Here is a 54,464-nt window from a genome sequence, read left to right as displayed (position 1 = left end):
CTCGCGGGTCTTGGCCTGGAGGTAGGTGGGTTCCATGGCGTCCAGCTCGGCCGGCCAGGCGTTGCGCCGGGTCATCGCCTGGATGTGGTCGATGGGGTGGTCCGGGTCGTACATGGAGTGGATGAGGGAGGCGAGTCTGCCCTGCCCGAGGGGCTGGCGGACGCGGATGTCGGCCTCCTGGAGGCGCGAGCAGATGTCGGTCAGCTCACGGGCCATGACGACGGCCAGGCCCGCGTCCCGGTCCAGTTTGCGGCCGGCCTGGGGCCGCGCGGCCCGTGCCATGGCCTGGGCCTCGGCGGCCAGTTCGCGGGTGTAGTGCATGCAGGCGACGAGGTAGGCGCGGTGCTGCTCGCTGCTGGTGGACACCATGGACTGGAGCTGGTCGTACGACCGTGACAGCCAGTCGGGGGCCTTCTCGTCGCCGCGCAGTGCGACGTCCTTGGCGTGGGCGTCGGGGTCGGCGGGGAGCGTGCGGGCGAGCATCTGCAGGCGGGTGACGAAGCCGTCCCCGTTGGCCACGTGCTTGAGCAGCGTGCCGAAGCGGTCGACGAGGGCTTCCTGGTCCTCGGAGTCGCGCAGGCCGACGCCGGGGCCCTCGATCTCGATGGCGGCGGTGACCGTCTTGCGGTCGGCGTGCAGGAGTACGGCGATCTCGTCGGGTCCGAAGGGCGCGGCGAGCCAGCTGATCCGCCCGATTCCCGGCGGCGGCCCGATCTCGACCTCACGCCCGTCCAGCCGCGTACCGGCCTCGACGGCACCGGAGCGGTACACGGCCCCGCGCTTGACGGTCCGCTTGTACGAGCGGTTGATCTCGAACCACTTGTAGAACGTGCGGCGCTTGTACGGCACGTAGACCGCGGCGAGCGCGAGCAGTGGGAAGCCCGTCAGGAACACGATCCGCAGGGACAGGACCGGGACGAGGAGGCCGCACATCATGCCGAGGAACGCGCCGGCGATGATCAGCGCGATCTCGCCTGACTCGCGGTTCCGGCCGACGATCGCGTTCGGCCGGGCGCGGCCGATGAGATACGTACGGCGGGGCGTGACCGGATGGGACAGGTGGGACTCGGTCGTCAACGCCCTTCACCTCCCGAGCGGTTGCTGTTGCGGGTGTTGCTGGCGTGCGGGGTGTTGGCCGGGCTTGGGGCGCGCGGCGCGGGCGCGGCGGAGGGGACTGCTCCGCCGCCGCCCTGGGGGGTACGGCTGCTGTGGGCGGCGACACCGCCGGAGGCGGGGTTGGCGGGGCGGGCGCTGCTGGAGCCGCCGCCTCCTCCGTTGTTGTCGGCGCGGGTGCTGTGGGTCTTGATGCCCTGGGCGACGAGGGTGGCGGGCGAGCTGATGACGGCCGCGGCCTTGCCCTCGGCGCCCTGCATGATGCGGTTGTTGCGGCCGTTCGCGATCTCGTCGCCGAAGCCGGGGACGAAGCGGTAGATCATCGCGCTGGCGAAGATGGCGAGCAGGATGATGGCGAGGCCGGAGACGACGGCGGAGAAGGCGTCGGGGCCGCTGTCGCCGGAGAGGGCGCCGGCGAGGCCGAGCACGATGACGATCACCGGTTTGACCAGGATGACGGCGATCATGATGCCGGCCCAGCGCCTGACGTGGCCCCACAGGTTCTTGTCGACCAGGCCCGCGTAGACGACGGTGCCGAGGAGGGCGCCCACGTAGAGCAGGGCGGCGCGGATGACCAGCTCCAGCCAGAGGACGCCGGCGGCGAGGATGCTGACCAGGGAGACGACGATCAGCATGATCGGGCCGCCGCCGATGTCGTTGCCCTTCTTGAGGGCGCCGGAGAAGGTGCCGAAGAACGTGTCCGTCTGGTCGCCGGTCGCCTTCGCGAGTACGTCCGTCACGCCGTCCGTCGCCGACACGACCGTGTAGAGGATCAGCGGGGTGAACGCGGAGGCGAGCACCGTCAGCCACAGGAAGCCGATGGCTTCGCCGATCGCGGTGGTGAGGGGCACCCCCCGCACGGCCCTCTTGGCCACGGCCAGCAGCCACAGCAGCAGGGTCAGGATCGTGGACGCCGCGAAGACCACCGCGTACTGCTGCAGGAACTTCGTGTTCGTGAAGTCGACGTTCGCGGTCTCCTTCACGGCGCCACTGAGCTTCCCGATGGTCCAGGAGGCAGCGTCGGCACAGCCCTTGGCGAGGGAGGCGAGGGGGTCGAGGGTGTCGCCGAGAGGGTTGTTGGTGGTGGCGCCGCTGGAGCCTCCGCCGGAGTTGTCTTTTTCGCAGAACTGTTTGGCCGCGCCCCGGATCAGGTCACAAGGGTCGTTGCTCTTCGTGGGGGACGGAGTGGGACTGGGCGCGGCTACGGCGTGGGTGGCCAGCAGCAGCGTCGTCGTCTGCACGGCTCCGAGGACCGCCGTGATCTTGAGGATGCGGTGGTTAGCGCGCATACGTGAACCCTCCGTACTCCTCGACGGCCTTCGTCATGTCGTCGGCGGTGGAAGCCGTCTGGTCGCGGCCCACGGGGACGGGTCCGTCCTTCTGCTGGAAGTCGGTGATCTTCCAGTCGTTGTCGACCCATTTCAGTTCGTACGTAGTGGTGTACCAGCTCTCGGTCACCGGGTTCTTCGAGCCGTCACCGGAGAGGCCGAACAGCGAGGTGTACCAGACCTCGACGGTGGTGGCGTCCGTTCCCGAAGAGGTGACCTTGGTGCCCACGGGGATGACCCGGGAGACGAACGTCTGGCCCTTCGGCGCGGTGCCGTCCTTGGCCAGACCGATGTTGGAGAGGAACTTCTCGTTGGAGTAGGCGCTGTCCATGGCCGACTGCTTGGCGGCTGCTACGTCCCGGGCGTAGACCGAGTCGACGATCCGGTGCCGCCAGGCGGTGTTGAACATCTCGGCCGACCCCAAGGCCACCGCATAGTTCGCCGCCGCACTCTCCGCCCCCTGCCCGCTGTGCGCGAACCCCGACGCAATCCCCTCGCTCTTCGTCTCCACCGGCTTCGTGCCGCTCGCTGCGGTGGAGGAGGTTCGGGGCTGGTCGCTCTTCCCGGTCGAGTCGTCGGCGGAAGAATCGTCACCGCGGTTCGCGAAGGCGATCGCGGCGATGAGCAGGACGACCACGCCGACCACCGTGACCAGGCTCCGGGAGGAGGAGCGGCCGGCTCTGCGGGGTGCGCCGCCGTAGGGGTCGCCGCCGGGCAGGCGGGTTCGGGTCTGGCCCGTTTCGGTGTAACCCTGCTCGTCTGTGGGACTCATGCCGCGTACGCCCCCTCCACCTTGTAGACATACGACGGTAGCCGTGCTGGTTCCCGCGCGGGCGCGGTGTGATGACTCGACATCAGGGAAACGCAACCTCTGCCGGTGGGCACGACGGGTGGGTGGGGTGGAGGGGGACGACCGGGCGCGCCCGGGAGCAGAAGGGGCGTCAGACCGCCATGCCGTACACGATCGTGAACAGTGTGCCGAGGGAGCCGATGATGAAGACTCCGGTGAGGCCGGCGATGATCAGGCCCTTGCCCTGTTCCGCGCTGAAGGTGTCGCGCAGCGCCGTCGCGCCGATCCGCTGTTTGGCCGCACCCCAGACCGCGATGCCGAGGCAGAGCAGGATGGCCACGGCCATCACCACCTCGATCATCACCTTGGCCTCGTTGCCCAGGCTGCCGAAGGGGCCCCAGTCCGGAGCGATCCCGCCGATGATGGTGTTGATGTCTCCCTTGTCGGCCGCAAAGAGCATGTAAGTCACCGCCCCTGGTGGGTAGTTCCGCTGGACCTTGCGGTGTGCAGAGGTCAGGCATCATTCTCGCTGACATCGTCGCCGTCGTATGTCGACTTGACGTCATTGGCTGGCGGGTTTCGTACGAATACGTCGTAAGGTCACTCTGTGTATCACGGCAGGTCACGCCGGGCAACGAGGCCTGAGCGGAACCTGTCGTGTGGTTCCGTCGTTGACCCCCTTTACGACCCGGCAGGGTTTCTGACGGCTGGTCGGGTGAGGCGTCGAGACGATGTTCTCACGGGCGGCATGCGGGGAACGGGGAAGGGCCCCGGCGACCGGCGTCGCCGAGGCCCCTGAGACGGGCGGACGGATGTGCTCAGCCCGCGAGGGCCGAGACGCCCTCGGGGGTGCCCCAGCCGGTCGGGCTGTCGTAGCCGTACGGGGCGCCCGTGTCGGTCTGCCAGGTCGGCTTGGCGTCGCAGGAGGAGCAGTCGGAGCCCGGGGGGTCGACACGGAGTGGCGTATGCCCGCCCGCGGAGACACGGTGTGCATCGCCGACGAACTCAAGCACCACATCCAGGTTGTTGAGGCCTGAACGACAGGCTGCGGCCCTCGGGGCTGGCCTCACTTCCCCACTGCGGCTGTCCTTGCTCGCGCCGGAACCCTGACGTTGTGAGCCTGCATGTCACCCCCCAACCCGAGCAGGGACGGGTGCATGAGCGCGCGTACTCAGACGTGTGTGGGCCCGTTTCGAATGGCCGATACAAGACAGTGAGTGGCGCAGATGCGGCCGTACGCCGAGTGGGAGTGGCTGCATCACGGGACCGAAGCGGGCCTGACGCAGAACCGCTAGCGCGTGGTGCACTTGGGGTAGGTCGCACCCTCGACGCAGTTGTCGTAGGCGCCGCTGCTGACGTCGACCTCTTCCTCGTCGCCGCTCTTCGTGCGGACCGTCAACTCGTACTCGGTGTGGCAGCTGCGGGTCTTCTTCTTACCCTTCTTCTTCGTCGAGCACTCGTGGTCCGTGTCCTTGCTGACGACAGTGCCGGTGACGGTCTTCGACGTACTGCTGCAACCGGTCAGCGGAGCGGTGAGTACGGCGACGGTGGCCAGGACCGCGAGAGTGCGCTTCATGTGGTCTTCCCCCGGGGCATCGTGGATCGGTCGGCGTTCTCTGATGGTGCCCTGTGCACCGTCACGCCCGAACGGCGGGGGTCCGCACCGGTCGAACCGTGCTTCGCCCCGACCCGACTCCGATGCGCCGCTGAAGACCGTGGCCAACGGAGCGGATACACATCCGAGTTCGCGTTCAGCACTGCCTTCAAGCGGGAGCACGGCCTCACCCCCGGCGTCACAGCACTGGGCGGGATGCCGGACGAGAACGGGAAGACAGGCCGCGGCCGGATGCCGTGGCCCGTCTTCTTTTCCTTGCCGCCGAGGGGACCCCACGTCCCCCTCAGATGGCGGCTCCCCGTGACCCGAGGGGGTGGTTCACCTGCTCGTCAGCCGGTGGAGGCGTCCGTGCCCTCCGGTGTGCCCCAGCCGGTCGGGCGGTGCTGCCCTGCGCTTGACCAGGCACACGGAGAGCGCACAGATGGTCAGTTGCTCACCTGGGCTTGAGGCCGTGCAGCAGCAGATGGACGTGTTCGTCCAGGCCGGCCAGGGCCTCCTCCGCCTCCAGGGTGCAGCTGGCGATGAGGGCGGCGAGTCCGTGCAGGCTCGCGGCGGCGACCATCGTGAGGCGCTCAGGATCGCCCTGGATGATCTCGCCCTGCTCCTGGGCGTCCGCCATCATCCGGGCGAACGAGCCGAGGGACTGGTCGACGGCCGTCGCGAGCTGCGCGGAGCTGTCGGGGTCGTGCTTGCGCGCGAACATCAGCTCCAGGAGCTCCGGGTTCTCGACGGCGAAGCCGAGGTAGGCGCGGGCGAGCGCCGTCATCCGCTGCTCGAAAGTGAGGCCGGGCTGCTCGGCGGCGGCGCCCAGGGCCTGGTTGAGGCGCTCGTACCCGTCCAGCGCGAGGGCGTCGAGCAGTGCCTGCTTGTCCTTGAAGTGCCGGCCCGGGGCGGCATGGCTGACCCCGATGTCACGGGCCAGCTCGCGCAGCGACAGCGCGCCGACCCCCTTCTCCCGCAGGGTGCGCTCGGCGCTCTTGAGCAGGGCGGCGCGCAGATCCCCGTGGTGGTAGGGGCGGTTCGTGGACGACGGGGACGACGGGGACGACGGGGACATGCGCGACATGGGCACCATCGTATCTCGATGTAGACGGCGTCTATATAGTTGACATTGCCATCATTGTTGTCATTGACAGCATTGTTGGCGCTGCCTACATTGGGGCCATGGCTGATACGACCACGACCGAAGCGACGCGCACCGCGCGCAAGTGGAACGCGACCCACCTCCCCGACCTCTCCGGCCGTACGGCCGTGATCACGGGCGCCAACAGCGGCCTCGGCCTCGCGAGCGCCGAGGCGCTCGCCCGGGCCGGGGCGCATGTGGTGTTCGCCGTACGGGACCCCGCGCGGGGCGGCGCCGCGGCGGCGAAGGTGGGCGGCAGCGTCGAGGTGCGCCGCCTGGACCTGGCGGACCTGGCCTCGGTGCGGGAGTTCGCCGCGCGATGGCAGGGGCCGATCGACCTGCTGATCAACAACGCGGGCGTGATGATGCTGCCGGAGCAGCGCACCAAGGACGGCTTCGAGATGCAGTTCGGCACGAACCACCTCGGCCACTTCGCCCTCACGAACCTGCTGCTGCCGTACGTCACGGACCGGGTGGTGACGGTCTCCTCGGGCCTCCACCGCGGGGGCGTGATCCACTTCTCCGACGTGAACCTGAGGGGGCGCTACTCCCCGACCCGCGCCTACGCCCAGTCCAAGCTGGCCAACCTCCTGTTCACCCTGGAACTCCAGCGCCGCCTGACCGAGGCGGGCTCCGCCGTGCGCGCCCTGGCGGCCCACCCCGGCTACGCGGCGACCAACCTGCAGAGCCACACCACGAACCCCCTCATGCGGGCGTTCATGGCCGTCGGCAACAAGGTCCTGGCCCAGGACGACAAGTCCGGCGCCCTGCCGACGCTCTACGCGGCGAGCCAGGATCTGCCGGGGGCGGCGTACGTCGGCCCGGACGGCCTGGGTGAGATGCGCGGAGCCCCCACGCTGGTCGGCCGCAGCACGGCGGCGAGCGATCCGGAGGCGGCGCGGAGGCTGTGGACGCTTTCGGAGGAGATGACCGGGGTCGAGTGGGGGCTCGCTTCGGCGGCGAGGGCGGCCGGGGCGGAGGGGGTGGGCTAGGGCGGAGAGGGCGCGCCAGAGCCCGCCCTACGGCGGTCCACCCGGCGGCGGAACCGAGTCCTGCGGAACCGGGTCTTACTGTCCGTTGGGTCCCCGACCCGACTGGGTCTATCGTCGGAATCCTGGGGTCAGGACGAGGAGGACGGCCGGTGATGCCGCAGGACGAGGCCGTGATCGGCTGCACGGGGAAAGTGCTCATCGGAACCCGCGGATCCGCGGGCCCCGGCGAGGTCCTGGTGCGGGTCAGAGGAGGCTCCGAGACCTTCCTCGCGTGGTCGGAGCAACCCCTGCCGACGGGCGCGACGGTACTCGTGATCGAATCCCGTGGATGCCGCGAGGTCGGTGTCATCGAGTGGGTGGATCCGTTGGATGCGCTCGGCGGCGACACCGCCGACGCCGGCTGAGGAGTACAGGATGTTCGGATACCGCGTTCCCGCACCCGACGAGGCGATGTTGATCTCGGGCGGCCGGCGGGGACTGGGGGGCGCGCCGTTCCGGGTGGTGACGGGGCACGGCAAGTTCGTGCTGCCGGTCTTCCGGAAGGTCCGGTTCCTCACCCTGTCCATGTGCGAGTCCGAGGTCACCGAGACCTGTGTGACCCGGCAGGGCATCGCGTTGCACGTCCGCGCGGTCATCGCCTTCAAGGTCGGCAACGACCACGAGAGCATCATCAACGCGGGCCAGCGGTTCCTCTCCGACCAGGAGCAGATGTCGGTGCTCACCGGCCGGATCTTCGCCGGTCACCTGCGGGCCATCATCGGCTCGATGACGGTCGAGGAGATCGTCACCGAGCGGCAGAAGCTCGCCGCGGAGGTGCTGGACACCTCGAAGACGGAGATGGCGAAGATCGGCCTGATCGTCGACTCGCTGCAGATCCAGTCGATCGACGACGGCGACACCGGCTACATCGACGCGATGTCCGCGCCGCACAAGGCGGCCATCCAGCGGCAGGCGCAGATCGCCCAGGCGCAGGCCACCCAGGCCTCGGTCGAGGCGGAGCAGGTGGCGGCCCGCAACCAGGCCGAGTACGCCCGGCAGACCGCCATCGTCAAGGCGGAGTACTCGGCCGAGGTGGACCGGGCGCAGGCGCAGGCCGCGCAGGCCGGACCGCTGGCGCAGGCGCACGCCCAGCAGGAGGTGCTCGCCGCCCAGACGGAGCTGGCCCAGCGCCAGGCCAAGCTGCGCCAGCAGCAGCTGGTGGCCGAGGTCGTTAAGCCCGCCGAGGCCGAGGCCGAGCGGGTCAGGATCCTCGCCGCCGCCGAGGCGCAGCGGATGAAGATCCAGGCGGAGGCGGCGGCCTCGTACGACCGGGTCGCGCTCGACCGGATGCTGATCGACCAGCTCCCGCAGATCGTGAAGGAGGCCGCCGGCGGCCTCGCCGGCGCCAACGTCAACGTCCTCAACGGCGCGGACGGCCTCGGTGAGATCGCCGCGGGCCTGGTGTCCCAGGGCCTGACCATCCTCGACTCGGTCCGGCAGAACCTGAGCGGGCAGGACTCCGAGGGCCGCCGCCCCGAGGAGAGCAAGGGCGAGGGCCTGATCCAGCTGCCCGCGAGGAGCGAGAAGAAGTCGGACGACGGTCCGGTGGACGTCGACTAGCCCCTTCGCCGGATGCGCGGTGGCGGTCAGCGGCACGTCAGCGGGCTGTCAGCCGCTTCGGCCACTCTTGTACTTGTGAACGGCACGGGAAACCGGAGGCCGGTCACGGGGAGAGGTGCCCGGAGTGGTTGATCGGGGACCGCGAGCACGCCTCAAGGTCGGGCCCCTCTGGGGCCCACGCAGGTTCGAATCCTGCCCTCTCCGCCAGTACGGATCATGGGCTTGCCTGGTGCTGGCGGCCTCTCTGGCCGACGGCCGGTACCGCGATGTCGAGGGTCGGTCCCGGGGAGCAGCTGGCCGCATGGCCGGACACCGTCGGGATCCGGCGGGACTGCCTCTCCGCCCACCCCGAAGTCGCCACCGTGAAGTCCACGGAGTACGGCCCGCTCGCGGTCTTCCAACGGCCTGAGTGATGACCGCCGCCCCGGCCCGGTCCTCAGCGGAGGGGTGTCCGCGCTCAGGTGGAGCTTGCTGGGTGCGACACTGGCCAGGCGCACTCCGGTGAAGGGGGAAAACGGGTGCAGAACGAGCAACGCCACCCTGATTCGGCGGATCTTGTCGTGGCCGGGTGCGGATGGCTGCTCATAGTGGCCGTCATCTCCCTGCCCGGCCTCCTGTCGAAGGACGGACCACTGACCGCGTACATGGCCGGTGTGGGCGGACTGATCGGGTTCCTCTGGGTGCGTGGGAGGCTGCGCCGCTGACAGGGCTTTCCGCTGGGCCCTCCGAGAAGTGGTCGAACTCGCCCGCTCTTACGCCGAGTATGAAGGCGTCCCACTTGTGGCGGTCGGTCGTGACCACGGTCTGCGGAGCGTTGGTCTCGTGGAGGTGGACGGATGTTTCTTCGCCGTTGCCTTCGCCGAAGGTGATCTCGATGGGTGCGGTGCTGTCCGGTTCTCCCTTGAGTACGGCCAGGAGGGCGCCGAAGTCCGCGCGGGTGGTGGTGAGTATCGCCCCGGTGGGGTCGGCGGACTCGGTTATGCGGACCGCTTCGCGGGTGGCGGATATGTGGATGCACGAGGCGCCCTCGGAGCAGTACGAGGACTTCTGCCAGCGCGGGTTCACGGGCGTTCCCTTCACAACTCTCGCATCACGTTGTGGATGAGCTCGCGGGTCTTCTCCGGCGCCAGTGCAACAGCCGCGACCCGGTCGAAAAGCGTGCGGTACTTGTGCAACTGCGCCTCGGCGTCGAGGAACGCGAGGCCGTGGGCCTGGTCGAGGTAGACGGTGTCCAGCTGCGGTACCGGGCCGTGCGCGTAGTGGATCGATTGACCGGATCCCGGGTAGGCGCCGACGTCGAAGGTGATGGCGCGCAGGGTGATGTGGTCTCGATCGCTCATGTCGAGCAGGTGCTGCAACTGCGCTCGGGCCACCGTGGAGCCGCCGACCTTCATACGCAGGGCGGCCTCGTGGATGATCGCCTCGTACGGTGTCGGGTCGTCCTCGCGGAAGAGGACTGCCTGGCGCTTGATGCGGAACGACAGGCGGTGCTCGATGTCGGGCGGCGAGAGTTCGGTCACGGCCTGACGGAAGATCTCGAGTGCGTACTCGCGTGTCTGGAGCAGACCTGGGATGCGAGCGGTGGTCGAGTCGCGCAACGACAGGGCGTGGTGCTCCAGTTCGGCCAGGTCGACGAGTGAGCTGGACAGGAGTTCGCGGTACTGCTCCCACCAGCCGCGCGTGCGTTCCGAGGTCATGTCGCTGAGCGCCTCGACGAGGGGTGTGTCGGAGCAGTCGTAGCGACTGGCGAGCGTACGTACCCGCTCGGCGCTCACGCCTACGCGACCGGCCTCCATGTTGCTGACCTGCGCCTGCTTGATGCCGAGGAGTTGACCGGCCTCGGTGGAACTCAAGCCTGCACGCTCGCGCAGTTTCCGCAGCTCCGTCCCGAAGCGCAGTTGGCGACCCGTTGGGTTCCTCACGGGCTTGCCGCCTCCTTGCAGTCACTCACATGGGTGGTAGTGAAGGCGATCCCTACGCTTCAGTGAATACCTTCACTGGATGCCGCTACCTTACAACCGGGGCCCCGCTCAGACCTTCAACCCCCTTCACTGAACGGAGACTTCCATGCCCACCGTATCCCCGCCCTGGACCTACACCCTCCAACTCCCGCACGATCCACGCGCACCGGGGATCGCCCGAGCAACCCTCCGCACCGTCCTCGCCGCACACGACCTCTCCGCCCTCACCCCCACCGCAGAACTCCTCGCCGCCGAACTCCTCACCAACGCGCACCTCCACACCACCGGCCCTTACGCCCTCCGCCTCCTCGGGAGCGAACCGGGCCGGCTGCGCATCGCCGTCTGGGACACCGACCCTCGGGTCCCTCCCGGCTTCACCAAGGACAAGGACGAGGACAAGGGCAAGGGCGAGACCACCTCCGTCGCCGTAGCCCCGGACGACGCCGAAACCGGACGCGGGCTGCAGCTCGTGCGAGCGTGTGCCGACTCGTGGGGAGTCTCCGTGCTGCGGGAGCTGGGCGCGTCCAAGGGCGGGAAGCTGCTGTGGGCGGACTGCCGTGGCGAAGGGTGAGCGGCGGCTCGGGAGGGATCACTGGGGGCATGTGCGGAGCGTGACGGAGAGGCGACGGAGTGACGCGCGCGGTGCGGTGGATCCGGCGTCGAGCCGGACGCGGAGGGACGGACGCAGCGAGCCATGTCCGTCGGCATCGCCACCGAAGACTTCCCGGTCTACGGCGAAGCCCAGCGGCCATAGGAATGGTTCACGGGAAAATCTCAGTGAAGGGGGTGTGGGTTTCTCACCTTCATGGGACAGAGTGACGCCTGATGAAGCGCATCTCACGCATCTGGCTCACTTCGCGCCCCACCTTGCTGTGCTGTGTGGTGACGCTCGGCCTGACGTCCGCTTCCGTGGCCGCCGCCTCCGACGGGCCGGGACCCTTCGGGGTCACCGCCGCCACGGTCGCCACGCGACAGAGCGTGCGGGTCGGCGCGCTGTTCGGCGCGGACCGGGTCGGCAAGCTGGCCGGCGGGCACTTCTGCAGCGCCTCGGTCGTGCACAGTCGGCAGCGGGATCTGATCGTCACCGCCGCGCACTGTGTGGACGGCGATGACGGGGATCTGGTGTTCGCGCCCGGGTATCGGAACGGGCGCGCGCCTTACGGGGTGTGGAAGGTGGGGAAGCGGTTCCTGCCCGACGGGTGGGCCAAGGAGCAGAGCGAGGACAGTGACATCGCCTTTGCCCATGTCGATGAGCTGGGTGGGAAGCGGGTCGAGGATGTGGTGGGTGGGAACCGGTTCGTCACCGGGACGGCCACCGGGGCCACCGCCGTGACCGTCACCGGGTATCCGGATGAGCGTGAGGTGCCCATCACCTGCACCAACAAGCCGACCCTGCACAGCCTTACCCAGCAGCGGATCGACTGCCCCGAGTTCACCGGCGGGACCAGTGGCAGTCCTTGGGTGAACGGGGACAAGCAGGTCGTCGGGGTGCTGGGCGGGCACGAGCACGGCGGTGACACCGCCGACACCTCCTACAGCGTGGTGCTGGGAGGGGAAGCGGCCGAGTTGTACAGGGCCGCCACGGCCGGTCCCTGAGCGCGGCGGACACAGCAGCGCGGCTGCCGTGGGAGTCGTACCCCCACGGCAGCCGCGTCCGTCGTTCAGGCGTCGGGTCAGCGGGCCGCCGTCACCGGTTCGGGCTTCTCGGCAGCGGCAGTGGCAGCCGACGCCACCGCCGGCTTCTTCGCCGCCGCCTCCGCCGCCGTCCGCTTGGCGACCTTGCGCAGGTACAGGTTGTTGAGGACCAGCGCCAGTGCGGTCAGCGAGGCGCCGGCCACCTGCATGCCCGCCGGGATCACACCGGTCAGCGCCGAGATGATGAACGCCGTGATCGGGACGACGTCCATGAAGAGGACGCCGTTGAGCGGGCCGAGGTACTTGTTGCCGAAGTTCCAGCCGAGCACGCCCACGAAGCCCGCGATGACGCTCATGTAGGCCAGCTCGGGCAGGATCGAGGTCACCGCGTGGGCGGTCGGGACGGGGACGCCGCCCGTGGCCAGGATGACCGCCGTGATGACGGAGGCGCTGGCCAGGCCGAGGACCGTGGTGATCGCGGTGTACTTGATCGGCGACCAGGTCGGGAAGTACGTCGCACCGGAGGTGTAGATCACCCAGCACAGCGCGGCGAACAGCAGCAGCGCGTCGGGGCCGAAGTCGGACGGGTGGGCGAAGAGGGAGCTGAGGCTGCCGTCCGAGACCACCAGGATGACGCCGACGAAGGACATCGCGATGAAGGCCAGCGCGCCCTTCGGCGGAACGACCTTGCGCAGCACCCAGTTCACCAGGAAGCCCATCATGGGCATGGTCGCCATCATGATCGAGGCGTTCAGGGCGCCCCGCTCACCGATGAGGTCCTGACCGAAGAACACCAGGAACTGGAAGCCGGCGAAGCCGGCCGTGCCGAACAGCCAGGCCAGGCCGATCCGTTCGCCCTTCAGCTTGAACCCGGCCGCGCCCTCGCGCAGCTTGAGGAACACCAGGAACATCGCGCCGGCGATCGCGTACCGCAGGCAGGTGAAGGTGAACGGGTCGATGTGCTTCAGGGTCACGTCCATGAGGGGGAACATCGCTCCCCAGGACACGGTGGCCAGGAGGCACAGCAGCAGGCCTCGGCCGTAGTTCTTCTGATCGTTCATGACTCTTCCTGTCGAGTGGGGGGGGACGGAGGGGACAGCAGTGGTGCGGTCGGGGTCCGGTCAGGCGGGAACGAGCTCGGTACGGCGGTCCGCCGCCTCGGTGCGGACCAGCGGCAGCACCGTCTCCAGCAGGCGGGCCGCCCGCACCTTGCCCGTCGGGCTGTACGGGATCGCCTCCACCGGGATCACGTACGCGGGCAGGCACGGCACCCGGCGGGCACAGGCGGCGGCGACCGCGCGCCGGCCGCTCTCCAGCCGTTCCGGGGCGACCGGGGCGAACGGCACGATCAGTACTTCCTCGCCGGTGTCCTGCAGCTTCGTGCGCAGTACGGCGGTCTCGCGGACGCAGGGCAGGTCCATGAGGTCGTTCTCGAGGCCGAAGATGTTGACGTCGAGCGGCTTGCCCTCGGCCGCCTTGGAGACGCCGTCGTTGCGGCCGGTGAGTTCGAGCCGGCCGGCCTCGTCGATGAAGCCGCTGTCACCGGTGAGCAGGAAGCGCTGGGTGCGGCCGCCGTAGTCGAGGTCGAGGAACTCCGGCTCGGCGGTGGCGTAGGCGTCCATCAGCTGGTAGCTGGCGATCGCCACCCGGCCGCGCATGCCCTTGGGCACCGGGCGGTTCTCCGGGTCCAGTACGGCGATGGTGTTGCCCGGCATCGGGCGGCCGGAGCGGCAGGGCGCCACATGCAGCTCCTCGGGGCCGATCATGACGTTCACGCCGGTCTCGGTGGTGCCGTAGTAGAGGTGCAGGACCGGGCCGAGGCGGTCCCAGGTGTTGTTGACGACCCAGCGGTTCAGGTGCCGCCCGCCGGAGAGCACGAAGTGCAGCCGGGAGGTCTTGTGCAGGTGCTCGGAGGCCGGGTGGGCCACGACCCGCTTGAGCACCGGCGGGACCATGAGGGTCGTGGAGACGCCCTCGTCCTGGATCAGGCGGATCAGGGCGGCCGTGTCGTCGTACGGGCCGAGGACGATCGTGCCGCCCAGGGACAGGAAGATGCGTGCCCAGCCGGGACCCGACGCGTGGTACAGCGGGACCGTCACCAGGTGGACGTCGTCCTCGTCGAAGGAGTACTGGTCCACCAGGTCGGCGAAGCGGCGCGCCTCGAAGGAGGCCCGGCGGATCACCAGCTTGGGGATGCCGCTGGTACCGGAGGTGAAGGAGAACGCCTCGAACGGCTGTTCCACCGGCCGAGGTTCGCCCGGCTCCGACAGCAGCAGGTCGGTGAAGGCGATGCCCGGCGCGTTCTTCGGCGGGTCGCTGTCCAGCCGGATGTCGAGGATGCCCCGGCCCTCGGGCCAGCCGACCTCGGTCAGCACCGCGCGCTGCTCGGAGGTGCTGATGACCACGGTCGGCTGCAGCTGCTCCAGCGCGCCGGCGGTGGCCTCGGGCCCGGCGGTGTAGTCGAGTCCGACGCACGGTATGCCGAGCGAGGAGACCGCCGCCATGGCGACGACCAGCTCCCAGCGGTTCTCGGCGACGAACACCGCGCGGGCGGGCCGTATGTCGGGCAGCCGCTCCTCGATCGCGGTTGCCACGCGGGCCACCTTGTCGGCGAGGTTGGCCCAGGTCAGCCGGACTTCGCCGTCGACCACAGCGACGTGTCCGGGGCGGCGCGCGGCGTGCTTGCGGATGTCCGAGAGCTTGATCATTTACGGTCACTTCCTTCCGGCGGAAAGGGCAATGGCAGGTACTGCGGAGGCAGCGGGGGCCGCTGGGACGGCGGGGCCCGAGGGGACGCCGTAGGCGGCGGTGGAGGCACCGGGCTGGTGCAGCGTGTAGATCTCGCAGCCGCTGGAGCGCAGCGCGTCGATCTCGCCGAGGGTCCGGTCGCACAGGCGCTCACCCGGCACGGTGATCGGGATGCCCGGCGGGTAGGCGATGATGAAGTGGTCCGAGGTGCCCTGGGTCAGGGCCGCGGACGCGGTGCGGTAGGTGCGCTGGATGGTGCGCAGCGCGTCCAGCAGCCGTAGCAGCGTGGCCTCGTCGACACCGATGTGGACGTGGAAGAGCACGGCGTCGCCGCTCTCCCGGGCGACGTACAGGGCGTACTCGTCGAACAGGATCCGGCGGAAGTCGGCCGCGGTGACGCCGAGCGCGCTGATGTCCACCAGCACCCGGGTCGGGTCGTCGCTCACCAGCAGCGCCGGGTCGGTCAGATGACCCTCCGGGCCGAGCGCGCGGTACGCCGACAGGCGCGGATCGGTGCCGAGTTCGGTGCGCAGGGTGCGGGCCAGGTTCAGGGACCGCTCCAGCAGCTGCTCGCCCTCGGTCTCGGCCTGCAGCCGGGCCAGGTCCAGGCTCGCCAGCACCGGCCAGCTGGGCGAGGTGGTGTGGTGCTGGAAGAGCGCCTGTGCGGTGCGCTCCTGGGCCTCGCCGTCGCCGATCAGATGCAGGTACGAGCCCTGCCGCAGCGCCGACATCGACTTGTGCGCCGAGTGCGTCACGGCCACGCTCAGGGGCAGCGGGCGCTCGGTGCGGCGCAGGGTCTCCACCGCGTGCAGCGCGGTCAGCGGCCGCAGTTGGGGGTGGAAGCGGTGCACCGCGCCCCAGGCCTCGTCGACCAGAACCGACACCTTGGGGTGAGCCGCTGCCAGTTCGGCGAGCACGGTGGGCAGGTCGTAGCGGACACCGTCGTACGACACCGCCGACAGCACGACCGTGTCGTACGGCCGGCCCTCCGCCACCGCCGTCCGGAACGTCTCCAGCAGCCGGGGCAGGTCGCCGAAGGTGCGGGGGCAGTCGGCGCAGCACTTCTGCATGGGCGCGTAGGTGACGTCCACGCCGAGCGCGCCGAGGGCGAAGTGCACCGACTGGTGGCAGCTGCGGTCGGCCAGGACCCGGCTGCCGGGGCGGGCCAGCGCGGTCAGGGCGACCCGGTTGGCGGTGCTGGTGCCGGTCGACAGGAAGAACGTCGCGTCGGCGCCGAAGCTGTCCGCGGCCAGCCGCTGGGCCTCGCGGAGCGGGCCGCGGGGGCGGAAGAACGAGTCGAGCATCGTGCCGCTGTACGACACGTCGGCGGCGAGCTGGGCCGCGCCGAAGAGGGCCTCGTAGGACTCCCGGACGCGGGAGTCGCGGATCGACCGGCCGTGCGAGAGCGGAAGGGCGTGGAAGGAGGCGATGTCCCGGCGGGCCACCGCGAGCACGGCATCGGCCAGCGGCGTCCTGCTCGCCCCGTGACGCCCGGGGAGCGGGGCTTGCGGGCCCTCCCCGGAGGCGGGAGTGGAGCTGGTGGGTTCGGTCATGCCTCCATAAAACAAAACCTTCGCGAAGGTATCAAATATTATCGGGAAGGCTGATGGGAAGGCTGATGGAACGCGGCCGGCCGGACGCCGCGGGGCCCGGGACCGACCGCTGCCCCGGGCCCCGCGGATGTGCGCCGACTAGGCGTTGTCCTGCGGAAACACCGTCGCCGCGTACGCCGTCGCCGCCGGCCCCGGCTGCAGGGCCGCGTGGGCTGCCACCGCGTGGATGTCGCGCCAGGCGCGCTGCAGGGGGCTCGACCGGGTCAGGGCGCGGGCGCCCGCCGTGCGGAACAGGTGCTCCACCGCGTCGGTCAGCAGGCCGGCCGCGCGGGAGGCGTCCCGCTGGTTGCGGGCCGCCGTCTCCGGCTCGAAGGCCGCCGGAGGCGTGAGCGCCGCGCGGTCCGCGCGCTGCGCCGCCGACTCCAGCAGTAAGGCGGCCGCGTCGATGTCCCCCGAGCAGTGTGCGAGGGTCCGCTGGATGCCGGGGTCGGCCACGGCGCCGCGCTCCTCGGTCAGCGCGGTCCAGGCGTCCAGTGCGCCCCGGGCGGCGCCGAGCGCGGGCGCGCAGAACAGCAGCGCGGCGACCAGGGGGTACGGCACCCGGTGGCAGGGTGCCGCGTCCGGCTCGCGCACGCCCGTCATCAGGGCGTCCCGCAGGCAGGAGCGGTGTTCGGGTACGAACACGTCCTCGACGCCGACCGAGTGGCTGCCCGTGCCGCGCAGGCCGACGCTGTCCCAGGTGGGGTGCACACGCACGTCCCGGCGGGGGAGCAGCAGGATGCGGTAGGCGGGCGGACCGGCCGGCTGTTCGTCCAGTGTGGCCAGCAGGATCCATTCGGCGTGTTCGACACCGCTCGCGAACGCCCAGCGCCCGGTCAGCCGCCAGCCGCCGGGGACGCGGGTGAGCCGGCCGGCGGGCGGGACCACCGCCGCCGCTATCGCCGTGTCGGGCGAGTCGGCCCACAGCTCCGCCTGCGCCTCCTCGGGCAGATGGGCCGCCAGCCGGGCGTGCCCGGCCAGCAGCGCGCAGCACCACGCGGTGGAGGCGCACGCCTCGCCGACGGCGGCCACGGCGCTCACCAACTCCGTGAAGCCGCCCGCCCGTCCGCCCCAGCGGCGCGGCACGAAGTGGCGGGCGAAGCCGGCGGCCGGCAGCGCGTCGACCACCTCCGGGTGCAGGCTCGCGGCCTCCTCCGCGGCGCGGGCGTGCCGGGCCGCCAGGGCGGTGACGGCGGTCGGGGCGAGGGGCGGGGCGGGCAGGGCCGTGGTCATGGGTGCCTTTCGTGAAGAAATGTTGGCGGGTAGAAAAAGATTCGATCGAGAAGGTATTTTCTTTGCTGGTTACACCAGGTCGACAGTGGGGACAGACGGGGTGAAGCAGGACAGAGCACGGCGCACACACGAGGTGCTCCTCGATTCGGCGGCGGCCGAGTTCGTTCTCCACGGCTTCGCGGGCACCAACCTGTCCGACGTCGCCGCCCGCTCCCGCGTCACCAAGGGCGCGCTCTACGGCCACTTCGCCTCCAAGGCGGAGCTGGCCGAGGAGCTGACCCGGGGGTTCGAGGAGGAGTGGGGCAAGTTGCTCGCCTCGGCCGGGAGTTCACTGGGATCGCTGCGCGAGCTGACCGTGGGGCTGGCGCGCAGGATGGACGAGGACGTGCGGTTTGCCGCGGGGCTTCGGCTTACGGCGGATGCGGCGCGGGTGTCTCTGCGGGAGCCGGTGCCTCTCGGCGAACTTCGGGGGAAGCTGCTTGAGTTGGTTCAGGATGCTCAGCGCGAGGGGCGGATTGATGCGGGGCGTCGGCCTGAGGTGCTGGCTCGGCTTGTCGTGGCCTTGTTGATGGGGGCTCACTCGACTCGTTGGTCCGCGGAGGGTGAGGGCGGCGAGGAGGTCGGCGAGCTCTGGGATGTTGTGTTCTCGACCTTGGATGCGAGTGCCTGAGAGCTCGGGGCCGTGATGTGCGTTCGCGGGTGCCGGCTCGTTGTGGCTTGTCGCGCCCCGCGGCGGAGCCGCCGATCGGCACAGCCCCGCGCTCCTGGGGAGTTGGAGCGCAGGGAACTGCGTCGTGGCCGTTTCTCAGGCTGCCCTTGTCAGAAGGCCGTTCATCGCCGGGCCCGGCAGGCGGGGCCAGTTCTCCCTGGTTGCCCTTGTGGTCAGGGTGGGGTCGCTGCCCACGATCACCGGGTGGCCCACGCTGGCCAGGAGGGGCAGGTCGGTGGCGTCGTCCGCGTAGGCGTGGCAGTCGGACGGGTCGAGGGCGAAGGCAGTCATGACGCGGTGGGCCCATTCCGCCTTGGCCTGGCCGATCATCGGGCGGTCGGTGAGGTCACCGGTCAGGATGCCGTCGGTGACCTCGGGGGTCGTGCAGACGAGCAGGTCGGCTCCCACCGCCTGGCCGACGGGGGCCAGGCAGGCGGCGAACGAGCCGGAGAGCAGGATGGTCAGGTCGCCGGCCCGGTGGTGTTGCCGTAGGGCCTCGCGGACCGGCGGGTGGAAGAGGCCGCGGGCGTTCTCGCGGGCGAACCAGAGGCGGCCGCTCTCCTCCAGGTCCGACTCGCGGCTGCCGCGCAGCAGGCGGTAGAAGGCGCGGTTGACCTGTTCCCGGGGTACGCCCGAGCGGAGTTGGTGGCCGAGTGCGGCCCGTGCCGTGGTCAGCCGGGAGGGGGAGCGGCCCTCGCGGCCCCAGTGGAAGTCGAGGAAGCTCAGCATGCTCTTGCAGGTGATGAGCGTCTCGTCGACGTCGAAGAACGCGGCTCTGACGGGGTCGGTCGTCATGAGGTGGGAAACCCTTTGCGGATGGTGTGGGGACGGAGCGCGGTGCGGCCGGCCGGTGTCACCGGCCGGAGTGCAGCTCCGTGTGGGCGGCCTCGACCAGGTCCAGGATCCGGTCGGCGTACGGGCACAGCCGGGTGCCCGCCGAGGTGAGTTCGACGGCGCGGTTGCCGCGACGCACGAACAGCGGTGTGCCGACGGCCTCTTCGAGACCCTTGATCTGGGCCGTGATGGTCGGCTGCGAGTAGTGCAGGTTGCGGGCCGCGCGGGTGAAGCTCAGCTCGCGGGCGACTTCCCGGAAGGTGCGCAGACGCTGGAAGTCCATGGTCAGTCCCGGACGAAGAGGGCGTCGGCCTCGGCGAGGGTGCGCTCGCCCTGTACGGCGGTCAGCCGCAGCAGTCCGTCGGGGCCGGTGGCCGAGCGGATGACGATGGGCTGGAACAGCTCGCCGAAGGACCGGAACCTGGCCTCCAGCGCGGTGAGGACACAGTTGCTGGCCGCGGTCAGGTGGCCCGCCTGGCGGAACGCCTCCAGCAGCATCATGCCGGGCACGTGGTCCGAGGGGTGCTCGAAGTAGCCCGGGTGCCGGAGGTCGACGTGCAGCAGCCAGGTCGACGAGTCGTCGTCGGCCGCGGTGCGCAGCAGCACGTCGGCGTCCTGGCGGCCGGCGATGACCGGTGCCCGGGAGGGCGTCGCCGAGGGCGTGGCCCTGATGCTGCTCGCGAGGTCGCGGCCGCGGTGCCTGAGCATCTCGTAGCGACGCGCGTCGACCACGACGACGGCGACCGTGCTGTACGCGCACGGCTGCCCGTCGACCTCGATGGTGATGTCGAGCCGGGCGTCGAAGCGGCCCGAGCCCGGGCTGCCGACCGGGGTGACGGAGACGTCCAGGACGGCGCCGAGCGGGGTGCCCCCCACCCGCAGGGCGGCGTGGTCGTCGATGTGCAGGTCGAGCGACTTGAAGACGAAGTGGTGGCCGAGCGGAACGTCGTAGAAGCGGTGGAGCAGGTAGATCCCCGCCTGGCGAACCGTTTCCGCAAGCAGCATGAAGTCGCAGCGGCCGGACTCGTCGGGGTGGTAGAGCGCGTGGTGGCGAGGCCACTGCGCGCCCACCAGGAAGCGGTCGCCGGCGACCGCGCCCGCGTCGGTGAGGAAGACCTCGGTGACGGAGGCGCGGTGCACCAACTGGCGCGGAACAGTGCGGTCGAACGTGAGACCGGCCCGGGCGTGCTCCAGTGGAGACGCGGACCGCAGCGTGCTGACAGACATGCCTGTTTCCCCCCAAGGCTGTTTGCGTTACGCGCAGATGAGGGGTGCCCGTTCGGTTGTCTGGCGCCCCCCGCCCAAGAAATATACCTTCGGGAATGTATATTGCAATGGAGATCCTCGGGAAGGTGGAGTACATGCCAAGCAGCAGGGCGGAGCCGAAGCAGGAACGGGCACGGCGGACCAGGGCCCACATCCTCGAGATGGCGGCCGAACTCTTCGCCGAGCGCGGGTACGCGACGGTGACGCTGCAGGACGTCGCCGAACGGGCGTCGATGACCAAGGGAGCGGTGTACTTCCACTACAAGAACAAGGAAGACCTCGCCGTCGCCGTGGTGCAGGAGCACTACGCCCGCTGGCCGGTGATCCTGGAGGCGGTCTCGGCCCGCGAACTGCCGCCGTTCGAGGCGCTCGTGGCGGTCCTGGACCGGGTCACCGAGGCCTTCCGCGACGACGTCGTCGTGCAGGCCGGTGCCCGGCTGCAGATCGAGCGGTCGCTGATCGACGCCGACCTGCCCGAGCCGTACGTCGGCTGGGAGGACTTCCTCACCGGCCTGGTCGAGGAGATCGAGAAGGCCGGCGAACTGCGCGCCGGTGTCACCCCGCGTTCGGCCGCCCGGGTCCTGGTCTCCGCGTTCTTCGGGATGCAGCACGTCTCGGACGTGCTCAGCCGGCGCTCCGATCTGGCCGAGCGGTACGCCGAGTTGCGGACGGTGGTGCTGGAGGGGCTGCGCGATTAGGCGGGATCCCGACTGGACAGGGTCTTGACCAGGGCCGGTTGTGGCCGGCTCCGGCACTCCCGGCCGTAGACTGACCCCCGGCGTACTCCCGGTCGGCGAGGGGCGGTTGACGGTGCGTAAGGCATGGATCGCGGCAGGCGCCGGTGTCGGTGCCGCGCTCGCGTTCGCGATGCTGCTCGTCGTCGGCGTGTACGTCGTCGCCGGGAACCTCGTCAACAGCGTCACCACGGGCAGCCGCGGGCTCGCCAAGGGAGCCGTGCCGGCCGCCTACAAGCAGCTCGTGCAGCAGTGGGGGAACCTCTGCCCCGCGCTCAGCCCGGCTCTGCTCGCCGCCCAGCTGTACCAGGAGAGCGGCTGGAACCCGACGATCGTCAGCCCCGCCGACGCGCGCGGCATCGCCCAGTTCATCCCGGGCACCTGGGCGACGCACGGCATCGACGGCAACGGCGACGGCAAGCGCGACATCTGGGACCCGAATGACGCGATCCCGTCGGCCGCGTCGTACGACTGCGAACTCGCCAAGTACGTCAAGGACGTTCCCGGCAACGTCTCCGACAACATGCTCGCCGCCTACAACGCGGGCGCCTACCGGGTCATCAAGGCGCGCGGCGTCCCGGCCATCAGCGAGACGCAGAACTACGTCCAGCGGATCCGCAGCCTGGAGAAGAGCTTCGCCGCACCGGTCCGGCGGATCGACCCCACCCGGCAGGCCGCGGGCGCCATCGCCTTCGCCCAGAGCAAGCTCGGCACGCCCTACCTGTGGGGCGGCAACGGCACCGCCGACCAGGGGGGACGCTTCGACTGCTCGGGTCTGACCAAGGCCGCGTTCGAGAAGGTCGGCATCACCCTGCCCCGGGTCGCCAACGACCAGTACAACGCGGGTCCGCACCCCTCGCGGGACCAACTGCTCCCCGGTGATCTCGTCTTCTTCTCCGACGACCTCACCGACTCGCGGGCCATCCGGCACGTGGGGATCTACGTGGGCGGCGGGTACATGATCGACGCGCCGCGGTCGGGGGCCGTGATCCGGTTCGACCCGGTCGACACCCCCGACTACTTCGGTGCCACGCGGGTCACCGAAGATGGCGCAAAAGCGCTCCCGACCGCGGTGTGAACCGAGTGTGAACCCACCCCCTGAGCTGCGGTGATGAGTTTCTCTTCGATAACGTCTGAGTGATCATTCGGTGGAGAGTGGAACGTATCAATGGGGACTGTGCGTTCCTGTTGACGTAGCCGAGCGGACGTCAGTGGCAGTGCAGCGGAAGCGGATCTACGAACCACGGGGGGCTGGAGCGACGCACACGAGGTGCGTCCGGGAAGACGACGAAGGGGCCGCAGCACGATGGCTGTACTCGCCGAATCCGGATCGAACCCCGACGTCGACCTGCTCTACGACATCAATGGCCTGGCCAAGGACGCGCCGCACTGGTTCGACCGGGTCATGGAGTTCGTCGGTGAGTACGGACTTCTTCTGGCCATGGTGCTGCTCGTGCTGTGGTGCTGGTGGTCGGTGCGCCGCCGGGCCGAGGAGGACGCCGCGTCCTCCGTCGCCGCGCTGGTGTGGGCGCCGCTCGCGGCCGGCATCGCGGTGCTGGTGAACGTGCCGATCCGGGGCTTCGTCGAACGCCCCCGCCCCTTCGTCGACCACCAGGGCCTGGACGTCCTCGTCACCGGCAAGACCGACTTCTCCTTCGTCAGCGACCACGCGACGATCACCATGGCTCTCGGCGTCGGCCTCTTCGTCGCCAACCGCCGCTTCGGCATCGCGGGCATCGGCCTGGCCCTGCTGGAGGGCTTCTGCCGGGTGTACATGGGCGTGCACTACCCGACGGACGTGGTCGGCGGCTTCGCCCTGGGCACGGCGGTCGCACTTCTGCTGTCGCCTCTGGCCATGGCCCTGCTGACCCCGCTGATGAAGGCGGTGGAGCGGTCGCCGCGGGCGGGGTGGATTGTGCGGCGCCGGTCGGCGAGCGGGGCTCAGGGAGATGCGCGGCTGCCCGGTGCGCGCAGGCCGGTGGAGTCCGAGGAGAAGGATCTGGCCGCGTAAGGCGTACGGCCACCGCAACCCCCTAGGGGTGCGGGGCCGTATCGGTATGCGGCTCTGTTACAACCCCTGCGCGTAGGAGAAGAACCTCTCCGGGTCGTACTGCTTCTTCACCTTGCCGAGGCGGGTCGTCGCATCGCCGTAGTACGCCTTGCGCCAGTTCGTCAGCGTCGGGTCGGTGTAGTTCTGGTACGCCGCGCCGGAGGCGTACGGCTTCATCGCGTTGTGGGCCGAGGTGAGCCACGACTGGGCCGAACTGCCGGAGGCACCCGCGCCCCAGGAGGCGATGTACTGGGCCAGCATGCGGGAGCGGCGGTGGACGAAGGCCGTCGCCGTGGGGCTGACGCGGTTGACCGCGCCGCCGAGGGCCGTGAACGCGATGCTGCCCCCGCCGCCCCGGACGGAACCGATCTGCTTGAGCAGGGTCTGGATGCCCGCCGAGGACAGGGAGCGGTCGAAGAAGTCGGAGCGGGCCGCGTAGGTCTCCCGGCCCAGGCGGCCCTGGGGAGAGCGGCCGGGGGTGGAGCCCGGGAGGTGGCACTGGGCGTCCGTGGAGAAGGAGGAGCAGCCGGCGTAGATCTCCATCGCCTCCTCGTAGCCGCGGCGGCGCAGGGAGACGGTCCGGGCGTTCGCTCCCGCCTGGTGTGCCAGGCGGTCCACCGCGTTCTGGAGCTCGCCGTAGGTGCCGAGGGAGAAGCAGGCCACGGAGATGGTCGGCGTGCCGCCGGGGGTGTTCGACAGGTGGAGGGACGACCAGATCTCGTCCGGCTGGCTCGGCCCCCACTCCTGCCAGGCCTTGATCACCGCGGCCGCCCTGGACCAGGACCACGTCATGTACGCGGTCACCGCCTGCGGCGCCGGATGGGTCTTGAACTGCAGCTCGGTGACGACGCCGAAGTTGCCGTTGCCCGCGCCGCGCAGCGCCCAGAAGAGGTCGGAGTGGGAGGTGGCGTTCGCGGTGACCTGGGTGCCGTCCGCCGTGATCACCGTCGCCTGGGTGAGGCTGTCGCAGGTCAGGCCGTAGGCGCGGGAGGCGACCCCGTGGCCGCCGCCGAGGACCAGGCCGGAGACGCCGACCGTGGGGCAGGAGCCCGCGGGTATGGTCACGCCCTTCGCGCCCAGCGCCCGGTAGACGTCGATCAGCTTGGAGCCGGCGCCGACCACCGCCGTCCCGCCGCTCACGCGGACGCGGTTCAGCTTGGACACGTCGAGGATCAGCCGGCTGTCGCCCGAGGAGTAGCCGGCGTAGGAGTGGCCGCCGTTGCGTATCGACACGCGTATCCCGTGGGACTGGGCGTACGACAGGGTCGTGCGGATGTCGTCGGCGTGGGCGACATAGGCGACCGCGGCCGGCTTCAGGCCGTCGAAGCGGGTGTTGTACAGCTGGTGGGCCGTCTTCCAGGCCGTGTCCCCGGGGCGCACCAGGGGGCCGTCCAGGTCGCGGGCGAGGGCCGCCCAGTTCGCCGCGGCCGCCTGGCTGGTGGTCTTCAGCGCCGTACCTGAGGATGACAGTGTGTGCGCCGAGGATCTGGCGGAGGTGCCCGAGCCAGTACTGCACCCGGCCAGCGCGGTCGCCGCCAGGGCGGCCGCGCCGCCCGAGATGAACGTACGCCGTTCCATGTGTTCGTCGCCTTTCCTCGGCTCTCCTGGAACGAGACGACGCCATGCGCACAGGGGTTCCAGCCGACAGCGGAACGAGTCTCGAACGCCCGTCCGGTCCACCCCGCCGTCGGAACCTACGTGTGCCCTCCCCGTAAGCATTCCGTGACCTCACCGCACCGACGGCAGGGGTTCACCCGCCGTTCATTTATGGCCATCGGCGGCTTCACCTGATCTGCCTAATTTCGGCCTTACCCGGTGCGGGGGCGGTTCAGGAATGCGCTCGCGCACGTAGTACTTCGCACGCCGCCGACTGCCTGCGGCGGCTCCTGGAAGGAACTCCCGAAAGTGATGCTTCAGCGCAAGAACCGGCTGCGCGCCCTGTCTCTCGGTGCTCTCGCCGTCTCCGGCGCCCTGGCCCTGACGGCGTGCGGCTCCGACGACAACGGCAACAACACGGGCACCGGCAAGCCGGCCTCCTCGGCCGCAGCGGGCTCCATCAAGTGCGACAACGCCAAGGGCCAGCTGCTCGCCGACGGCTCCTCCGCGCAGAAGAACGCGATCGACGCCTGGGTCAAGAACTTCTCGCAGGCCTGTGGCGTGCAGATCAACTACAAGGGTGGCGGCTCCGGTGCCGGTGTCACCGCGTTCACCCAGGGCCAGGTGGCCTTCGCCGGTTCCGACTCGGCGCTGAAGCCCGAAGAGGTCACCGCCTCCAAGAAGATCTGCTCCGGCGGCCAGGGCATCGACCTCCCGATGGTCGGCGGCCCGATCGCCGTGGGTTACAACGTCCCGGGTGTCGACAACCTGGTCCTGGACGCCCCGACGCTCGCCAAGATCTTCGACAGCAAGATCACGAACTGGAACGACCCGGCGATCGCCAAGCTCAACAAGGGCGTCAAGCTGCCCAACCTCAAGATCCAGGCGTTCCACCGCTCCGACGAGTCCGGCACCACGGACAACTTCACCAAGTACCTGATCGCCACCACCCCGGGCAACTGGAAGTACTCCGGCGGCAAGGCCTGGCAGGCGAAGGGCGGCCAGTCCGCTCCGCAGTCCGCGGGTGTGGCCCAGCAGGTCAAGCAGGTCGCGGGTGCCATCGGCTACTTCGAGCTGTCCTACGTCACGGACGGCGTGAAGGCCGTCTCCATCGACACCGGCGCCAGCAAGCCCGTCGCGCCCAGCACCGAGAGCGCCACCGCCGACATCGCCGCCGCCAAGGTCGTCGGCACCGGCAAGGACCTGTCGCTGCAGCTCGACTACAAGACCAAGGCCGAGGGCGCCTACCCGATCACCCTGGTCACGTACGAGATCGTCTGCGACAAGGGCAACAAGGCGGACACCCTGCCCGCCACCAAGGCGTTCCTCAACTACATCGCCAGCGAGGACGGCCAGAAGATCCTCTCCACGATCGACTACGCCCCCATCCCCGACGAGATCATCGGCAAGGTCCGCACCACCATCGAGGGCCTGAGCTGACCTGATCCGAGAGTGTGGCCCGGTTCTCACCGATCCGGGCCGCACCGTCCGGTGCACCGCCGCCCGGAGCCGCACCCCCGTAACGTTGGGGGAGCGGGTCCATGGAGCCGCCCACCGCGCGGCTCCGCAGACCGGAGAACCCGATGGACATATCGACGCAGACAACAGACGCATCTCCCCCCGCCCCCCGGCCGAACGCGCCCCAGCGCAAGAGCAAGGACCGCGCCGCGGCCCGTCCCGGTGACCGCATCTTCCTCGGCCTGTCGCGCGGCTCGGGCATCCTGCTGCTGGCGATCATGGCCGCGATCGCGGTCTTCCTCGCCTATCGTGCCTCCCTCGCGATCAGCAAGGACCACGGCAACTTCCTGACCACCTTCGAGTGGAACACCAGCCTCATCCCGCCGTCCTTCGGCATCGCGGTGCTGGCCTTCGGCACGATCGTCTCCTCGATCATCGCCATGGCCCTCGCGGTCCCGGTCGCGGTCGCCATCGCGCTGTTCATCACGCACTACGCGCCGCGCCGGATGGCCGGCCCCGTCGCGTACGTGATCGACCTGCTCGCCGCCGTGCCGTCCATCGTGTACGGCCTGTGGGGTGCGCTGATCCTCGTACCGCACATGAACGGCCTCTACGGCTGGCTCAACGACTTCTTCGGCTGGACCGGCCTCTTCTCCTGGGACCAGGGCGCCCCGCGCTCGATGCTCACGGTCGGCATCCTGCTCGCGATCATGATCCTGCCGATCATCACCAACGTGAGCCGTGAGGTCTTCCGCCAGGTCCCGAGGATGCACGAGGAGGCGGCCCTGGCCCTCGGCGCCACGCGCTGGGAGGTCATCCGCATGGCCGTGCTGCCCTTCGGCCGCTCCGGTGTGATCTCTGCGTCGATGCTCGGCCTCGGCCGCGCGCTCGGCGAGACGATGGCCGTGGCCACCGTGCTCTCCCCCTCCTTCGACATCCAGGCCAGCCTGCTCAACCCGGGCGGCGGCACCTTCGCCCAGAACATCGCCAGCAAGTTCAGCGAGGCGAACGAGTTCGGCCGGGACGCGCTCATCGCGTCCGGTCTCGTCCTGTTCGTCATCACGCTGCTGGTCAACGGCGCGGCCCGGCTGATCATCGCCCGGCGCGCGGAGTACTCGGGGGCCAACGCATGAGCACCGCAGCCGTCACCGACAAGCGTCCCAGCACGCTGCGCGCCGCCAGCCTGCCCAAGTGGTCCCCGTGGGCGATCGCCGCGGGCTCCATCGCCCTGGGCATCGGCATCTCGCTGGCCGCCGGTCTCGACAGCAAGATCCAGTGGGGTCTGATCGCCGCGGTCCTGTTCGTCCTCGGCACGTACGTGATCGCCGCGAGCGTCGAGGGCCGCCGGCAGGCCAAGGACCGCATCGCGACCAGCCTGGTCTGGGTCGCCTTCGTGGTCGCCGTGGTGCCGCTGGTCTCCCTGATCTGGGTGACCGTCGCGCGCGGTGTGAAGGTCCTGAACGTCTACTTCCTGACCCACTCGATGGGCGTCGTCGCCGACACCGAGCCCGGCGGCGGCATCTACCACGCCATCATCGGCAGCCTGGAGCAGGTCGGCCTCGCCACCCTGATCGGCGCCCCGATCGGCGTGATGACCGCCATCTACCTCGTGGAGTACGGGCGAGGCAGGCTCGCCAAGTCGGTCACCTTCTTCGTCGACGTCATGACGGGTATCCCGTCGATCGTCGCGGGTCTGTTCATCCTCAGCCTGATGCTCATCTTCAAGATGCAGCCGTTCGGCTTCGCCGGTTCGCTGGCCCTGGCCATCCTGATGATGCCGGTCGTCGTCCGGTCCACCGAGGAGATGCTCAAGCTCGTTCCGAACGAGCTGCGCGAGGCGTCCCTGGCGCTCGGCGTGCCGAAGTGGCGCACCATCCTGAAGGTGGTCCTGCCGACCTCCATCGGTGGCATCACCACCGGCATCATGCTGGCGGTCGCCCGTATCGCCGGTGAGACCGCGCCGGTGCTGCTGCTGGTGTTCGGCAACCCGTTCATCAACAACAACCCCTTCGAGGGCGCGCAGGCTTCGCTGCCGCTGTACATCTACCAGCAGTTCGCGAACAGCGCGGGTTCCGGAGCGGCGTACGACAGGGCTTGGGCGGCATCGCTCACGCTGATCGCCTTCGTGATGATCCTCAACCTGGTGGCCCGGGCGATCGCCCGCTGGAAGGCCCCGAAGACCGGTCGCTGACGCGGCCATACAGCGACCGAGCCTGAAATTCTGGAAGTGAAGTAGACATGGCCAAACGAATCGACGTAAGCGGACTCACCGCCTACTACGGCTCCCACAAGGCGATCGAAGACATCTCGATGACCGTCGAGCCCCGCTCGGTGACGGCGTTCATCGGCCCCTCCGGCTGCGGCAAGTCGACGTTCCTGCGCACGCTGAACCGTATGCACGAGGTCACGCCCGGTGGCCGCGTCGAGGGCAAGGTACTGCTCGACGACGAGGACCTGTACGGCGCCGGCGTCGACCCGGTGTCGGTGCGCCGCGAGGTCGGCATGGTCTTCCAGCGCCCGAACCCGTTCCCGACGATGTCGATCTTCGAGAACGTGGCGGCGGGGCTGCGGCTGAACGGCAGCTACAAGAAGTCCGAGCTGAACGAGATCGTCGAGAAGTCCCTCAAGGGCGCGAACCTCTGGAACGAGGTGAAGGACCGCCTGAGCAAGCCGGGCTCCGGTCTGTCCGGTGGTCAGCAGCAGCGGCTCTGCATCGCCCGTGCGATCGCGGTCGAGCCGAAGGTGCTGCTCATGGACGAGCCGTGCTCGGCGCTGGACCCGATCTCGACGCTCGCGATCGAGGACCTGATCGGTGAGCTGAAGGAACGATTCACGATCGTCATCGTGACGCACAACATGCAGCAGGCTGCGCGTGTGTCCGACCGTACGGCGTTCTTCAACCTCGCCGCGGTCGGTCAGCCGGGCCGTCTCATCGAGATCGACGACACCGAGCGGATCTTCTCGAACCCCTCGGTTCAGGCGACGGAGGACTACATCTCGGGCCGCTTCGGCTGAGCCTGCCCAGGTCCCCTCGCGGTGCTGCATGGCGGTGCCACCGCGAGGATGCAAGAGGGCCCGCCCCTGGTTCCCGGGGGCGGGCCCACTGCGTTCGGCTTCGACCCTGGTCCGGGGGCTTCGCCCCCAACCCCGCCGGGGCGTGTCACAACGACGGGGCGACGGAAGCCAGAAAGGCCGAGGGATCGTCTCGCAGGCATCCCGAGCGTTCATCTGCGGCAGCAAACTCGCGGTGCCGGCACTCACCGCCGGGCAGACGGCCCCGAAGCACACCTACTACCCGCAGTACGCGGATTGAGGACCCACTCGATCGGCCGGGCTCACCCACGTCGGCCAAGCAACTACGGAGCCAACAGAACGCGCCGCGCCTGAGCGGCGCTGAGCCTGCCCTGGGCCCACCGCATGTGGCCCTCAGGCCTCGTCGGCCCAGATCGGTGTGCGACCGTCCGGCTGGATGTGGACGGTCGGGGACATCTCCCGGTAGCCCCAAGCGGATTCCTGGCTGGTGATCACCCATGACTTGGCCTGGAACGCCGTGGCCGGCAGTTTCGCCACCGTGCACTCCGTCAGCGGGCTGGTCACCGTCTGGCCCGGTGCCAGGGAGAGCTGCACACCGTGGCCCCAGGACCCCGGGCAGCCGTGGGCCACCGCGGCACGGACGTAGGCGAGCTTCACTCTGACGATGACGGGGTCCGGGCCGGCGTTGACCACCCGGACCGCGAAGACGAGGGTGGTGCCGTCGGCGCGGGTGCACGGAGCCCAGGCCACGCCGTCGATCCACCGGGTGCGGCCGCACCGGCTGTTCCCGCCCAGCCCGCCGGCGATCGGCGACGGCTGCGGCGGCCCGGCCGAGGGCGCCCACGGGGTCACCGCGACCGGGGAGGCCGACGGGTCCGTCTCGGCCGTGGACGTCGTCGCGGCCCCCTGACCCGTGGGTGCGGGGTCCGCGGCCGCCGATTCGGATGCGGCGAGGTACCGGGCGGCGAGGACGAGACCGCAACCGGCCGCGAGCCCGGCGGCGACCGCCAGGGCCTGCTTTCCCCGGCGGCTCAGGTCAGCGAACGAATGCGGAAATGGTGGAAACCGTAAAGCGCGCGCCGCTCCGTCCGCACTGCCGTCCGGCACCCGTCGGACCGCCCCGACCTGCGCGACTGCCGAGGAGGCGTGCTTGAGCGCGCTGCCCGGGCCCGGTTCGGGCGTGCTGCCGGGGCTCGGTTCGGTCGGTACGACGTGGCCCGGCGCGGGGGATCGGACGGGGTCCGGCGCGGCCGCTTCGGCGGGGCTCGGTTCGGTCGGTCCGACAGGGTCCGGCTGGGCTGGTCCGGTGGGGCTTGGTGCGGTTGGTCCGGCGGGGTCCGGCTGGGGTGGTCCGGCGGGGCCCGGTTCGGTCGGTCCGGTGGGACCCGGCTCGGTCGGTCCGGCGGGGTTCGCGGCTGGCTGTGCCGAGGGTTGTGGGGTGGGTTGTGGGGTGGGTCCGGGCTGGAGTGCGGTCTCCAGGGCGTCCCGGCGGGTGGTCCACTCGGCGATCAGGCGCTCCGTCTGCCGCTCGTCGGTCTTCGCATAGGCCAGGCAGGCCCGCACATAGGCCGAGACGACCTCGCCCGAGGGAAGCGTGTGGCCCCGGGCCGCCGTGGAGAAGGTGGTGTCGGAGTACGGGCTGCCGACCTTCGCCGACCAGGTGGCCAGCTGCCGGTAGGTCGGATGGCCGCACCGCTCGCGCAGCCGCCGCAGATCGATCGCGAACGCCGCCAGGGGGCCGTCCCCGGGGTCGATCGGACGCTCCTGCCGACCTTGCTTGCTGGCCACTCGATCGCTCCTCGGTCAGGCAGTTTTCCCTTTTGATGACCGGTCAGTGACCGGCAGGCAGAAGTGTGGCCGGTCATCAAGCCGACGGCAAAAGTGCCGTCAACGAGCCGCTCGTCCGCCCGGCCGGGCGGCACGGGGACGGGCTCGTTCGTCACGAAGGGAACGGCAGCATGGGGATCGTCGTAACGCGGATGGCCCGGACGGTGGCGCCGGTGATCGGCGCGTTCACCCTCCTCGGCGCGGGGGCGGTGGCCGCGCCGGTGCAGGCACAGGCCGCGCCGCTGGGACGCGTCTGTATGTTCGAGGCGCCCCGCGGTGCCTCCCTGCTCAATTCGGACATCGCCGCCGGGCACGCGGCCTTCGCCGTCAAGGTGCGCGGCGAGGCGAACCACTGGATCTACGGCTCGTTCGGCAGCACCAACGACGGACCGCTCGCCGGCTGGATCAAGGGCGGCACCTGGGAGAAGGCCCGCGCCCACTTCGGCTCCGTACGCGACAGGGACCACGACGGCGCCCGCTACTACACCCGCTACCGGTGTGTGAACACCCGGGACGGTGACGTGAACAGGGCCCAGTCCTGGTACGGGGCGGTGCGGGGGCGCGGCTACGACTGGAAGGGCAACAACTGCCTGCACATGTCGATGGCGGTCTTCAAGGGGTACAGCGAGACCCTGCGCAAGGACTCGCGCCTGCCCAGCGCCACCTTGCGTACGCCGAACGACTACTACACGAAGGTGCTCCAGAGGGCCCGTTGGGAGGGGTCGCACCAGCTGTAGCCGACCAGCTGTAGCCGACCGGCTGCAGCCGCGCACCGAACACCAGACCGCCCACCCTCTCGGCCGGCCTTTCAGCCGGCCGAGAGGGTGGGCGGGTGGGAAAGAACGAACTACAGCACTGTCAGGTTGAGCAGGCCGAAGGCCAGCGCCGCGACCAGTGCGGCCGCCGGCATCGTGACGAACCAGCCCAGGACGATGTTCTTGGCCACGCCCCAGCGCACGGCGTTCACCCGCTTCGTCGCGCCCACGCCCATGATCGCCGAGGTGATCACATGGGTGGTCGAGATGGGCGCCTTGAAGAGGTACGCCGTCGTGAACATGATTGACGCGCCCGTCGTCTCGGCGGCGAAACCCTGCGGGGGGTCGAGTTCGATGATCTTGCGGCCCAGCGTGCGCATGATGCGCCAGCCGCCGGCGTAGGTGCCCAGCGACAGCATGACCGCCGACACGATCTTCACCCACACCGGGATCGGGTCGCCGAACGACTCGTGGCCGGAAATCACCAGGGCCATGACCACCACGCCCATGGTCTTCTGGGCGTCCTGGAGGCCGTGGCCCAGTGCCATGCCCGCCGCCGAGACCGTCTGCGCTATACGGAAGCCCCGCTTGGCCTTGTGCGGGTTGGACCTGCGGAACAGCCACAGGATTGCCGTCATGACCAGGTAGCCGACGAGCAGACCGACGACCGGCGACAGGAACATCGGGATGACGACCTTGTCGAGGACGCCGTTCCAGAGCACCTCCGTGCCGCCCGCCAGCGCCGCCCCGACCAGACCGCCGAAGAGGGCGTGGGAGGAAGAGGAGGGCAGGCCGAAGTACCAGGTGACGAGGTTCCAGACGATCGCGCCGAGCAGGGCCGCGAAGAGGATTCCCATCCCGTGTGAGCCCTGGGGTGTCTCGATCAGTCCCTCGCTGACCGTCTTGGCGACCCCGGAGCCCAGGAAGGCGCCCGCGAGGTTCATCACCGCAGCCATGGCGAGGGCCGCCCGCGGGGTCAGCGCCCGCGTCGACACCGACGTCGCGATCGCGTTCGCGGAGTCGTGGAAACCGTTCGTGTACGTGAAGAAGAGCGCGACCGTGATGGTCACGATGAGAGCGAGGGTGTCCATCGACGCCTCAGGACTCCTTGACGGCGATGGTCTCCACCGTGTTCGCCACGTGCTCGAACGCGTCCGCGGCCTCTTCGAGGACGTCCACGATCTGCTTGAGCTTGAGCACCTCGATCGCGTCGTACTTGCCGTTGAAGAGGTGGGCCAGCAGCTTGCGGTGGATCTGGTCCGCCTGGTTCTCCAGGCGGTTCACCTCGATCCAGTACTCGGTGAGGTTGTCCATCGTGCGGAGGTGGGGCATCGCTTCGGCCGTCAGTTCGGCAGCGCGCGCCAGCACCTCGATCTGCTGCTCGACACCCTTCGGCAGCTCCTCGATGTTGTAGAGGACGACCAGGTCGACGGCCTCCTCCATGAAGTCCATGATGTCGTCCAGGGAACCGGCGAGGGAGTAGATGTCCTCGCGGTCGAACGGCGTGATGAACGAGGAGTTCAGCTGGTGGAAGATCGCGTGCGTGGCGTCGTCACCTGCGTGTTCCGCGGCCCGCATACGCTCTGCGATCTCGGCCCGGGCAGACGCGTCCGCCCCGAGCAGTTCCATCAGGAGTTTCGAGCCGGTGACGATGTTGTCCGCGGATGCGGCGAACATGTCGTAGAAGCTCGTCTCCCTGGGGGTCAGACGAAAGCGCACGTGTGGTCCTCGGGGTGCTTCGGTTTCGGTCAGGCTGATGCTAGGCGCAACATCCGGCCACGGCTATCGGGTCGTCCCCCAGTGTCGCCCATCGGGCATGGTGATCAGCACGGGGGCGTACCAAGGGCCCTCTACCCAGCAAAATTCGTTACGATATACCCACCAGGGGTATGTATCCGCAGTTCGTCCCGAGATGGAGGCCCGCGATGACGACGACCGAGGCCGGCGCCACGCACGGTTACCACAAGCAGAAGGACGAGCACCTCAAGCGGCTGCGCCGGATCGAGGGGCAGATCCGCGGTCTGCAGCGCATGGTCGACGAGGACACCTACTGCATCGACATACTCACCCAGGTGTCCGCCTCCACCAAGGCCCTGCAGTCCTTCGCCCTGCAACTGCTGGAGGAGCACCTGCGGCACTGTGTCGCGGACGCGGCCCTCAAGGGCGGCGACGAGATCGAAGCGAAGGTGGACGAGGCCACGAAGGCGATCGGCCGGCTCCTGCGCACCTGATCACAGCCGACAGGGCCTGATCACAGCCGACAGGGCCTGGTCACAGCCGACAGGGCCTGATCACAGCCGGCAGGGCCTGGTCAGAGCCGGCAGGTTCTGATCAGACCTCGGCGGACTCCCGTTCCTCGGCCACCCGCAGCACCTCGTCGATGCTCTCCAGGCTCAGCCGGTCCTCGGCGGCCGAGGCGGCGATGATCAGCTCTCCGCACATCTCGATCTCGGCGAGGGCCACGTGGTCCTGAACTGCCGTACCGCGGAGCGGAGCCACGTGCATCACCTCTTCTCAACCGTCACCGACTTCCTAGAGTAGGGAGCGGTCTACACACCGCGCATGGCACGGACGGGCTAGTTCGCGGGTGGCGTCCCGGACTAGTGCGCCGACCGGTTTTCGGCCCCGCCCTCGGCGATGCGGCCCGCGTAGATGTCCTTCGGGCTCGGCAGGCGCACGTCCACGGGGGTGCCGAAGTCGTACAGCAGGGTCGTCGAGGCGACCGCCACGGCGGTCTTCTCGCGGCCGTTGACGAAGCTGAAGTGCTGGCGCAGCTTGCGGACGCGGCCCGCGTCGTCCAGGTAGGCGTCGAACGGAACCTCGGCCGTGGCGAACCCTTTCGCTGCCGCTGCCAGGGACGCCCGGTCATCGGCCGAGGCGCGCCTCGACGCGTGGGGCAGATCGGCCGTCCCGCGGTAGTGCCGCACCTGTGTGCCGCCGACCTCCGTCCGCCCCACGTACGTCGCCGTACGCGTCCCGCGCAGCACCTCCGCGGCGGCGTACGGGTCCGTCGCGCCGCCCGTGACGAGGTTGCCGTCGGACAGGCTCGCGGTCTCCACCCGGACCCACTTGTCGGCGGGCACCCCCGCACCCCGGTTCTTCATGAACAGGGCGCCGGGGGCGAGGAGTTCGGTGATGGGCCGGTGCTCGGAGGCGCCCGTGGGGTCCTCCGGCAGGAAGACGGTCAGCTGTCCGAGCCGGCGCCGGTAGTCGTAGACGCCCTTGCCGCGGATGGTGACCCGGGTGCCGCCGGTCGCCATCTCCATGGACGTGGATGCCTTGGAGCTGCCCGCGCCGCGCAGGGTGTCCGCGGCGTGCTGCAGGGTGGTCACGGGGTCGCCGCCCGCGCCGTTCACGCCCTCGGCCGCGGCGCCGCTGCTGGAACACCCCGTGGCGCCCACCCCGAGCCCGACCATGATTCCCACCGCGACGACCGTCCTGCCCACGCGCCTGTGCTGCCGCCGATCCATCGCCTGCCTACCCCCAGCCGGTACGTCCGTCACGGGCCCCCTGTCGTTCCGGTTAACGACGAGTAGGGAGTGCCGTCACGCGCTGCCGAAGGCTGGGAAAGGGCATACAAACGCTTTAACCGCGGTGTCGGTAACGTTGTCGGCGTGGCGCAGCAGGAGGGGCCGGAGCGACTCCGGCAGGGGCAGGAGCACCTCACGACGACGACCGAGCAGGGCCGCTTCTGTGTGGCCCACTGCACCTGCGGCTGGCGCGGCCCGGCCCGCCGGGCACGCAGCCAGGCCAGAACGGACGCGGAGGGCCACTCGGCGACCCTGTGAAGGCCCCGGCGCTACCTGTGCTCGAACTCCCGCACGAGGGTGTCCACGAGGTCGCGGTCGCGGGGCTGGGTCAGCCGGCCCCGGGCCGCGGTGGGGGAGAGCCACAGGACGCGGTCCACCTCGTTGTTCGGGGTGAAGCGGCCGGAGACTGCCTCGGCCGCCCAGTAACGCACCTGCTTGGGGCGGCCGTTGGCCAGGTAGTGCAGGCTTGGCAGCTCGTTGCCGGGCTCGGCGGTGTAGCCCGTCTCCTCGGCGACCTCGCGCAGAGCACCGGCGAGCGGGTCCTCGCCCCGCTTGAGCTTGCCCTTCGGGTGGGACCAGTCGTCGTACTTCGGCCGGTGGACCAGGCAGACCTCCAGTTCGCCGTCCACCGGCGAGCGGCGCCACAGTACGCAGCCCGCCGCCAGGACCAAGGTGTCGTTCACACCGCCTCCTCGGGAGAGTTCAGGGTGCGCTGACCGTCTGCTTCTGCCATGCCTGCTGGAAGGCGAACCGGGCCGCCTCCACCTCGTGCCGCTGGTCGGCGTGGAGCACGCCGAGCGCGTACGCCGTCGCCGGTGCGATGCGGGGCGTACGGGCCGCCTGCGCGGCCGCGGCCGCCGCCTCCGAGGCGTCCCGGTGCCGGTTCAGGGCCTGGCCCGCCGCCAGCAGGCGTACGTCCACGGGGGTGCTGCCTCCGCACAGCACCTCGAGGGCGTAGCGGTGCAGGCGCAGCAGCAGCCGTACCTGGTGCCAGGGGCCGTCCTGGGGGTGCGGGGACGGGTCCGGGGACAGTCCGTGGACCAGGGCCTCCGCGTTGTAGGGGTGGCCGGCGGTGAGCAGGGGGAGGGCGGCGATGGAGTCCGTGAGGCGTTCCGATGCGGCGGCCGCGAGGGGGCGCAGGTCGGTGGTGGGGGCGACGGGAGTGAGGGGGACTTCGCTGGCGAGTACGGCGACCTTGTCGGCGACGGCGTGGAAGCGGGAGGAGCCGAGGGCCTGGAGAGCCGTGGAATGGGCTCGGGTCCGGGCCAACGTCAGCTGTCGTTCCAGGAGGGCGCCCGCTTTGGCCGCGCCCACGGTGAGGTTGCCGCGTTCCACGGTGGCCGCCGGGCGGGCGGGGCCACTGGTGTTGGAAGGCGCCTCCCCCACGCTCGACTTCGCTCGCGCGGGGGCGGCCGCGCCCCCACCGCCCACCCGTGCCGCCCCAGCGGCACGACTGCCCGCAGCCACGGCGGCTGCGCCGGCCCGGCCGACCGCCGCGTCGCTCACCGTCTGTCCCGGGAGCGCCGTCGCACCCGACAGGCGGTGCAGCGCCTGCAGCAGTCGTTCCAGACGGGACTCGTACGCGTGTTCAAGGCCCAACGTGCCGGACAGCCAGGCCAGTTCCGGGCGCATCTCCTCCGACCAGTCCGTGTCGAGGAGGGGGCGGAACGTGTGCAGGCTGCCGCTGATGCGGCGGGCCGAGCGGCGCAGGGCCCGGGCCGCGTCGACGGACTCCTCCGCGCCGCTTGCCGCACCGCCGTTCTCCCGGTGCAGACGCAGTGCGCGGAGGAACTCCGTGGCCTGGGAGCGCAGGTAGCCCGCCAGGGCGTCCCCCGTCACCTCCGTGGCCGTGGGGTCCGTCGGGTCAAGGTGTTGCTGTGCCACGCCGGCGCCTCCGGGCGTCTATGAGCATCTCCTGAACGTTGCGCAGGGGCTGTCCGTCCGCGTCGGTCGCGTGCCGGGTCCACTCGCCGTCGGGGCCGAGGTGCCAGGAGGCGGTGGTGTCGGACATGCCGGTGTCGAGCAGCCGGTTCAGGGCCGCCCGGTGGCCGGGGTCGGTGACCCGGACCAGGGCCTCTATCCGGCGGTCGAGGTTGCGGTGCATCATGTCGGCGCTGCCGATCCACACCTCGGGCTCGCCGCCGTTGCCGAAGGCGAACACCCGGGAGTGTTCGAGGAACCGGCCGAGGATCGAGCGGACCCGGATGTTCTCCGACAGACCCGCGACGCCCGGACGGACGGCGCAGATGCCCCGCACCCAGATGTCGACCGGTACGCCCGCCTGGGACGCCCGGTAGCAGGCGTCGATGAGCGCCTCGTCGACTATCGAGTTGACCTTGATGCGGACGAAGGCCGGGCGGCCCGCACGGTGGTGCTGGACCTCCTTGTTGATCCGCGAGATCAGGCCGTCCCGCAGGGACTTGGGGGCGACCAGGAGACGGCGGTAGGTCTCGCGGCGGGAGTAGCCGGAGAGGCGGTTGAAGAGGTCGGACAGGTCGGCGCCGACCTGCGGGTCGGCGGTGAGCAGGCCGAGGTCCTCGTACAGGCGTGCCGTCTTCGGGTGGTAGTTGCCCGTGCCGACATGGCTGTAGCGCCGCAGCGTCTCGCCCTCCTGGCGGACCACCAGGGACAGCTTGCAGTGGGTCTTCAGGCCGACCAGGCCGTACACGACGTGGCAGCCCGCCTCCTCCAGCCGCTTCGCCCACTTGATGTTGGCGTGCTCGTCGAAACGGGCCTTGATCTCGACCAGGACCAGGACCTGCTTGCCGGCCTCGGCGGCGTCGATGAGCGCGTTGACTATCGGGGAGTCGCCGGAGGTCCGGTACAGGGTCTGCTTGATCGCGAGGACGTCCGGGTCCTCGGCCGCCTGCTCGACGAAGGCCTGCACGGACGTCGAGAAGGAGTCGTACGGGTGGTGCAGCAGGACGTCCCGGCTGCGCAGCGCCGCGAAGATGTCGGGCGCGGACGCCGACTCGACCTCGGCGAGGTCGCGGTGGGTGCCCGCGATGAACTTCGGGTACTTCAGCTCGGGACGGTCGATGCCGGCGATGCGGAAGAGACCGGTGAGGTCCAGGGGACCCGGCAGCGGGTACACCTCGGCCTCGCCGATCTTCAGCTCGCGCACCAGCAGGTCGAGCACCTCGCGGTCGATGGACTCCTCGACCTCCAGGCGCACCGGCGGCCCGAAGCGGCGCCGCATGAGTTCCTTCTCCAGGGCCTGGAGCAGGTTCTCGGCGTCGTCCTCCTCGACCTCCAGGTCCTCGTTCCTGGTCAGCCGGAAGGCGTGGTGCTCCACCACCTCCATGCCCGGGAACAGCTCCTCCAGATGCGCGGCGATGACGTCCTCCAGCGGGACGTACCGGCCGGGCGCGGCCTCCAGGAAGCGGGACAACAGCGGCGGCACCTTCACCCGGGCGAAGTGCTTGTGGCCGCTGACCGGGTTGCGTACGACGACGGCCAGGTTCAGGGAGAGGCCGGAGATGTACGGGAACGGGTGCGCGGGGTCCACGGCCAGCGGGGTGAGGACCGGGAAGATCTGGTGCCTGAAGAGCGTGAAGAGGCGCGCCTGCTCCTTCTCGGTCAGCTCGTTCCAGCGGACCAGGTGGATGCCCTCCTCCGCGAGCGCGGGGGCGACGTCCTCGTGGTAGCAGGCGGCGTGCCGGGCCATCAGCTCACGGGAGCGGGCCCAGATCATCTCCAGGACCTCGCGCGGCTGGAGGCCGGAGGCGGAGCGGGTGGCGACGCCCGTCGCGATCCGGCGCTTCAGACCGGCCACCCGGACCATGAAGAACTCGTCCAGGTTGCTGGCGAAGATCGCCAGGAAGTTGGCGCGCTCCAGCAGGGGCGTGTTCGGGTCCTCGGCCAGCTCCAGTACGCGCTCGTTGAACGCGAGCCAGCTGCGCTCCCGGTCGAGGAAACGCCCCTGCGGCAGCGGTGCCCCCTCACCCTGCGCTTCCTCGTACGCGTCGAGGTCCGCATCGATGTCGGGCTCGAGGTCGGATACGTTCGCCGCCACGGTGTGCTGCCGGTGCGCGGCGATGGAGCCCACGGAGGGCTGGACGTGCTGGACCTCTGCCTGGGTGTCTTGCTGACTCATGAACCCATTCTTCCGCGCCAAGGGCGAGACAGGCGCGTCGGAACGTGCGGGAGGGAGCTTCACGGTCCCGTTTCCCGCGAGCCCCTCGGGGGGCGGCGAAGGCTCTGGCACGGCGGGGTTCATTGACCGAGCGTCGCAAGACCGTCTGAATCGATGGTTACGGAGACATGACGTGCGGGATATCGGGGGGCGGCCCGAAGGGGTCCGCGGTGCGCGCGTGACGATCCCGTACGCCCGAAAGTGACGATCCCGTACCCCGGGAAAGCGACGGTCCCGTACGTCACTCCCCCCGTGGAAGGGACGTACGGGACCGAAGGGGCGTACGGAGCCTCGGCTCGCCCCGGTGTCAGGCCGCCCGGCGGCGCAGTACCGCGTACGCGGCGGCGGTGGTCAGCGCCGCCACGGTCAGGACGATGCCGGTCTCCACCCACTGGAGTGCCCAGAAGTGGGACGCGGGGTGGTAGACGGTGAAATAGCCGCCGGCGTTCCGTCCCCAGTTCACGCGCCAGACGTTGTGGGCCAGGTCCGGCTCGCTCGGCGAGGTGCGGGTGACCGCCGGCCACAGGTCGGCGCGGTAGCGGGTGAGCAGGAAGTTGAGCAGCCACATCGCGGCGAAGGCGGCGCCGAGCGCGGCCATGGTGCGGCGCAGCAGCAGCGCGGCGAGCGCGCCGACGGCGAGGGCGCACAGGCCGTACGCCACCGTGAGCGGGCCGCGGGCCACGATGATGTCGCTCTGGTACCAGTCGGTGAGGGGGATCAGGTCCTCGTTGGCCGACCAGCCCCAGCGGAAGACGAGCACCAGGGCCAGTCCCCCGGCGGCGACGGCCGCGGCCGACAGGGCCAGCTTGGCGGTCAGCCAGCGCACCGGGGTGACGCCCTGCGTCCAGGCCAGCCGCGCCGTACCGGACTCCAGTTCGCGGCCGACGAGCGCGCCGCCCGCGAAGGCGGCGACGGCGAGGAAGGTGTAGCAGATGAGGGTGCCGACCCAGCCGATCGTGTTGCCGTAGTCGAAGCTGTCGAAGGAGTCGAGGCACACGTCCGCCTGGGCGCAGGCCCGCTCGGCCCTGCGGGTGGCGGGCGCGGTGACCTCGTTCAGGTACACCAGCCAGCCGATCAGGCCGGCGACGACGGCGGCCCAGACCAGCAGGGCGGTGCGGTGCAGCCGCAGCACGGTGCGGGGCAGGCCCTGGACGGCGGCGCTCATGCCGTGGCTCCCTTGGCGAGCCGGAGCGTGCCGGTGAGGCGGCGGAGCACGAGGAACGCGGCCACCGTGAACAGACCGGCCAGGGCCAGGGCCAGGGCGCTGGTGGTCAGCTGGAGCGGCCAGTAGTGCGCGTAGGGGTGGTAGGTGTGGAAGAAGCCGACGGCGCCCCGCTTCTCGAACATCCGCAGGCACTCCTCCGTGGTGTCCGCGGTGCAGTCGGGCTCGGGGATGTGCTCGCCGGTGCGGGTGATCAGGCCCTGGTCGACCGTGATGCCGGTGTAGGGAGCACCGTTTCCCTGCTTGAAACCGTTCACGCGCGTGACGACCGGCCACAGGTGCGGCATCAGCCAGTGCGCGAGGCCCCAGACGCCCGCGGTGACGACGAGGGAGACGGCCAGCGCGGGCAGGGCGCGGCGCAGGGCCAGGCCCGCGAGGGCGCCCACGGCGAGGGCGGCCAGGGACAGGGTGACGGTGGTGGGGCCGTTGGTGTGGAAGGTCCAGGGGTCCCACCAGCTCTTCGCGGTGTCGACGCGGCCGCGAGCGGCCGACCAGGCCCGGTGGTGCAGGAACACCAGCAGGCTCGTCCCCGCGGTGACCGCGGCGGCCGGCAGGGCCAGCCTGGTCGCCAGCCAGCGGGCCGGGGTGACGCCCTGTGCCCAGGCCAGCCGCGCGGTGCCGGACTCCAGCTCGCGGCCGGTGAGGGCGGCGCCCGCCCAGGCGGCGACCAGGAGGGGCAGCGCGGCGAGGGGGAGCGTGAGGTAGTCGTACGCGTCCTTGTAGCGCAGGATCGCGTCCTGGTCGTAGGCGCACTTCTCGGACCAGTCGCAGGCGTTGTACTGCCGCCAGCCGTTCGCCGCCGCGTCGGTGAGCGGTCCCCCGAGCCACAGCAGCAGGGCGGCGCCGAGGACGACCAGGGCCGCCCAGACGAGCAGCTCCGGCCGGTGCAGGCGCAGGACCCAGCGGGCGAGGTGCGGGCGGCGGACGGCCGCCGGTGTCGTCACGGCGGTCACGCGGCACTCTCCTGGGTCACGGCCGGTGCGGCACCGAGCGCGGGGGCCTCGGGGTTGCGCAGGTGGGCGAGGACCAGTTCCTCCAGCGAGGGCACCGAGGTGCGCAGGTCACCGGGGAGCGGTCCGGCCGGACGGACCAGCGCGGTCAGCTGGCGGCCGGTGACCCGGGACTCGACCACGGTGTGCGCGCTCAGGTCGGTGGACGCGGCGGCCCCGCTGATCCTCAGGTGGGCGGCGAGCAGGTCGTCGATCTCGCCGGCGAGGCGGATCCGGCCGCCGCCGACCAGCAGCAGGTGGTCGCAGGAGTCCTCCAGCTCGGCCACCACGTGCGAGGACATGACAATGGTGGTGCCGTACCGCGCGGCCTCGGCCATGAGGGCGCCCATCAGCTCGTGCCGGGCCAGCGGGTCGAGGTCGGCCATCGGCTCGTCCAGCAGCAGCAGTTCGGGCCGTTTGCCGAGCGCGAGGGCGAGGGCGACGCGGGTGCGCTGTCCGCCGGACAGGGACCGTATGCGGGACCTCGGGTTCAGGTCGCCGCCGGCCACGACCTGCTCGGCGGTGGCCGCGTTCCAGCGCTCGGGGTTGAGGTCGGCGCCCATCCGCAGCGTCTCGGCGACGGTGAGCTGCGGATACAGCGGCTTGTCCTGGGCGACGAAGCCGACCCGGACGCGGGCCTCGGCGGGCGTGCTGCCGAGCACGGTCAACCGGCCCTCGGTGGACGGGAGCAGCCCGGCGGCGAGCGTGAGCAGTGTCGACTTGCCGGCGCCGTTGGGCCCGACGAGGGCGCACACCCGCCCGGCGGGGAGCCGGAACGCGAAGTCCCGCAGTGCCCAGCGTCCCCGACGCCCGAAGCGCTTGCCGAGGCCGGTGGCCTCGAGAGCCGTGTCGCTCATGAACGTTCTCCCTGGAAGTGCTTGTCGAGTACGGCGGTGAAGAGGGCCGCCACGTCGTCCCGGTCCAGCCCCGCCTCGACGGCCCGCGCCGCCCACTCCTCCAGCTCCGCCCGCAGGGGGGAGTCGGCCGCGGCGGCGCCCAGGGACCGTCGGACGAAGGTGCCGAGCCCGCGCCGCGCCTCGACCAGGCCCTCCCGCTCCAGCTCGCGGTAGGCCTTGAGGACGGTGTTGGGGTTGATGGCGGTGGCCTCGACGACCTCGCGGGCCGTCGGCAGCCGGTCGCCGGGCTGCAGCAGGCCCAGGCGGAGGGCCTGTTTGGTCTGCTGGACGATCTGGACGTAGGTGGCGACACCGCTGTGCCGGTCGATGCGGAATTCGACCACGCGTTGAACCACCCTTTCACTAATTGAGTAGTGAAAGGGTGGTGCAAGAGAGGGGCGACCGTCAAGACGGCCGCCCCTCGTGTGGGGTCATGTCACGTTTCGGTGCGGTACATCAGGTCGGTCTCGTGCGTGCCGAACCCCAGTCGCTCGTACACCGACACCGCCGCCTTGTTGTCCGCGTCGACGTACAGCATCGCCGTCGGCAGTCCCTGGGCGGCCAGGTGGCGCAGGCCGATCGTGGTCAGGGCCTTGCCGAGGCCGCCGCCCTGCTCGCCCGGGCGGACCCCGAGCACGTACACCTCGCCGAGCCCGTCCTCGGCGTGCACCTTCGTCCAGTGGAAGCCGACCAGCTCCCCGGCCCGCTCGGCGAGGAAGAACCCGGCCGGGTCGAACCACGGTTCGGCCTTGCGGTCGTCCAGGTCGCGCTGCGTCAGCGAGCCCTGCTCCGGGTGGTGCGCGAACGCGGCCGCGTTGACGGCGAGCCAGGCCGCGTCGTCCTTGCCCGGCTCGAAGGCGCGCACGGTCACGCCCTGCGGCAGCACCGGCTCCGGCAGGTCCAGATCGGTCAACGACCGCCGCATCTGGCGCAGTTCACGGAACAGGGTCAACCCCAGCACCTGGGCGAGGTGCCGGGCGGCCGAGTGCCCGCCGTGCGCCCACACCCGCAGCCGCTTGCCCGAGGCGGCGAGCAGCGCCGAGCCCAGCGCCCGCCCGTGCCCGTGCCCGCGATGCGCGGGGTGGACGACCAGTTCGGCGGCCGGCGCCTCCACCGGATCGGTGTCCTCCAGCTGGGCGTAGCCGACGAGTTCGTCCCCGACGATCAGCAACAGATGTGACACGCCGGGTCGGGCGCCCCCGCGCAGCTGCAACCGCCCCTGCTCGGACACCGGCTGCTGCCCGTCGACGCGGGCGGCCTCGGTGAGCAGCCCGAGCACGGCCTCGGCCCGGTCCGGGTCGAGTGCGGAGAAGGTCTCGATGGAGCGGGAGGGGAAGGGTCGTACGGCGTCGTCGCTGCTCATGCGTACGAGGGTAGTTGGCTTCAAGGGAGTTCCAACGTGTATGAGTGACCGCCGACGCTCCGGGCTGCACGGCGGGGCCTCCGCAGGGAACGGAAGTTCTCACATCGAATGCGTGACCTTTGCGGGGAGCGGGTCGCTGGGTGCGATGAAAGGATCTTCGATACCGGTGCGGGGGTGAGGGGTGGGCGGGCTGCGGGAGCCGGCGGCGCCTTCGTCGAGATCGTTGAGACGGTGTGCGTGCCGGCCTTGATCGGGCTCGGCGTGTGGGAGATCTCCGCCGGGCGGATGAGCCTCGGTCTGCCCGAGGGCTACGACACGCACATCGCCCCGGGCACGGCAGCCCTCTCCGGCGGTCAGCTCTGGGGGTCCCCCCAGGCCCTTAAGGCACTGGGGGAGCATCGCCATCGCCCGCGCGATGCTCCGCCCCGGTCCTGGTCCTGGACGAACCCACGGCGGGCCTGGACGGGGTGGCCGCCCGTCAGGTCGTACAGCCCCTGCGCCGCCTGATGGCCGGCCGTACGACCATCATGATCACCCATGACCTGAGCCTCGCCCCCGACGCCGACCGCATCCTGGTCGTCGACCACGGCCGCCTGGTGGAGGCGGGTACGCACGAGGAGCTGCTCGCCCGGGGCGGCGCGTACGCGCGACTGGCGTCACCGCTGCCGGAGGCGGCCGCGACACCGGCACCGGAGGAGACGATGATCCTGCACTGGTAGGGAGCCACTGCTCAGGGCTGTTGCAGCGCCTTGGGAACCTGCGACTCCCAGCGCCAGTTCAGCAGCGCGGCGAGCACCGCGAACGTGCCCAGCGGAAGCCACAGGAACAGCACGAGCGAGGGCGGACGGTCCATGGTGAACAGGAGCGCCACCCACAGCAGGAAGCCACACCCGAGGGCGATCAACCCGCCGGTGATCGCCCGCTCCCACGCCTTGCGGTGCCCGGCCCTGCGCCGGATCCGTGCCTCCACCTCCGGCCGCCGCTCCCAGGCCGCGCCGCGGTGCCGGGCGGCGGCCTCGCGCAGCGCGGCGACCTCGGCGGGCACGTCGTCCAACTGCCAGTCGTCCATGTGCGGCAGCACGAATCGGCGGCCTTCGGTGTCGTACAGGTACGTGAACCACGTGCGGGCGGACTTGGCGGCATTCGGCACCGGCTCGGCCCGGATGTCGTAGATCTCGTGCCAGGCCCGGCTGCGTTCGGTCACGGCCCGCCGTGCGGTGATCCCGCGGGCCCCGACGAGTGTGCGGCCGCGCCGCATGTACACCACCATCTGCGCGGCCAGCAGGAGGTAACACGCGGCGAGTGACGCCGGAACCCACTCGGGCATGGTGTGGTGCCGGTTCAGCTGGTAGAGGGCGTTCAGACCCAGCAGCCCCATGCTGAGGGCCATGAGAGGCGGTGTCTTCTTCCGCTTGCGGTACTCGCGCTCGATCCCGCCGCCGTACGCGTCCACGCCCCGCCCACCGACCTCTCCTCGGACACCTGTGCGGAGGGATCGTAGAGCGGGACGTCGGGGACGGTGAAGGTCAGGGCCTGTTCCGGCGCTCAGGAGGCGGCAGGCGTCCAGTCACCCAGCCAGTCCGTGACCTCCTATGGGGGCTCATGGGGCGACTCCAGTCCCGTTGGTCGTGTGGGGTGACCTGGAGTTGCCGCGGGGGAGGGGAAGGTTGCCGACTCGGGTTGAACGGTGGGTTGGCTGGTGTGCACACGTTCGGGTGATCGCTGGCAGGTGTGCAGCTTTGGGGGGTTGTGCCTCCGCCATCGTGGGTCTTGCGGTCGAGAGGGCGGCCAGATCACGAACTACTGATGACAAAGGTGCGAGGCGGTTATGGTCGTAGACGCGGCACGTCGAAGGAGGACATCGGTCATGGCTGCTCACGCTGCGGAATCCGAGTCGGTCGTCCCTCCCATGCCCGAGCGGACGCCGAAGGCGCTGCGCGAAGCCATCGCCCAGCACACGCCTGAGCTCCTGCCTGACTTCGACAGGCACTGGAAGAGGGCGATTGCCGACGCATACAACGTAGGCCCTGTGCCCGCGTTCGTGGCCTTCTGGTGGGGCGAGTACGCCATGGCCCGGGATCCCGAGCTGGACGCACACGTGCACGATCTCGAACTCCGGGCCGCAGAGTCCACCGACATCGCCGAAGCGATCGCCCTTCTCGAAGAGGCGGCGAAGATTCGCCACCGGGTGCAAGGACTGGAGCCCGGCGAGTGACCGACACTGATGCCTGCCTCCCCGACGGAATGCAGGTCATGCCTGTCCGATCCAGTGAGCCGAAGGGCGCTCGTGCCCTCTTCTTCGACAACGAAAACGGCTGGCTGAAGTACACCTTCGTACCCCGCACCGAAGATCCGCAGATTGTGGTGGAACAGATCTTCTGGTTCGGAACCGAACCCTCTACGGAGCCCCCGGCGGAGCCGTAGCCGCCCCCGGCAACCGCACCGTCGCCACCGCCCCGCCGCCCTCCGCGCGGGACAGGGTGACGGTACCGCCCGCCTGCTGGACCGTGCGGGCCACGATGGACAGACCCAGGCCCGAGCCCGGCAACGCACGCGCACTCGGCGAGCGCCAGAAGCGGTCGAAGACGTGGGGGAGTTCGTCGGCGGGGATGCCGGGGCCGTGGTCGCGGACGGTCAGGACGCCGTCGGCCAGCTGGACGTCGATCGTGCCGCCCCCGGGGCTGAACTTCACCGCGTTGTCGAGGATGTTGACGATCGCCCGCTCCAGGGCGGAGGGCTCCGCGCGTACGAACCAGGGCTTCAGGTCCGCCGTGATCGTAAGCTCCGGTCCGCGCAGCCGGGCCCGGCGCAGGGCGGCCTCGACAGTGTTCTGGAGGGCGACGATCTGGACGCGTTCGCCGCGCTGGCCTTCCGAGCGGGACAGCTCCTGCAGGTCGCCGATCAGGGCGGCCAGCTCCGTCATCTGCGCCTTCACCGAGGCGAGGAGCGCCTTGCGGTCCTCCGGGGGGATCGGGCGGCCCGTCTCCTCGCTGCGGGTGAGGAGTTCGATGTTGGTGCGCAGGGAGGTGAGGGGGGTGCGCAGTTCATGGCCGGCGTCCGCGATGAGCTGCTGCTGCAGGTCGCGGGAGCCGGCCAGGGCGGTGGTCATCGAGTTGAAGGAGCGGGAGAGCCGGGCGACCTCGTCCTCGCTGTCGTCCTCCACGGGGATGCGGACGCTCAGGTCCTCGGTCCGTGCGACGTGCTCGACGGCCTCCGTGAGCCTGTCGACCGGCCGCAGTCCCGCACGGGCGACCGCGAGTCCCGCCGCACCGGCCCCGACCACTCCGATGCCGGAGACGGCGAGGAGGATCAGAGCGAGGTCGTTGAGCGTGTTCTGGGTGTTCTTCAGCGGTATGGCGACCTGGAGAGCCGTGTCCGGATACGGCTTCGGTGGAGCGCCCAGGCCGTCGGTGACGGTCAGGGACTGGGTCAGCACGCGTACGGCGTTGCCCTCGGAGTCGGTGCCGTTGCGCACGAGGAACTTCTGGCGCAGTAGGCCGTCGTGGGCGGGCGCGTCGACGATGACGGCCATGTCGGAGGCGGTGGTCTTCACCCGGCCCGCGGAGTTCGCGAACACGCAGGCGGTGCCGTCCCGCTTCATGAGCTGGTAGTAGTTGCTGTGGATGTGGAAGCCGCCGAGGTCCGACCCGCTCGGCTGCTGCGGGCACGACTCCAGCGTGGTCATCGCGTCCTCCACCCGCTGGGGCGAGGAGGCCTTCTGCAGATCCTTGTCGACCTGGTCGTACAGCTTCCGCTCCACGATGAACCAGCACGTGACCGAGACCGCGGCCACCGCGAACGCCACCGCCGCCGCCACCAGCATCGCCAGTCGCGCCCGGATCGGCAGGGCCCGGTAGCTGCGGACCAGCTTGTTCACTCCGCGCCGCCCTGGCGAAGGACGTACCCCACGCCCCGGACCGTGTGCACGAGCCGCGGCTCGCCGCCGGCCTCCGTCTTGCGGCGCAGGTACATGACATAGACGTCCAGGGAGTTGGACGACGGCTCGAAGTCGAAGCCCCACACCGCCTTGAGGATCTGCTCCCGGGTGAGGACCTGGCGCGGGTGGGCCATGAACATCTCCAGCAGGGTGAACTCCGTGCGGGTCAGTTCGACCTGGCGGCCACCCCGGCTGACCTCGCGCGTCGCGAGGTCCATGCGCAGGTCGGCGAAGGTCAGCGCCTCGTCCTCCTGGGCCTCGGCGGACAGGGCCGTCGCGTAGGTGCTGCGGCGCAGCAGGGCACGGATGCGGGCGAAGAGTTCGTCCAGCTCGAAGGGCTTGACCAGGTAGTCGTCGGCCCCGGCGTCCAGGCCCGTCACCCGGTCGCCGACCGTGTCGCGGGCCGTGAGCATGAGGATCGGAGTCGTGTCGCCGGCGCCCCGGATGCGGCGGGCCGTGGTCAGACCGTCCATGCGGGGCATCTGGATGTCCAGGACGACCAGGTCGGGCCGGTAGGCCTGGGCCTTGTCCAGCGCGTCCGCCCCGTCGACGGCGACCTGCGTGTCGTACCCCTCGAACGCGAGGCTGCGCTGGAGCGCCTCGCGGACGGCGGGCTCGTCGTCGACGATCAGGATGCGCTGGGGGTCACGGTCGCCTTCGGCGGGGCTCATCGCTCGCGTTCCTCGGGGTGCGGTGGGTCGTGGACGGGTGTCTCTCAGCCTCGCACGAGCCGAGGCCGCCGGGCACGTGTGCCGGGCTCAGACGCCCGAGGTGCTCAGCTCGCGTATCGCGGAGAGCCGGTGCAGTGGAACCTTGCGGCGGTGCGGGCGGCCGGCCGAGGTGCGCAGGCCCATCAGCTGGGGGACGGGCGGCACCTCCGGTGCGCGCGGAGCCGGCGCGTGCAGTGCGTGCGCGACCGAGAGGGCCAGGGTGAGGTCGGCCGGACCGGTGCCGGCGGTCTGGTGCGAAACCTGCATGATCATGACGTACTCCCTCGTGCCCCGCGGGGCTCAGCTGGTGGAGCCCGCCCGCAGCTTGGCCAGGTCGGACTTGACGGTGTTGACGGGGATCGCGAAGCCCAGGCCGATGCTGCCCGCGTCCGAGGACGACGAGGACTGCGAACTCGACGAGTACATCGCGGAGTTGATGCCGATGATGTTGCCGCTCGCGTCGATCAGCGCCCCGCCGGAGTTGCCGGGGTTGAGTGAGGCGTCGGTCTGGATCGCCTTGTAGGTGGTGGTGGACGAGCCTGTGTCGCCGTTGAACTGGCGGCCGCCGAACTGGAACGGCCACTGCCCGTCGCCGCCCTGGTTCTGGCCCTGGTTCTCGTCCGTGGATACGGTCACGTCACGGGCGAGCGCGGAGACGATGCCGCTGGTGACGGTGCCGGTCAGGCCCTCGGGAGAGCCGATCGCCACGACCGAGTCGCCGACCTGGACGTTCGCGGAGTTGCCGAGCGAGGCGGCCTTCAGACCGGAGGCGTCCTTCAGCTTGATCAGCGCGAGGTCCTTGGAGCTGTCGGTGCCGACGATCTCGGCGGTGTAGCTCTCGCCGTCGCTGGTGCGCACCTTGACGGAGGTGGCGCCGGAGACGACGTGGTTGTTGGTGACGATCTCGCCGTCACCGGTGATGATCACGCCGGAGCCGGTGGACGAGCCGTTGCTGAGCGTCGCCTGGATCTCGACCACGCTCGGGCTGACCGCGGCGGCGATCGCGGCGACGTCGCCCCTCTTGCTGGAGGGGACCACCGTGGTCGTCGTACCGGTGGAGGCGACCGTGTCCTTGCCGGTCAGCTCCTGGAAGGCGTAGGCCGTGCCGCCGCCGACCGCGGCCGCGACGATCGCCACCGCCGCGAGCAGCCCTATCGGGCCGCGGGTGCGCCCCCGCCTCGGCGCGGGGCCGGGCTCGGGAGCCGGCATCGTGGCCGTCGGGGGCTCGTACGGCGGCGGGGCCGGCCACTGGGGGTTCACGGGAGCGGAGTAGCTGTGCTGCTGGCTGTAAGCGCCCTGGCTCTCGGTCATGGCATGAGGATGTCCCGCGACCATGAGAGCTTCCTGAGTGCTCCCTGAGAAGCCCGACAGAACCTCGTTTGCCCGATATAAAGACGCTCCTCGCGGCTCGGGTCGGGCTCTCACGAGCCCTTCATGAACGGCTCGGCCTCGTGAAGGGCTCAGACACAGCCGCAGCTGGTGCGGACCACCAGCCGGGACGGGAACGTCTTCAGCCGCTCGCGCCGCGAGCCCGCCACCCTGAGGCCGTCGTCCAGGACCAGGTCCACCGCGGCCCGGGCCATCGCGGAGCGGTCCGAGGCGACCGTCGTCAGCGGCGGGTCGGCGAGCGCCGCCTCCTTGATGTCGTCGAACCCGGCCACCGCCAGTTCCCCGGGCACGTCGATGCGCAGCTCGCGCGCGGCCCGCAGCAGGCCGATCGCCTGGTCGTCGGTGGAGCAGAAGACGGCGGGCGGCCGGTTCGGACCGGACAGGACCTCCAGGGCCACGCGGTAGGCGTCGTAGCGGTTGTACGGCGCCTCGAACAGGCGGCCCTCGGTGGAGATGCCCGCCTCGGCCATGGCCCGCTTCCAGCCCTCGACGTGGTCGGAGACCGGGTCGCCGACGGCCGGCGTCTCGGCCGTGCCGCCCATACAGGCCACGTACTCGTAGCCGTGCTCCAGCAGGTGGCGTACGGCGAGCTGGGCGCCGCCCAGGTCGTCGGTGACGACGGCGACGTCGTCGATGGCCTCCGGGCGCTCGTGCAGCAGCACCACCCGGGCGTCCCAGGCCTCGATCTCGGCGGCCGCGAGGTCGTTCAGCGCGTGGCTGACCAGGATCAGGCCCGACACCCGCATACCGAGGAACGCGCGCAGGTAGTGCACCTCGCGTTCGCCGATGTAATCGGTGTTGCCGACGAGCACCATCTTTCCGCGCTCGGAGGCGGCCTGCTCGACGGCGTGGGCCATCTCGCCGAAGAACGGCTGACGGGCGTCCGGGATGATCAGGCCTATGAGGTCCGTGCGCCGCGACGCCATCGCCTGGGCGACCCGGTCGGGCCGGTACCCCAGCTCCTTGATCGCCGCGAGGACACGCTCGCGCGTGGCCGGGGCGACCGGCCGGGGTCCGTTGTTGATGACATAACTGACGACGGCGGTGGAAGTCCCAGCCAGCCGTGCCACGTCATCCCGAGTCACCTTGGCCACGCGCGGAGTCTACGCGGATGGACCCGCTCTGGGCAGGGCGTATCGCATGCCGACTGTGCGGTAGCAATGCCCCGCACAAGCGGTTCCCATGCCTCCGCTATGCGTCCGCGTGGACCTCGGAGCCGTCCAGGACGGCCGATGCGCCCGCATCCTCCGCCTTTTCCCGGTCCGCCTTGGCCTTGGAGTCGTCAGCGGACCGGTCGCCTTTTTCGGGCGTAACGAATCGATAACCGACGTTCCGGACGGTCCCGATCAGCGACTCGTGCTCGGGGCCGAGCTTGGCGCGCAGCCGCCGTACGTGCACGTCGACGGTCCGGGTGCCGCCGAAGTAGTCGTAGCCCCACACCTCCTGCAGCAGCTGGGCGCGGGTGAAGACCCGGCCCGGGTGCTGGGCGAGGTACTTGAGGAGTTCGAACTCCTTGAAGGTGAGGTCCAGGACCCGGCCCTTGAGCTTGGCCGAGTAGGTCGCCTCGTCCACGGACAGGTCGCCGTTGCGGATCTCCATCGGGGAGTCGTCGGCGACGATCTGCTGGCGGCCCATCGCGAGCCGGAGCCGGGCCTCGACCTCGGCCGGGCCCGCGGTGTCGAGCAGGACGTCGTCGATGCCCCAGTCGGCGGTGACGGCGGCCAGGCCGCCCTCGGTGACGACGAGGAGAAGCGGGCAGCCGGGGCCGGTCGAGCGCAGCAGCTGACAAAGGCTGCGCACCTGCGGCAGGTCGCGGCGGCCGTCGATGAGGATGACGTCGGCGCCCGGGGTGTCGACCAGGGCGGGGCCTTCGGCCGGGGCGACCCGCACGTTGTGCAGGAGCAGACCGAGTGCGGGCAGCACCTCCGTCGACGGCTGGAGGGCGTTGGTCAGGAGCAGCAGAGAACTCATACGTCTGGTTCCTCCTCGGTCCCTGCGAGGACGTGTGCGGTGCGATCCCGTAGGCCCCGTACACGAGCGTTCGCCTGAGGTTTCCCGCTTCGTATACAACGCTTCCGAAAGCACAAAAGGACCCGGGGGCTACGCTGCCCGAGTCCTCTGCCCAGCAGAATAGCCCACATGAGCAACCGTCCGGCAGGTCATACGGCACGTTCCACCGTTCGTCCGAATCCCGAGACAGGCAGACGGGGCCCTATCAGGACGTTTGTGCGCACGGCCGACGGAGTTCCGGTCGATTCCGTATACAACCCGGCAGCGGTCGTATACGAAGCAGCGCCGGCCGCCTCCCGTCCACCCTCCCGCGACCCGGTGTTCGTGATCGCCCACGGCTTCACCGGGGACGTCGACCGGCCGCATGTACGAAGGGTGGCCGGCGCGCTCGCCCGTTACGGCGCCGTCGTCACCTTCTCCTTCCGCGGCCACGGCGCCTCGGGCGGCCGGTCCACGGTCGGCGACAAGGAGGTGCTGGACCTGGCCGCCGCGGTGGAGTGGGCGCGCGGCTTCGGGCACGCCCGCGTGGTGACCGTCGGCTTCTCCATGGGCGGCTCGGTGGTGCTGCGGCACGCGGCCCTGTACCCGGGCACGGTCGACGCGGTGGTCTCGGTCAGCGCCCCCGCGCGCTGGTACTACCGGGGCACGGCCCCCATGCGCCGGCTGCACTGGCTGGTCACCCGCCCCGAGGGCCGCCTGGTCGGCCGCTACGGTCTGCGCACCCGCATCCACCACCGTGAGTGGAACCCGGTGCCGCTCTCCCCGGTGCAGGCGGTCCCGAGGATCGCCCCCACTCCGCTGCTCATCGTGCACGGCGACCGTGACGGCTACTTCCCTCTCGACCACCCCCGGATGCTCGCCGACGCGGCCGGTGACCACGCCGAACTCTGGCTGGAGCCAGGCATGGGCCACGCCGAGCACGCGGCGGACGAGGCCCTGCTGGCCCGGATCGGCGACTGGGCCGTCGGCCGCGCGCGTTCCGGCACCGCCAGGGTGCCTTAGCCTGACACCGTCCGTCCCTAGTCTCTTGTCAGTCCCTTTTCAGTTTTCAGTCCCTGTCGTCGATTGAGGAACCAGATGCCCAAGGTCACGGTCCGCTACTGGGCCGCTGCCAAGGCCGCGGCCCAGGTCGCCGAGGAGCCGTACGACGCGGCCACCCTCGCCGTCGCGCTCGCCGCGGTGCGTGAGCGACACCCCGGTGAACTCACGCGCGTCCTGCAGCGATGCTCCTTCATCGTCGACGGTCACCCCGTGGGGACCCGCGCACATGAGACGGTACGGCTGGCCGAGGGCGGCACGGTCGAGGTGCTCCCGCCGTTCGCAGGAGGATGAAGGCGATGAGCGACCAGCCGTATCAGGGCGGGCCGTACGAGGGGTATGAGGGTTACGACCCGTACGGACAGCACCAGCAGCACCAGCAGCACCAGCAGCACCAGCAGCAACACCAGCAGCACCAGGCGGCGCCGCAGGCCTGGCCCGGGCAGCAGCCCCAGGCCGGGTACGACCAGTACGGAGGCGGGCAGGGCCAGTACGCCGACCCGTACCCGCACGCGGGGTACGACCCGCAGCACACCCAGCAGTGGCAGGGCCAGACCTGGGAGACGCAGACGCACGCGCAGGTGCACGCGGCGGAGACGGCGTACCTGCCGCCGCGGGAGCCGTACGCCCCGCAGGCACCGGCCGCCGAGCCCCAGCAGTACCAGCAGCAGCCCGCGCCCCAGCACCACCAGCCGGAGTCCGCGCCCGAGTCCGCGCCCGAGTCGGCGCCTGCGGCCGAGTCCGAGGGGGATCCCGCCTACGGCCCCGCCACCCTCTCCGGCAACTCCCGCATCACCGACGCGCAGCGGGCCCGCCTGGAGGGCCGCTCCCCGATCATCGAGCCCGGCATGCAGCCGGCGCTGCTCACCGCCGGGCTGGGCCTGCTCCTCGCCGCGACGGCCCCCGTCGCCTCGTACGCCCTCGTCGTACCGCTGGTGCTGCTCCAGGCCGTGACGGCGGCGGGCTGGTTCCGGCTGAACGGCATGTGGCCCGCCCGGCAGGGCATCGCGCTGGCCTTCCTGGGCGCGCTCACCGCGGACGTGGCCGTCCTGGCCGCGGGCCGCGATCACGCGCCCGCCGCGATCCTCGGCACCCTCGGCCTCTGGGTCCTGCTGTCCCTGGTCCTCCAGCTGCGTTCGCACGCCTCGCCGGACGAGCGGATGTACGGCCTGATGGCGACGGTCGCCTCCTCGTCCCTCGCGGTCCTGGCGACGGGCTACCTGGCCGCCGACCCGCACGCGGTCCCGGTGGGCG

59 protein-coding genes and 3 pseudogenes (2 of these 62 cut by a window edge) are annotated in these 54,464 nt (G+C 70.5%); 25 read left to right on the top strand and 37 right to left on the bottom strand.

The genetic code is table 11. The annotated features are described in order from the left end of the window. The 7 genes from ACWC5O_RS31905 to ACWC5O_RS31875 all read right to left on the bottom strand — a co-directional run. Positions 1-1,077, bottom strand: the 5' portion of a protein-coding gene (locus ACWC5O_RS31905) for an SCO6880 family protein (RefSeq protein ID WP_450590310.1). It extends 483 nt beyond the left edge of the window; the window shows 1,077 of its 1,560 coding nt (coding positions 1-1,077); its start codon is at positions 1,075-1,077; its stop codon lies beyond the left edge, outside the window. Then, a complete protein-coding gene (locus ACWC5O_RS31900; RefSeq protein WP_450590311.1) occupies positions 1,074-2,402 on the bottom strand; it encodes a hypothetical protein in 1,329 nt (442 codons plus the stop codon). Before ACWC5O_RS31900 ends, ACWC5O_RS31905 begins: the two co-directional genes overlap by 4 nt. Continuing rightward, positions 2,392-3,213, bottom strand: a complete 822-nt coding sequence (locus ACWC5O_RS31895; protein WP_450590312.1) for a hypothetical protein — start codon at positions 3,211-3,213, stop codon at positions 2,392-2,394. The genes ACWC5O_RS31900 and ACWC5O_RS31895 overlap by 11 nt, the downstream gene beginning before the upstream one ends. 169 nt (positions 3,214-3,382) lie before the next feature. After that, complete coding sequence (locus ACWC5O_RS31890; RefSeq protein WP_014673544.1) at positions 3,383-3,691, bottom strand: hypothetical protein; 309 nt, start codon at positions 3,689-3,691, stop codon at positions 3,383-3,385. Positions 3,692-4,049: 358 nt separating this feature from the next. Beyond that, entirely contained in the window at positions 4,050-4,244 is a 195-nt protein-coding gene (locus ACWC5O_RS31885) for a hypothetical protein (protein ID WP_450590313.1), read from the bottom strand. A gap of 278 nt (positions 4,245-4,522) precedes the next feature. Next, the gene (locus tag ACWC5O_RS31880; RefSeq protein WP_450590314.1) at positions 4,523-4,807 is read right to left on the bottom strand and encodes a hypothetical protein; all 285 of its coding nucleotides are present in this window, start codon (positions 4,805-4,807) and stop codon (positions 4,523-4,525) included. Positions 4,808-5,279: 472 nt separating this feature from the next. Beyond that, entirely contained in the window at positions 5,280-5,912 is a 633-nt protein-coding gene (locus tag ACWC5O_RS31875) for a TetR/AcrR family transcriptional regulator (protein WP_450590315.1), read from the bottom strand. A gap of 98 nt (positions 5,913-6,010) precedes the next feature. On the opposite strand from ACWC5O_RS31875, the gene ACWC5O_RS31870 reads away from it, so the two are divergent. The 6 genes and pseudogenes from ACWC5O_RS31870 to ACWC5O_RS31845 all read left to right on the top strand — a co-directional run bounded on the left by ACWC5O_RS31870 (position 6,011) and on the right by ACWC5O_RS31845 (position 9,264). Beyond that, complete coding sequence (locus tag ACWC5O_RS31870; protein WP_450590316.1) at positions 6,011-6,961, top strand: oxidoreductase; 951 nt, start codon at positions 6,011-6,013, stop codon at positions 6,959-6,961. Between the two features lie 152 nt (positions 6,962-7,113). Further along, complete coding sequence (locus ACWC5O_RS31865) at positions 7,114-7,365, top strand: hypothetical protein (protein ID WP_403956395.1); 252 nt, start codon at positions 7,114-7,116, stop codon at positions 7,363-7,365. A 10-nt stretch (positions 7,366-7,375) separates the two neighbouring features. Then, a complete protein-coding gene (locus ACWC5O_RS31860) occupies positions 7,376-8,560 on the top strand; it encodes an SPFH domain-containing protein (RefSeq protein WP_450590317.1) in 1,185 nt (394 codons plus the stop codon). A 109-nt stretch (positions 8,561-8,669) separates the two neighbouring features. Next, positions 8,670-8,767: pseudogene (locus ACWC5O_RS31855) on the top strand. Between the two features lie 59 nt (positions 8,768-8,826). Further along, a complete protein-coding gene (locus tag ACWC5O_RS31850) occupies positions 8,827-8,973 on the top strand; it encodes a hypothetical protein (RefSeq protein WP_450590318.1) in 147 nt (48 codons plus the stop codon). Between the two features lie 105 nt (positions 8,974-9,078). Next, positions 9,079-9,264: a hypothetical protein gene (locus tag ACWC5O_RS31845; RefSeq protein ID WP_450590411.1), complete on the top strand. Its 186-nt coding sequence runs from the start codon at positions 9,079-9,081 to the stop codon at positions 9,262-9,264. 256 nt (positions 9,265-9,520) lie between these two features. On the opposite strand, the pseudogene ACWC5O_RS31840 reads toward ACWC5O_RS31845, so the two are convergent. Further along, positions 9,521-9,625 (bottom strand): annotated as a pseudogene (locus ACWC5O_RS31840) (DUF397 domain-containing protein); the annotation flags it as partial. Positions 9,626-9,636: 11 nt separating this feature from the next. Then, positions 9,637-10,482, bottom strand: coding sequence for a helix-turn-helix domain-containing protein (locus ACWC5O_RS31835; protein ID WP_450590319.1), 846 nt, complete (start codon positions 10,480-10,482; stop codon positions 9,637-9,639). A gap of 145 nt (positions 10,483-10,627) precedes the next feature. On the opposite strand from ACWC5O_RS31835, the gene ACWC5O_RS31830 reads away from it, so the two are divergent. Together ACWC5O_RS31830 and ACWC5O_RS31825 are read left to right on the top strand one after the other, a co-directional pair. Then, on the top strand, positions 10,628-11,092 hold the full coding sequence (locus tag ACWC5O_RS31830) for an ATP-binding protein (protein WP_450590320.1): 465 nt from the start codon (positions 10,628-10,630) through the stop codon (positions 11,090-11,092). Between the two features lie 254 nt (positions 11,093-11,346). Continuing rightward, positions 11,347-12,117 carry a trypsin-like peptidase domain-containing protein gene (locus ACWC5O_RS31825; protein WP_450590321.1) on the top strand — a complete coding sequence of 257 codons (771 nt, stop codon included), beginning with the start codon at positions 11,347-11,349 and terminating at the stop codon, positions 12,115-12,117. Positions 12,118-12,194: 77 nt separating this feature from the next. Here the strand turns inward: ACWC5O_RS31825 and ACWC5O_RS31820 are convergent, their stop codons facing one another. The 4 genes from ACWC5O_RS31820 to ACWC5O_RS31805 all read right to left on the bottom strand — a co-directional run bounded on the left by ACWC5O_RS31820 (position 12,195) and on the right by ACWC5O_RS31805 (position 17,729). Then, the gene (locus tag ACWC5O_RS31820) at positions 12,195-13,217 is read right to left on the bottom strand and encodes a DMT family transporter (RefSeq protein WP_450590322.1); all 1,023 of its coding nucleotides are present in this window, start codon (positions 13,215-13,217) and stop codon (positions 12,195-12,197) included. Positions 13,218-13,277: 60 nt separating this feature from the next. Further along, a complete protein-coding gene (locus ACWC5O_RS31815) occupies positions 13,278-14,864 on the bottom strand; it encodes a class I adenylate-forming enzyme family protein (RefSeq protein ID WP_450590323.1) in 1,587 nt (528 codons plus the stop codon). 6 nt (positions 14,865-14,870) lie between these two features. Next, positions 14,871-16,457, bottom strand: a complete 1,587-nt coding sequence (locus tag ACWC5O_RS31810; protein ID WP_450590324.1) for an arginine decarboxylase — start codon at positions 16,455-16,457, stop codon at positions 14,871-14,873. Between the two features lie 138 nt (positions 16,458-16,595). Further along, positions 16,596-17,729 (bottom strand): acyl-CoA dehydrogenase family protein, encoded by a 1,134-nt coding sequence (locus tag ACWC5O_RS31805; RefSeq protein ID WP_450590325.1) that lies wholly within the window; start codon positions 17,727-17,729, stop codon positions 16,596-16,598. A gap of 100 nt (positions 17,730-17,829) precedes the next feature. Between ACWC5O_RS31805 and ACWC5O_RS31800 the strand changes: the two genes are divergently transcribed. Then, complete coding sequence (locus ACWC5O_RS31800) at positions 17,830-18,399, top strand: TetR family transcriptional regulator (RefSeq protein ID WP_450590326.1); 570 nt, start codon at positions 17,830-17,832, stop codon at positions 18,397-18,399. Positions 18,400-18,534: 135 nt separating this feature from the next. On the opposite strand, the gene ACWC5O_RS31795 is transcribed toward ACWC5O_RS31800, so the two are convergent. The 3 genes from ACWC5O_RS31795 to ACWC5O_RS31785 are packed head-to-tail and all read right to left on the bottom strand — an operon-like array spanning position 18,535 to position 20,499. After that, positions 18,535-19,233, bottom strand: coding sequence for an HAD family hydrolase (locus ACWC5O_RS31795; RefSeq protein ID WP_450590327.1), 699 nt, complete (start codon positions 19,231-19,233; stop codon positions 18,535-18,537). 58 nt (positions 19,234-19,291) lie between these two features. Next, the gene (locus tag ACWC5O_RS31790; RefSeq protein WP_450590328.1) at positions 19,292-19,555 is read right to left on the bottom strand and encodes a LysR family transcriptional regulator; all 264 of its coding nucleotides are present in this window, start codon (positions 19,553-19,555) and stop codon (positions 19,292-19,294) included. Positions 19,556-19,557: 2 nt separating this feature from the next. Further along, positions 19,558-20,499 carry a ScbA/BarX family gamma-butyrolactone biosynthesis protein gene (locus tag ACWC5O_RS31785; protein WP_450590329.1) on the bottom strand — a complete coding sequence of 314 codons (942 nt, stop codon included), beginning with the start codon at positions 20,497-20,499 and terminating at the stop codon, positions 19,558-19,560. A 134-nt stretch (positions 20,500-20,633) separates the two neighbouring features. Between ACWC5O_RS31785 and ACWC5O_RS31780 the strand changes: the two genes are divergently transcribed. The 3 genes from ACWC5O_RS31780 (at position 20,634) to ACWC5O_RS31770 (ending at position 23,283) form a co-directional block, all read left to right on the top strand. Next, positions 20,634-21,236, top strand: coding sequence for a ScbR family autoregulator-binding transcription factor (locus ACWC5O_RS31780; RefSeq protein WP_450590330.1), 603 nt, complete (start codon positions 20,634-20,636; stop codon positions 21,234-21,236). A gap of 112 nt (positions 21,237-21,348) precedes the next feature. Next, complete coding sequence (locus ACWC5O_RS31775) at positions 21,349-22,350, top strand: C40 family peptidase (protein WP_450590331.1); 1,002 nt, start codon at positions 21,349-21,351, stop codon at positions 22,348-22,350. 228 nt (positions 22,351-22,578) lie between these two features. Then, the gene (locus tag ACWC5O_RS31770; protein WP_450590332.1) at positions 22,579-23,283 is read left to right on the top strand and encodes a phosphatase PAP2 family protein; all 705 of its coding nucleotides are present in this window, start codon (positions 22,579-22,581) and stop codon (positions 23,281-23,283) included. A 57-nt stretch (positions 23,284-23,340) separates the two neighbouring features. Here ACWC5O_RS31770 and ACWC5O_RS31765 read toward each other — a convergent pair whose 3' ends face one another. Further along, complete coding sequence (locus ACWC5O_RS31765) at positions 23,341-24,900, bottom strand: FAD-binding oxidoreductase (RefSeq protein ID WP_450590333.1); 1,560 nt, start codon at positions 24,898-24,900, stop codon at positions 23,341-23,343. A 327-nt stretch (positions 24,901-25,227) separates the two neighbouring features. On the opposite strand from ACWC5O_RS31765, the gene pstS reads away from it, so the two are divergent. The 4 genes from pstS (at position 25,228) to pstB (ending at position 29,391) form a co-directional block, all read left to right on the top strand. After that, positions 25,228-26,358, top strand: a complete 1,131-nt coding sequence (gene pstS, locus ACWC5O_RS31760) for a phosphate ABC transporter substrate-binding protein PstS (protein WP_450590334.1) — start codon at positions 25,228-25,230, stop codon at positions 26,356-26,358. A 143-nt stretch (positions 26,359-26,501) separates the two neighbouring features. Then, on the top strand, positions 26,502-27,509 hold the full coding sequence (pstC, locus tag ACWC5O_RS31755; RefSeq protein WP_450590410.1) for a phosphate ABC transporter permease subunit PstC: 1,008 nt from the start codon (positions 26,502-26,504) through the stop codon (positions 27,507-27,509). Further along, on the top strand, positions 27,506-28,567 hold the full coding sequence (pstA, locus tag ACWC5O_RS31750) for a phosphate ABC transporter permease PstA (protein WP_389176795.1): 1,062 nt from the start codon (positions 27,506-27,508) through the stop codon (positions 28,565-28,567). Before pstC ends, pstA begins: the two co-directional genes overlap by 4 nt. Before the next feature lie 47 nt (positions 28,568-28,614). After that, entirely contained in the window at positions 28,615-29,391 is a 777-nt protein-coding gene (pstB, locus tag ACWC5O_RS31745) for a phosphate ABC transporter ATP-binding protein PstB (protein ID WP_386573817.1), read from the top strand. A 411-nt stretch (positions 29,392-29,802) separates the two neighbouring features. Here the strand turns inward: pstB and ACWC5O_RS31740 are convergent, their stop codons facing one another. After that, a complete protein-coding gene (locus tag ACWC5O_RS31740) occupies positions 29,803-31,197 on the bottom strand; it encodes a hypothetical protein (RefSeq protein ID WP_450590335.1) in 1,395 nt (464 codons plus the stop codon). Positions 31,198-31,367: 170 nt separating this feature from the next. On the opposite strand from ACWC5O_RS31740, the gene ACWC5O_RS31735 reads away from it, so the two are divergent. Beyond that, positions 31,368-31,973 carry a hypothetical protein gene (locus tag ACWC5O_RS31735; protein ID WP_450590336.1) on the top strand — a complete coding sequence of 202 codons (606 nt, stop codon included), beginning with the start codon at positions 31,368-31,370 and terminating at the stop codon, positions 31,971-31,973. A 110-nt stretch (positions 31,974-32,083) separates the two neighbouring features. Here the strand turns inward: ACWC5O_RS31735 and ACWC5O_RS31730 are convergent, their stop codons facing one another. Together ACWC5O_RS31730 and ACWC5O_RS31725 are read right to left on the bottom strand one after the other, a co-directional pair. Further along, positions 32,084-33,082: an anion permease gene (locus ACWC5O_RS31730; protein WP_450590337.1), complete on the bottom strand. Its 999-nt coding sequence runs from the start codon at positions 33,080-33,082 to the stop codon at positions 32,084-32,086. A 7-nt stretch (positions 33,083-33,089) separates the two neighbouring features. Beyond that, a complete protein-coding gene (locus ACWC5O_RS31725; protein ID WP_450590338.1) occupies positions 33,090-33,710 on the bottom strand; it encodes a DUF47 domain-containing protein in 621 nt (206 codons plus the stop codon). Between the two features lie 206 nt (positions 33,711-33,916). On the opposite strand from ACWC5O_RS31725, the gene ACWC5O_RS31720 reads away from it, so the two are divergent. Then, positions 33,917-34,222 carry a metal-sensitive transcriptional regulator gene (locus ACWC5O_RS31720; protein WP_031173267.1) on the top strand — a complete coding sequence of 102 codons (306 nt, stop codon included), beginning with the start codon at positions 33,917-33,919 and terminating at the stop codon, positions 34,220-34,222. A gap of 100 nt (positions 34,223-34,322) precedes the next feature. Here ACWC5O_RS31720 and ACWC5O_RS31715 read toward each other — a convergent pair whose 3' ends face one another. Both ACWC5O_RS31715 and ACWC5O_RS31710 read right to left on the bottom strand, forming a co-directional pair. Further along, positions 34,323-34,490, bottom strand: coding sequence for a hypothetical protein (locus ACWC5O_RS31715; RefSeq protein WP_450590412.1), 168 nt, complete (start codon positions 34,488-34,490; stop codon positions 34,323-34,325). A 101-nt stretch (positions 34,491-34,591) separates the two neighbouring features. Next, complete coding sequence (locus ACWC5O_RS31710; protein ID WP_450590339.1) at positions 34,592-35,461, bottom strand: hypothetical protein; 870 nt, start codon at positions 35,459-35,461, stop codon at positions 34,592-34,594. 144 nt (positions 35,462-35,605) lie between these two features. Here ACWC5O_RS31710 and ACWC5O_RS31705 point away from each other — a divergent pair, with 144 nt between their 5' ends. Further along, on the top strand, positions 35,606-35,779 hold the full coding sequence (locus ACWC5O_RS31705) for a hypothetical protein (protein WP_450590340.1): 174 nt from the start codon (positions 35,606-35,608) through the stop codon (positions 35,777-35,779). A gap of 11 nt (positions 35,780-35,790) precedes the next feature. Here ACWC5O_RS31705 and ACWC5O_RS31700 read toward each other — a convergent pair whose 3' ends face one another. From ACWC5O_RS31700 to mshD, 8 genes are all read right to left on the bottom strand, one after another. Further along, positions 35,791-36,204, bottom strand: a complete 414-nt coding sequence (locus ACWC5O_RS31700; RefSeq protein WP_450590341.1) for an NUDIX hydrolase — start codon at positions 36,202-36,204, stop codon at positions 35,791-35,793. Positions 36,205-36,223: 19 nt separating this feature from the next. After that, on the bottom strand, positions 36,224-37,405 hold the full coding sequence (locus ACWC5O_RS31695) for a CHAD domain-containing protein (protein ID WP_450590342.1): 1,182 nt from the start codon (positions 37,403-37,405) through the stop codon (positions 36,224-36,226). Then, positions 37,386-39,740, bottom strand: coding sequence for an RNA degradosome polyphosphate kinase (locus tag ACWC5O_RS31690; RefSeq protein ID WP_450590343.1), 2,355 nt, complete (start codon positions 39,738-39,740; stop codon positions 37,386-37,388). The genes ACWC5O_RS31695 and ACWC5O_RS31690 overlap by 20 nt, the downstream gene beginning before the upstream one ends. A 223-nt stretch (positions 39,741-39,963) precedes the next feature. Beyond that, entirely contained in the window at positions 39,964-40,821 is an 858-nt protein-coding gene (locus ACWC5O_RS31685) for a hypothetical protein (protein ID WP_450590344.1), read from the bottom strand. Beyond that, complete coding sequence (locus ACWC5O_RS31680; RefSeq protein ID WP_450590345.1) at positions 40,818-41,831, bottom strand: ABC transporter permease; 1,014 nt, start codon at positions 41,829-41,831, stop codon at positions 40,818-40,820. Before ACWC5O_RS31680 ends, ACWC5O_RS31685 begins: the two co-directional genes overlap by 4 nt. Then, the gene (locus ACWC5O_RS31675; RefSeq protein WP_450590346.1) at positions 41,828-42,724 is read right to left on the bottom strand and encodes an ABC transporter ATP-binding protein; all 897 of its coding nucleotides are present in this window, start codon (positions 42,722-42,724) and stop codon (positions 41,828-41,830) included. Before ACWC5O_RS31675 ends, ACWC5O_RS31680 begins: the two co-directional genes overlap by 4 nt. Next, entirely contained in the window at positions 42,721-43,107 is a 387-nt protein-coding gene (locus ACWC5O_RS31670) for a GntR family transcriptional regulator (protein ID WP_450590347.1), read from the bottom strand. Before ACWC5O_RS31670 ends, ACWC5O_RS31675 begins: the two co-directional genes overlap by 4 nt. A gap of 92 nt (positions 43,108-43,199) precedes the next feature. Then, the gene (gene mshD / locus ACWC5O_RS31665; protein WP_450590348.1) at positions 43,200-44,126 is read right to left on the bottom strand and encodes a mycothiol synthase; all 927 of its coding nucleotides are present in this window, start codon (positions 44,124-44,126) and stop codon (positions 43,200-43,202) included. Between the two features lie 297 nt (positions 44,127-44,423). Between mshD and ACWC5O_RS31660 the strand changes: the two are divergent. Next, a pseudogene (locus ACWC5O_RS31660) lies at positions 44,424-44,845 on the top strand (ABC transporter ATP-binding protein); the annotation flags it as partial. Between the two features lie 11 nt (positions 44,846-44,856). On the opposite strand, the gene ACWC5O_RS31655 reads toward ACWC5O_RS31660, so the two are convergent. Beyond that, positions 44,857-45,579, bottom strand: a complete 723-nt coding sequence (locus ACWC5O_RS31655; RefSeq protein WP_450590349.1) for a hypothetical protein — start codon at positions 45,577-45,579, stop codon at positions 44,857-44,859. A gap of 414 nt (positions 45,580-45,993) precedes the next feature. Here ACWC5O_RS31655 and ACWC5O_RS31650 point away from each other — a divergent pair, with 414 nt between their 5' ends. Both ACWC5O_RS31650 and ACWC5O_RS31645 read left to right on the top strand, forming a co-directional pair. After that, a complete protein-coding gene (locus ACWC5O_RS31650) occupies positions 45,994-46,341 on the top strand; it encodes a DUF6247 family protein (protein WP_450590350.1) in 348 nt (115 codons plus the stop codon). Further along, positions 46,338-46,550 (top strand): hypothetical protein, encoded by a 213-nt coding sequence (locus tag ACWC5O_RS31645; protein ID WP_450590351.1) that lies wholly within the window; start codon positions 46,338-46,340, stop codon positions 46,548-46,550. The genes ACWC5O_RS31650 and ACWC5O_RS31645 overlap by 4 nt, the downstream gene beginning before the upstream one ends. Here the strand turns inward: ACWC5O_RS31645 and ACWC5O_RS31640 are convergent. From ACWC5O_RS31640 to ACWC5O_RS31615, 6 genes are all read right to left on the bottom strand, one after another. Further along, entirely contained in the window at positions 46,525-48,003 is a 1,479-nt protein-coding gene (locus ACWC5O_RS31640) for a sensor histidine kinase (RefSeq protein WP_450590352.1), read from the bottom strand. The genes ACWC5O_RS31645 and ACWC5O_RS31640 overlap by 26 nt on opposite strands. After that, positions 48,000-48,734: a response regulator transcription factor gene (locus ACWC5O_RS31635; RefSeq protein ID WP_450590353.1), complete on the bottom strand. Its 735-nt coding sequence runs from the start codon at positions 48,732-48,734 to the stop codon at positions 48,000-48,002. The genes ACWC5O_RS31640 and ACWC5O_RS31635 overlap by 4 nt, the downstream gene beginning before the upstream one ends. A gap of 87 nt (positions 48,735-48,821) precedes the next feature. Continuing rightward, a complete protein-coding gene (locus ACWC5O_RS31630) occupies positions 48,822-49,046 on the bottom strand; it encodes a hypothetical protein (RefSeq protein ID WP_450590354.1) in 225 nt (74 codons plus the stop codon). 27 nt (positions 49,047-49,073) lie between these two features. Beyond that, positions 49,074-50,084, bottom strand: coding sequence for a S1C family serine protease (locus tag ACWC5O_RS31625; protein WP_450590355.1), 1,011 nt, complete (start codon positions 50,082-50,084; stop codon positions 49,074-49,076). 149 nt (positions 50,085-50,233) lie between these two features. Beyond that, a complete protein-coding gene (locus tag ACWC5O_RS31620; protein ID WP_450590356.1) occupies positions 50,234-51,256 on the bottom strand; it encodes a LacI family DNA-binding transcriptional regulator in 1,023 nt (340 codons plus the stop codon). A 97-nt stretch (positions 51,257-51,353) separates the two neighbouring features. After that, positions 51,354-52,133, bottom strand: a complete 780-nt coding sequence (locus ACWC5O_RS31615) for a winged helix-turn-helix transcriptional regulator (protein WP_450590357.1) — start codon at positions 52,131-52,133, stop codon at positions 51,354-51,356. A gap of 168 nt (positions 52,134-52,301) precedes the next feature. On the opposite strand from ACWC5O_RS31615, the gene ACWC5O_RS31610 reads away from it, so the two are divergent. The 3 genes from ACWC5O_RS31610 to ACWC5O_RS31600 all read left to right on the top strand — a co-directional run. After that, the gene (locus ACWC5O_RS31610; RefSeq protein WP_450590358.1) at positions 52,302-53,174 is read left to right on the top strand and encodes an alpha/beta hydrolase; all 873 of its coding nucleotides are present in this window, start codon (positions 52,302-52,304) and stop codon (positions 53,172-53,174) included. Between the two features lie 75 nt (positions 53,175-53,249). Next, positions 53,250-53,504 (top strand): MoaD/ThiS family protein, encoded by a 255-nt coding sequence (locus ACWC5O_RS31605; protein WP_450590359.1) that lies wholly within the window; start codon positions 53,250-53,252, stop codon positions 53,502-53,504. 5 nt (positions 53,505-53,509) lie between these two features. After that, positions 53,510-54,464, top strand: partial view of a hypothetical protein gene (locus ACWC5O_RS31600; protein WP_450590360.1) — the 5' portion only. The gene runs 293 nt beyond the window's last position; only the first 955 of its 1,248 coding nucleotides appear in the window; it begins with the start codon at positions 53,510-53,512; the stop codon falls past the right edge of the window.

The sequence above is a fragment of the Streptomyces sp. NPDC001450 genome (genome assembly GCF_053597295.1).
The sequence above is the reverse complement of the archived record's forward strand: the minus strand, read 5'-3'. Positions and strand labels throughout refer to the sequence as shown.

Bases quoted from the DNA above. Each gene is read 5' to 3' on its own strand.
- ACWC5O_RS31900 (WP_450590311.1), bottom strand. From the start codon at position 2,402: ATGCGCGCTAACCACCGCATCCTCAAGATCACGGCGGTCCTCGGAGCC.
- ACWC5O_RS31895 (WP_450590312.1), bottom strand. From the start codon at position 3,213: ATGAGTCCCACAGACGAGCAGGGTTACACCGAAACGGGCCAGACCCGA.
- ACWC5O_RS31890 (WP_014673544.1), bottom strand. From the start codon at position 3,691: ATGCTCTTTGCGGCCGACAAGGGAGACATCAACACCATCATCGGCGGG.
- ACWC5O_RS31880 (WP_450590314.1), bottom strand. From the start codon at position 4,807: ATGAAGCGCACTCTCGCGGTCCTGGCCACCGTCGCCGTACTCACCGCT.
- ACWC5O_RS31875 (WP_450590315.1), bottom strand. From the start codon at position 5,912: ATGTCGCGCATGTCCCCGTCGTCCCCGTCGTCCCCGTCGTCCACGAAC.
- ACWC5O_RS31870 (WP_450590316.1), top strand. From the start codon at position 6,011: ATGGCTGATACGACCACGACCGAAGCGACGCGCACCGCGCGCAAGTGG.
- ACWC5O_RS31865 (WP_403956395.1), top strand. From the start codon at position 7,114: ATGCCGCAGGACGAGGCCGTGATCGGCTGCACGGGGAAAGTGCTCATC.
- ACWC5O_RS31860 (WP_450590317.1), top strand. From the start codon at position 7,376: ATGTTCGGATACCGCGTTCCCGCACCCGACGAGGCGATGTTGATCTCG.
- ACWC5O_RS31850 (WP_450590318.1), top strand. From the start codon at position 8,827: ATGTCGAGGGTCGGTCCCGGGGAGCAGCTGGCCGCATGGCCGGACACC.
- ACWC5O_RS31830 (WP_450590320.1), top strand. From the start codon at position 10,628: ATGCCCACCGTATCCCCGCCCTGGACCTACACCCTCCAACTCCCGCAC.
- ACWC5O_RS31825 (WP_450590321.1), top strand. From the start codon at position 11,347: ATGAAGCGCATCTCACGCATCTGGCTCACTTCGCGCCCCACCTTGCTG.
- ACWC5O_RS31820 (WP_450590322.1), bottom strand. From the start codon at position 13,217: ATGAACGATCAGAAGAACTACGGCCGAGGCCTGCTGCTGTGCCTCCTG.
- ACWC5O_RS31815 (WP_450590323.1), bottom strand. From the start codon at position 14,864: ATGATCAAGCTCTCGGACATCCGCAAGCACGCCGCGCGCCGCCCCGGA.
- ACWC5O_RS31810 (WP_450590324.1), bottom strand. From the start codon at position 16,457: ATGACCGAACCCACCAGCTCCACTCCCGCCTCCGGGGAGGGCCCGCAA.
- ACWC5O_RS31805 (WP_450590325.1), bottom strand. From the start codon at position 17,729: ATGACCACGGCCCTGCCCGCCCCGCCCCTCGCCCCGACCGCCGTCACC.
- ACWC5O_RS31795 (WP_450590327.1), bottom strand. From the start codon at position 19,233: ATGACGACCGACCCCGTCAGAGCCGCGTTCTTCGACGTCGACGAGACG.
- ACWC5O_RS31790 (WP_450590328.1), bottom strand. From the start codon at position 19,555: ATGGACTTCCAGCGTCTGCGCACCTTCCGGGAAGTCGCCCGCGAGCTG.
- ACWC5O_RS31785 (WP_450590329.1), bottom strand. From the start codon at position 20,499: ATGTCTGTCAGCACGCTGCGGTCCGCGTCTCCACTGGAGCACGCCCGG.
- ACWC5O_RS31780 (WP_450590330.1), top strand. From the start codon at position 20,634: ATGCCAAGCAGCAGGGCGGAGCCGAAGCAGGAACGGGCACGGCGGACC.
- ACWC5O_RS31770 (WP_450590332.1), top strand. From the start codon at position 22,579: ATGGCTGTACTCGCCGAATCCGGATCGAACCCCGACGTCGACCTGCTC.
- ACWC5O_RS31765 (WP_450590333.1), bottom strand. From the start codon at position 24,900: ATGGAACGGCGTACGTTCATCTCGGGCGGCGCGGCCGCCCTGGCGGCG.
- pstC (WP_450590410.1), top strand. From the start codon at position 26,502: ATGGACATATCGACGCAGACAACAGACGCATCTCCCCCCGCCCCCCGG.
- pstA (WP_389176795.1), top strand. From the start codon at position 27,506: ATGAGCACCGCAGCCGTCACCGACAAGCGTCCCAGCACGCTGCGCGCC.
- pstB (WP_386573817.1), top strand. From the start codon at position 28,615: ATGGCCAAACGAATCGACGTAAGCGGACTCACCGCCTACTACGGCTCC.
- ACWC5O_RS31735 (WP_450590336.1), top strand. From the start codon at position 31,368: ATGGGGATCGTCGTAACGCGGATGGCCCGGACGGTGGCGCCGGTGATC.
- ACWC5O_RS31730 (WP_450590337.1), bottom strand. From the start codon at position 33,082: ATGGACACCCTCGCTCTCATCGTGACCATCACGGTCGCGCTCTTCTTC.
- ACWC5O_RS31720 (WP_031173267.1), top strand. From the start codon at position 33,917: ATGACGACGACCGAGGCCGGCGCCACGCACGGTTACCACAAGCAGAAG.
- ACWC5O_RS31710 (WP_450590339.1), bottom strand. From the start codon at position 35,461: ATGGATCGGCGGCAGCACAGGCGCGTGGGCAGGACGGTCGTCGCGGTG.
- ACWC5O_RS31690 (WP_450590343.1), bottom strand. From the start codon at position 39,740: ATGAACCCCGCCGTGCCAGAGCCTTCGCCGCCCCCCGAGGGGCTCGCG.
- ACWC5O_RS31685 (WP_450590344.1), bottom strand. From the start codon at position 40,821: ATGAGCGCCGCCGTCCAGGGCCTGCCCCGCACCGTGCTGCGGCTGCAC.
- ACWC5O_RS31675 (WP_450590346.1), bottom strand. From the start codon at position 42,724: ATGAGCGACACGGCTCTCGAGGCCACCGGCCTCGGCAAGCGCTTCGGG.
- mshD (WP_450590348.1), bottom strand. From the start codon at position 44,126: ATGAGCAGCGACGACGCCGTACGACCCTTCCCCTCCCGCTCCATCGAG.
- ACWC5O_RS31650 (WP_450590350.1), top strand. From the start codon at position 45,994: ATGGCTGCTCACGCTGCGGAATCCGAGTCGGTCGTCCCTCCCATGCCC.
- ACWC5O_RS31635 (WP_450590353.1), bottom strand. From the start codon at position 48,734: ATGAGCCCCGCCGAAGGCGACCGTGACCCCCAGCGCATCCTGATCGTC.
- ACWC5O_RS31630 (WP_450590354.1), bottom strand. From the start codon at position 49,046: ATGATCATGCAGGTTTCGCACCAGACCGCCGGCACCGGTCCGGCCGAC.
- ACWC5O_RS31625 (WP_450590355.1), bottom strand. From the start codon at position 50,084: ATGACCGAGAGCCAGGGCGCTTACAGCCAGCAGCACAGCTACTCCGCT.
- ACWC5O_RS31615 (WP_450590357.1), bottom strand. From the start codon at position 52,133: ATGAGTTCTCTGCTGCTCCTGACCAACGCCCTCCAGCCGTCGACGGAG.
- ACWC5O_RS31610 (WP_450590358.1), top strand. From the start codon at position 52,302: ATGAGCAACCGTCCGGCAGGTCATACGGCACGTTCCACCGTTCGTCCG.
- ACWC5O_RS31605 (WP_450590359.1), top strand. From the start codon at position 53,250: ATGCCCAAGGTCACGGTCCGCTACTGGGCCGCTGCCAAGGCCGCGGCC.